General features: G+C 66.0%; 52 protein-coding genes and 1 pseudogene (1 of these 53 cut by a window edge). 30 read left to right on the top strand and 23 right to left on the bottom strand.

The genetic code is table 11. The features are described 5' to 3' along the window. The 4 genes from RMR04_RS01305 to RMR04_RS01320 all read left to right on the top strand — a co-directional run. Positions 1-735, top strand: partial view of an FAD-binding oxidoreductase gene (locus RMR04_RS01305; protein WP_311912573.1) — the 3' portion only. It extends 690 nt beyond the left edge of the window; the window shows 735 of its 1,425 coding nt (coding positions 691-1,425); its start codon lies off the left edge, out of view; the stop codon is at positions 733-735. A 2-nt stretch (positions 736-737) separates the two neighbouring features. Then, positions 738-1,319 carry an NAD(P)H-dependent oxidoreductase gene (locus RMR04_RS01310; RefSeq protein WP_311912574.1) on the top strand — a complete coding sequence of 194 codons (582 nt, stop codon included), beginning with the start codon at positions 738-740 and terminating at the stop codon, positions 1,317-1,319. Between the two features lie 94 nt (positions 1,320-1,413). Further along, positions 1,414-1,896: a MarR family winged helix-turn-helix transcriptional regulator gene (locus RMR04_RS01315; RefSeq protein ID WP_311912575.1), complete on the top strand. Its 483-nt coding sequence runs from the start codon at positions 1,414-1,416 to the stop codon at positions 1,894-1,896. A gap of 96 nt (positions 1,897-1,992) precedes the next feature. Continuing rightward, complete coding sequence (locus RMR04_RS01320; protein WP_311912576.1) at positions 1,993-2,913, top strand: DMT family transporter; 921 nt, start codon at positions 1,993-1,995, stop codon at positions 2,911-2,913. Positions 2,914-3,050: 137 nt separating this feature from the next. On the opposite strand, the gene RMR04_RS01325 is transcribed toward RMR04_RS01320, so the two are convergent. From RMR04_RS01325 to RMR04_RS01335, 3 genes are all read right to left on the bottom strand, one after another. Next, positions 3,051-5,051, bottom strand: coding sequence for a potassium transporter Kup (locus RMR04_RS01325; protein ID WP_311912577.1), 2,001 nt, complete (start codon positions 5,049-5,051; stop codon positions 3,051-3,053). A gap of 88 nt (positions 5,052-5,139) precedes the next feature. Next, a complete protein-coding gene (gene ispG, locus RMR04_RS01330) occupies positions 5,140-6,414 on the bottom strand; it encodes a flavodoxin-dependent (E)-4-hydroxy-3-methylbut-2-enyl-diphosphate synthase (protein ID WP_311912578.1) in 1,275 nt (424 codons plus the stop codon). Beyond that, complete coding sequence (locus RMR04_RS01335; RefSeq protein WP_311912579.1) at positions 6,411-6,929, bottom strand: Fur family transcriptional regulator; 519 nt, start codon at positions 6,927-6,929, stop codon at positions 6,411-6,413. Before RMR04_RS01335 ends, ispG begins: the two co-directional genes overlap by 4 nt. Before the next feature lie 128 nt (positions 6,930-7,057). On the opposite strand from RMR04_RS01335, the gene RMR04_RS01340 reads away from it, so the two are divergent. The 8 genes from RMR04_RS01340 to RMR04_RS01375 all read left to right on the top strand — a co-directional run bounded on the left by RMR04_RS01340 (position 7,058) and on the right by RMR04_RS01375 (position 16,629). Continuing rightward, positions 7,058-7,843, top strand: coding sequence for a 3-hydroxybutyrate dehydrogenase (locus RMR04_RS01340; RefSeq protein WP_311912580.1), 786 nt, complete (start codon positions 7,058-7,060; stop codon positions 7,841-7,843). Continuing rightward, positions 7,840-8,910, top strand: coding sequence for a patatin-like phospholipase family protein (locus tag RMR04_RS01345; RefSeq protein WP_311912581.1), 1,071 nt, complete (start codon positions 7,840-7,842; stop codon positions 8,908-8,910). The genes RMR04_RS01340 and RMR04_RS01345 overlap by 4 nt, the downstream gene beginning before the upstream one ends. Before the next feature lie 111 nt (positions 8,911-9,021). After that, entirely contained in the window at positions 9,022-9,435 is a 414-nt protein-coding gene (locus RMR04_RS01350; protein ID WP_310159407.1) for a DUF3830 family protein, read from the top strand. Between the two features lie 236 nt (positions 9,436-9,671). Continuing rightward, positions 9,672-11,297, top strand: a complete 1,626-nt coding sequence (locus RMR04_RS01355) for an amidohydrolase (RefSeq protein ID WP_311912582.1) — start codon at positions 9,672-9,674, stop codon at positions 11,295-11,297. Between the two features lie 226 nt (positions 11,298-11,523). After that, positions 11,524-12,468: an ABC transporter permease gene (locus RMR04_RS01360; RefSeq protein WP_311912583.1), complete on the top strand. Its 945-nt coding sequence runs from the start codon at positions 11,524-11,526 to the stop codon at positions 12,466-12,468. Beyond that, positions 12,461-13,357 carry an ABC transporter permease gene (locus RMR04_RS01365; protein ID WP_311912584.1) on the top strand — a complete coding sequence of 299 codons (897 nt, stop codon included), beginning with the start codon at positions 12,461-12,463 and terminating at the stop codon, positions 13,355-13,357. The genes RMR04_RS01360 and RMR04_RS01365 overlap by 8 nt, the downstream gene beginning before the upstream one ends. Before the next feature lie 44 nt (positions 13,358-13,401). Then, positions 13,402-14,997, top strand: a complete 1,596-nt coding sequence (locus RMR04_RS01370; protein ID WP_311912585.1) for an ABC transporter substrate-binding protein — start codon at positions 13,402-13,404, stop codon at positions 14,995-14,997. A gap of 192 nt (positions 14,998-15,189) precedes the next feature. Beyond that, positions 15,190-16,629, top strand: coding sequence for an amidohydrolase family protein (locus tag RMR04_RS01375; RefSeq protein ID WP_311912586.1), 1,440 nt, complete (start codon positions 15,190-15,192; stop codon positions 16,627-16,629). A 39-nt stretch (positions 16,630-16,668) separates the two neighbouring features. On the opposite strand, the pseudogene ybaL reads toward RMR04_RS01375, so the two are convergent. The 3 genes and pseudogenes from ybaL to RMR04_RS01390 all read right to left on the bottom strand — a co-directional run bounded on the left by ybaL (position 16,669) and on the right by RMR04_RS01390 (position 19,309). Continuing rightward, positions 16,669-18,398 (bottom strand): annotated as a pseudogene (gene ybaL / locus RMR04_RS01380) (YbaL family putative K(+) efflux transporter). Between the two features lie 188 nt (positions 18,399-18,586). After that, on the bottom strand, positions 18,587-18,907 hold the full coding sequence (locus RMR04_RS01385; RefSeq protein ID WP_311912587.1) for a polyhydroxyalkanoic acid system family protein: 321 nt from the start codon (positions 18,905-18,907) through the stop codon (positions 18,587-18,589). 189 nt (positions 18,908-19,096) lie between these two features. Beyond that, positions 19,097-19,309: a hypothetical protein gene (locus RMR04_RS01390; RefSeq protein ID WP_311912588.1), complete on the bottom strand. Its 213-nt coding sequence runs from the start codon at positions 19,307-19,309 to the stop codon at positions 19,097-19,099. Between the two features lie 281 nt (positions 19,310-19,590). Between RMR04_RS01390 and RMR04_RS01395 the strand changes: the two genes are divergently transcribed. Further along, entirely contained in the window at positions 19,591-20,202 is a 612-nt protein-coding gene (locus tag RMR04_RS01395) for a hypothetical protein (RefSeq protein ID WP_311912589.1), read from the top strand. A gap of 184 nt (positions 20,203-20,386) precedes the next feature. Here RMR04_RS01395 and RMR04_RS01400 read toward each other — a convergent pair whose 3' ends face one another. Continuing rightward, on the bottom strand, positions 20,387-20,689 hold the full coding sequence (locus RMR04_RS01400) for a hypothetical protein (RefSeq protein ID WP_311912590.1): 303 nt from the start codon (positions 20,687-20,689) through the stop codon (positions 20,387-20,389). 139 nt (positions 20,690-20,828) lie between these two features. Next, entirely contained in the window at positions 20,829-21,086 is a 258-nt protein-coding gene (locus RMR04_RS01405; protein ID WP_311912591.1) for a hypothetical protein, read from the bottom strand. Positions 21,087-21,528: 442 nt separating this feature from the next. On the opposite strand from RMR04_RS01405, the gene RMR04_RS01410 reads away from it, so the two are divergent. From RMR04_RS01410 to RMR04_RS01445, 8 genes are all read left to right on the top strand, one after another. Then, positions 21,529-22,512, top strand: coding sequence for an NAD-dependent epimerase/dehydratase family protein (locus RMR04_RS01410; protein ID WP_311912592.1), 984 nt, complete (start codon positions 21,529-21,531; stop codon positions 22,510-22,512). A 49-nt stretch (positions 22,513-22,561) separates the two neighbouring features. Then, on the top strand, positions 22,562-23,323 hold the full coding sequence (locus RMR04_RS01415) for an SDR family oxidoreductase (RefSeq protein ID WP_311912593.1): 762 nt from the start codon (positions 22,562-22,564) through the stop codon (positions 23,321-23,323). Positions 23,324-23,359: 36 nt separating this feature from the next. Further along, positions 23,360-24,766, top strand: a complete 1,407-nt coding sequence (locus RMR04_RS01420) for an FAD/NAD(P)-binding protein (protein ID WP_311912594.1) — start codon at positions 23,360-23,362, stop codon at positions 24,764-24,766. 115 nt (positions 24,767-24,881) lie between these two features. Then, a complete protein-coding gene (locus tag RMR04_RS01425) occupies positions 24,882-26,498 on the top strand; it encodes an ABC transporter substrate-binding protein (protein WP_311912595.1) in 1,617 nt (538 codons plus the stop codon). Between the two features lie 169 nt (positions 26,499-26,667). Beyond that, a complete protein-coding gene (locus RMR04_RS01430) occupies positions 26,668-27,699 on the top strand; it encodes an ABC transporter permease (RefSeq protein WP_311912596.1) in 1,032 nt (343 codons plus the stop codon). Between the two features lie 190 nt (positions 27,700-27,889). Next, positions 27,890-28,738, top strand: a complete 849-nt coding sequence (locus RMR04_RS01435) for an ABC transporter permease (RefSeq protein WP_311912597.1) — start codon at positions 27,890-27,892, stop codon at positions 28,736-28,738. A gap of 17 nt (positions 28,739-28,755) precedes the next feature. Beyond that, complete coding sequence (nikE, locus tag RMR04_RS01440) at positions 28,756-30,441, top strand: nickel ABC transporter ATP-binding protein NikE (protein WP_311916017.1); 1,686 nt, start codon at positions 28,756-28,758, stop codon at positions 30,439-30,441. Positions 30,442-30,645: 204 nt separating this feature from the next. After that, complete coding sequence (locus RMR04_RS01445) at positions 30,646-30,954, top strand: hypothetical protein (protein WP_310159452.1); 309 nt, start codon at positions 30,646-30,648, stop codon at positions 30,952-30,954. Between the two features lie 63 nt (positions 30,955-31,017). Here RMR04_RS01445 and RMR04_RS01450 read toward each other — a convergent pair whose 3' ends face one another. The 9 genes from RMR04_RS01450 to RMR04_RS01490 form a co-directional block, all read right to left on the bottom strand. After that, entirely contained in the window at positions 31,018-31,365 is a 348-nt protein-coding gene (locus tag RMR04_RS01450; protein WP_311912598.1) for a RidA family protein, read from the bottom strand. A 49-nt stretch (positions 31,366-31,414) separates the two neighbouring features. After that, positions 31,415-32,542 (bottom strand): NAD(P)/FAD-dependent oxidoreductase, encoded by a 1,128-nt coding sequence (locus RMR04_RS01455; protein ID WP_311912599.1) that lies wholly within the window; start codon positions 32,540-32,542, stop codon positions 31,415-31,417. Then, positions 32,539-33,996 carry an FAD-dependent oxidoreductase gene (locus RMR04_RS01460; RefSeq protein ID WP_311912600.1) on the bottom strand — a complete coding sequence of 486 codons (1,458 nt, stop codon included), beginning with the start codon at positions 33,994-33,996 and terminating at the stop codon, positions 32,539-32,541. The genes RMR04_RS01455 and RMR04_RS01460 overlap by 4 nt, the downstream gene beginning before the upstream one ends. Further along, on the bottom strand, positions 33,993-34,301 hold the full coding sequence (locus RMR04_RS01465) for a (2Fe-2S)-binding protein (RefSeq protein WP_410492185.1): 309 nt from the start codon (positions 34,299-34,301) through the stop codon (positions 33,993-33,995). Before RMR04_RS01465 ends, RMR04_RS01460 begins: the two co-directional genes overlap by 4 nt. Further along, positions 34,294-35,415, bottom strand: a complete 1,122-nt coding sequence (locus tag RMR04_RS01470) for an NAD(P)/FAD-dependent oxidoreductase (protein ID WP_311912602.1) — start codon at positions 35,413-35,415, stop codon at positions 34,294-34,296. Before RMR04_RS01470 ends, RMR04_RS01465 begins: the two co-directional genes overlap by 8 nt. A gap of 6 nt (positions 35,416-35,421) precedes the next feature. Continuing rightward, the gene (locus RMR04_RS01475; RefSeq protein WP_310159473.1) at positions 35,422-36,222 is read right to left on the bottom strand and encodes an ABC transporter permease; all 801 of its coding nucleotides are present in this window, start codon (positions 36,220-36,222) and stop codon (positions 35,422-35,424) included. Then, a complete protein-coding gene (locus RMR04_RS01480; RefSeq protein WP_311912603.1) occupies positions 36,219-37,085 on the bottom strand; it encodes an ABC transporter permease in 867 nt (288 codons plus the stop codon). Before RMR04_RS01480 ends, RMR04_RS01475 begins: the two co-directional genes overlap by 4 nt. Continuing rightward, on the bottom strand, positions 37,082-38,125 hold the full coding sequence (locus tag RMR04_RS01485) for an ABC transporter ATP-binding protein (protein ID WP_311912604.1): 1,044 nt from the start codon (positions 38,123-38,125) through the stop codon (positions 37,082-37,084). The genes RMR04_RS01480 and RMR04_RS01485 overlap by 4 nt, the downstream gene beginning before the upstream one ends. 149 nt (positions 38,126-38,274) lie before the next feature. After that, on the bottom strand, positions 38,275-39,327 hold the full coding sequence (locus RMR04_RS01490) for an ABC transporter substrate-binding protein (RefSeq protein WP_410492186.1): 1,053 nt from the start codon (positions 39,325-39,327) through the stop codon (positions 38,275-38,277). Between the two features lie 122 nt (positions 39,328-39,449). On the opposite strand from RMR04_RS01490, the gene RMR04_RS01495 reads away from it, so the two are divergent. Beyond that, a complete protein-coding gene (locus tag RMR04_RS01495; RefSeq protein ID WP_311912605.1) occupies positions 39,450-40,376 on the top strand; it encodes a LysR substrate-binding domain-containing protein in 927 nt (308 codons plus the stop codon). A 28-nt stretch (positions 40,377-40,404) separates the two neighbouring features. On the opposite strand, the gene RMR04_RS01500 is transcribed toward RMR04_RS01495, so the two are convergent. Further along, positions 40,405-41,301, bottom strand: a complete 897-nt coding sequence (locus tag RMR04_RS01500; protein ID WP_311912606.1) for a LysR family transcriptional regulator — start codon at positions 41,299-41,301, stop codon at positions 40,405-40,407. Between the two features lie 83 nt (positions 41,302-41,384). Here RMR04_RS01500 and RMR04_RS01505 point away from each other — a divergent pair, with 83 nt between their 5' ends. The 7 genes from RMR04_RS01505 (at position 41,385) to RMR04_RS01535 (ending at position 48,564) form a co-directional block, all read left to right on the top strand. After that, positions 41,385-42,605 carry a pyridoxal-phosphate dependent enzyme gene (locus tag RMR04_RS01505; protein ID WP_311912607.1) on the top strand — a complete coding sequence of 407 codons (1,221 nt, stop codon included), beginning with the start codon at positions 41,385-41,387 and terminating at the stop codon, positions 42,603-42,605. Positions 42,606-42,607: 2 nt separating this feature from the next. Then, the gene (locus tag RMR04_RS01510) at positions 42,608-43,474 is read left to right on the top strand and encodes a transporter substrate-binding domain-containing protein (RefSeq protein WP_311912608.1); all 867 of its coding nucleotides are present in this window, start codon (positions 42,608-42,610) and stop codon (positions 43,472-43,474) included. A 66-nt stretch (positions 43,475-43,540) separates the two neighbouring features. Beyond that, positions 43,541-44,203 carry an amino acid ABC transporter permease gene (locus RMR04_RS01515; RefSeq protein WP_311912609.1) on the top strand — a complete coding sequence of 221 codons (663 nt, stop codon included), beginning with the start codon at positions 43,541-43,543 and terminating at the stop codon, positions 44,201-44,203. A gap of 10 nt (positions 44,204-44,213) precedes the next feature. Further along, positions 44,214-44,930, top strand: coding sequence for an amino acid ABC transporter permease (locus RMR04_RS01520; RefSeq protein WP_311912610.1), 717 nt, complete (start codon positions 44,214-44,216; stop codon positions 44,928-44,930). 40 nt (positions 44,931-44,970) lie between these two features. Further along, positions 44,971-46,470: an argininosuccinate lyase gene (gene argH, locus RMR04_RS01525; protein WP_311912611.1), complete on the top strand. Its 1,500-nt coding sequence runs from the start codon at positions 44,971-44,973 to the stop codon at positions 46,468-46,470. Next, positions 46,467-47,234 carry an amino acid ABC transporter ATP-binding protein gene (locus RMR04_RS01530; protein ID WP_311912612.1) on the top strand — a complete coding sequence of 256 codons (768 nt, stop codon included), beginning with the start codon at positions 46,467-46,469 and terminating at the stop codon, positions 47,232-47,234. Before argH ends, RMR04_RS01530 begins: the two co-directional genes overlap by 4 nt. Beyond that, positions 47,227-48,564 (top strand): NAD(P)/FAD-dependent oxidoreductase, encoded by a 1,338-nt coding sequence (locus RMR04_RS01535; RefSeq protein WP_311912613.1) that lies wholly within the window; start codon positions 47,227-47,229, stop codon positions 48,562-48,564. The genes RMR04_RS01530 and RMR04_RS01535 overlap by 8 nt, the downstream gene beginning before the upstream one ends. A gap of 15 nt (positions 48,565-48,579) precedes the next feature. On the opposite strand, the gene lpdA is transcribed toward RMR04_RS01535, so the two are convergent. From lpdA to RMR04_RS01555, 4 genes are all read right to left on the bottom strand, one after another. Next, the gene (lpdA, locus tag RMR04_RS01540) at positions 48,580-49,977 is read right to left on the bottom strand and encodes a dihydrolipoyl dehydrogenase (RefSeq protein ID WP_311912614.1); all 1,398 of its coding nucleotides are present in this window, start codon (positions 49,975-49,977) and stop codon (positions 48,580-48,582) included. Positions 49,978-50,160: 183 nt separating this feature from the next. Continuing rightward, on the bottom strand, positions 50,161-51,510 hold the full coding sequence (locus RMR04_RS01545) for a dihydrolipoamide acetyltransferase family protein (RefSeq protein WP_311912615.1): 1,350 nt from the start codon (positions 51,508-51,510) through the stop codon (positions 50,161-50,163). Then, positions 51,510-52,526, bottom strand: a complete 1,017-nt coding sequence (locus RMR04_RS01550) for an alpha-ketoacid dehydrogenase subunit beta (protein ID WP_311912616.1) — start codon at positions 52,524-52,526, stop codon at positions 51,510-51,512. Before RMR04_RS01550 ends, RMR04_RS01545 begins: the two co-directional genes overlap by 1 nt. A gap of 159 nt (positions 52,527-52,685) precedes the next feature. Beyond that, a complete protein-coding gene (locus RMR04_RS01555) occupies positions 52,686-53,933 on the bottom strand; it encodes a 3-methyl-2-oxobutanoate dehydrogenase (2-methylpropanoyl-transferring) subunit alpha (protein ID WP_311912617.1) in 1,248 nt (415 codons plus the stop codon). A gap of 352 nt (positions 53,934-54,285) precedes the next feature. Between RMR04_RS01555 and RMR04_RS01560 the strand changes: the two genes are divergently transcribed. Then, positions 54,286-54,780: an Lrp/AsnC family transcriptional regulator gene (locus RMR04_RS01560; RefSeq protein ID WP_311912618.1), complete on the top strand. Its 495-nt coding sequence runs from the start codon at positions 54,286-54,288 to the stop codon at positions 54,778-54,780. Positions 54,781-54,803: 23 nt separating this feature from the next. Here RMR04_RS01560 and RMR04_RS01565 read toward each other — a convergent pair whose 3' ends face one another. Next, positions 54,804-56,060, bottom strand: coding sequence for an aminopeptidase (locus tag RMR04_RS01565; protein ID WP_311912619.1), 1,257 nt, complete (start codon positions 56,058-56,060; stop codon positions 54,804-54,806). Positions 56,061-56,712 lie beyond the last annotated feature (652 nt).

Raw genomic sequence — 56,712 nt, forward strand, 5'->3', positions numbered from 1 at the left:
TTGCGAGCCGCGACGGAGTTCGCCAATGATCTGGGCGAGCAGGACGGGCTGGCGCTGAAGAACCTTGCCGTCGTCGCTGCGCCGGCTCCCCATGATTATTTCCTGCGGCACAGGAAATTCCTGCCGCGCGACAGCCATCTCGTCATCGTCATGGCCGCCGATTTCGCGGTCGACTCGCTGCTGGCTTATGCGAGGCGGTTCAAGGGCGCCGAACTGCTGATGCGTTCGGACAGGCTCTCCCCGGAGGAGGCGAAGGGCCTGCCGCCCGCCTATGAGCTCGGCTGGAACCACACCACGCTCAGGGCGCTGCGCGTCGATCCCGCCATCACCTATCTCCAGGTGCTCTACCCGTTCCCGAACCAGATCGAGCTGGTCGAGGCGATCCATGCGCGTTTCGGCGATGAAGTGCTCTGCCATCTTGAATTCGTCCGCTTCGACGGCAAGATCACCTGCTTTGGACTGCCATTGGTGCGCTTCACCACGGAAGAGCGGCTGGAGGAGATCATGGCGATCCATGAGGCGATGGGCGCGCCAATCTTCAACCCGCATCGCTACACGCTGGAGGAGGGCGGCATGAAGCAGACCGACGAGGCCCAGCTCGCCTTCAAGCGCAAGGCCGATCCGCAAGGGCTGCTCAACCCTGGCAAGATGATCGCCTGGGAAGACCCGGCTTACGACTACGCTTCAGGCAAGACCTTCCTGTTCCGCAGCCTCTCCGAAGCGGGGGTGGGCTGACGATGCGCGTGCTCGTGCTCTACGCCCATCCCGATCCGGAGAGCTATGGCGCGGCGCTGCACGAGACGGTGGTGGCGAGCTTGCGTTCGGTGGGGCACGAGGTCGACGATTGCGATCTCTATGCCGAAGGTTTTGACGCCGTGCTGAGCCGGGCCGAGCGCGTGGGCTATCATGACCTCGCCAGCAATACGCGTCCCGTTGCCGGCTATGTCGAGCGGCTGCAAAAGGCCGAGGCGCTGGTGCTGTGCTTTCCGGTCTGGAATTTCGGCTATCCGGCGATCCTGAAGGGGTTCTTCGACCGGGTCTTCCTGCCCGGCATCTCGTTCAGATTGGTCGACGGCAAGGTCAGGCCCAATCTCTGGAACATCCGCAAGCTTGCGGTGGTGACGACCTATGGCGGCACGCGCTGGCGCGCGCTGCTGATGGGCGATCCGCCGCGCAAGTTGGTCAATCGGGTGCTGCGCGCGGTCTGCCACCCCAGCGCGCGGCCGCGCTATCTGGCGCATTACGACATGAACCGCGCCACGCCGGAGACCCGTAGGGCATTTTTAGACCGGGTTCGTGCTAATATCCTCCAGCTGTGAAGTATCTGTCTCACCCACGTCATCAGCGTGTCATGATCGCGGGCGATCTGAGAGCCGGCGAACGATCGCCGAAACCATTAGCAAGGACCGGCTCATGACCAAGTCGCTGGAGAAGAGCGTCGGCCGTGCCCTGCTGGTGACGGCGCGGCTGCATCGCGCGCGGATGGGCGAGCGGCTCAACGCGCTTGGCCTGTTCCCGGGCCAGGAGCAGGCGCTGAAGGCGCTGCAGCCCGCGCCGATGACGATGGGCGAGCTTGCGACCTTGCTCCGGGTCAAGCCGCCGACGGTCTCCAAGACGATCGGCCGGCTTTCCTTGCAGGGCCTCGTCACGCGCGAGGGCGGCAGCCGCGACGGACGCCTCGTCCAGGTCGCACTGACCGAACTCGGCCAGAAGACCGCCGGGACGCTGGATGCGGTCTGGAACCAGGTCGAGGACGAGTTGCTTGAACGTCTCGACGCGAAGGAGCGCAAGCAGCTCCGCAAGCTTCTCCGCAAAGCCGCCAAAGGATTGTCGAAAGCCGGCGTCGAGATCGAGGATGGCGATGTCGATGGCGACGAGGCCGATAGCGACGGCTGATACGCGCATGGATTGCATGCAGCCATCGACTGGCCTGAGGCCGTAAAACGGTTAAGTCTGCCTCTGGCATTCTGCCAGCGCATGACGGAATCTTTCTTGGCGGCCCATTCCCACACTCCGGAAACCAGCCGCACGCGGCTGGCCGCGATCGCGCTGATGTGTGGGGCCGTGCTGTGCTTCGCCATGCTCGATGCCAGCGCGAAATGGCTGTCGGCCTCGATGGATCCGGTGCAGGTGGTGTTCGCCCGCTATGCCGGCAGCATGGCGCTGGTCTGCCTGCTGCTCAATCCGTGGAGCCATCCCGGTATCCTGCGGACGCAACGACCCTGGCTCCAGGCTGTCCGCTCGCTGCTTCTGCTGGGCTCGACAATGCTGAACTTCATCGCGGTCAAATATCTCCAGCTCGCGGAGACCGTCTCGATCATGTTCGCGGGGCCACTCCTGGTGGCGCTGGTCTCCGGCCCACTCCTGGGGGAATGGCCGGGTCCACGCCGGCTTGTTGCCATCGGCGTGGGTTTTCTCGGCGTGCTGGTGATTACCCGGCCGGGCTTCGGCGGGATGCATCCTGCCGCCCTGCTCAGCGTGCTCGGCTGCGTCTGCTACTCGTTCTATTCGCTGGCGACGCGCAAGCTTGCCGCCTTCGATCCGCCGGAGACGACGATGGTCTATTCGGGCGTCGCCGGCACGCTTGCGATGCTGCCCTTGATCCCGTTCTTCTGGACGATGCCGCAAAGCCCACTGGTCTGGCTGGTGATGTTCGCGACCGGGGTGCTCGGCGGCTTCGGCCATTGGCTCCTGATCCTGGCGCATCGGCTTGCGCCGGCGACGGTGCTTGCACCCTTCATCTATTCGCAGATCGTCTGGATGATCGCGCTCGGCTGGTTTGCCTTCGGCCAGTGGCCGGACCGCTGGACCTTCATCGGCGCTGGCATCGTCATCGCCTCGGGACTGTACCTGCTCTACCGGGAGCGGGTCAGGCATGTGCCGGAGGAAGCGGCTTCAGCGCGGCTCGATTGAGCCTACAAAAGGCGTTTCATGCTCGGGCTCGACCCGAACATCTCTTTCCAGAGATTCTCGGGTCCACGCGGAGTTTATCCTTGGGCCGATCGAAGATCGGGCCCGAGGGCTTCGCCCGAGAATTGACGGGTGGGCTTTCAGACCGAGACCTGCGTGCCGACCTCGACGACGCGGCCGGTCGGGATCTGGAAGAAGCTCGTGGCGTCGGTCGCGCTCTTGGTCAGGCTGATGAAGAGCTTGTCCTGCCAGATCGGCATGCCCGATTGCGGCGAGGCCTTGATCGAGCGGCGCGACAGGAAGAACGAGGTCGACATGATGTCGAACTTGAAGCCCTGCTTGCGCAGCACGGCGAGCCCCTTGGGAATGTTGGGGCTCTCCATATAGCCATAGACCATCTCGACCCGCCAGAAATCGTCGGTGATCCGCGAGAGCCTGACGCGCTCCTCCTCGGCGACGCGCGGTGTGTCGGCCGAGCGCACGGTCAGGATCACATTGCGCTCATGCAGCACCTTGTTGTGCTTGAGGTTGTGCAGCAGCGAGGCGGGCGCCGTCTCGGGATCGCTGGTCAGGAACACCGCCATGCCCTTGACGCGCACGGGCGGGCTTTTCGACAGCATGCCGACGAGTTCGAGCAGCGGCACATCGGTCTTGCGTGTCTTGTCGAACAGGATCTTGGTGCCGCGCACCCAGGTCCACATCATGACGACGAGCACGATCGCCAGCAGCACCGGCATGTAGCCGCCGCTGAACAGCTTGAGCAGATTGGCGGCGAAGAAGGCGATGTCGATGACCAGGAAGGGCACGATCAGCGCCAGCGTCGCGATCAGGCTCCAGCCCCAGTTGCGGCGGATCACGATGAAGGCGAGCAGCGAACTCACCACCATCGTGCCGAACACGGCGATGCCATAGGCGTGCGACAGGTTCGACGAGGTCTTGAAGGCCCAGACCAGGAGCAGCACGACGACCAGCAGCAGCCAGTTGATGCGCGGGATGTAGATCTGCCCCGATGTGTGCTCCGAGGTGTGCCGGATCTCGAGCCGTGGCAGCAGGCCGAGCTGGATCGCCTGGCGCGTCAGGGAGAAGGCGCCGGTGATCACGGCCTGGCTCGCGATGATGGTCGCGACCGTCGCCAGGATGACGAGCGGCAGGATCAGGAAGTCCGGCGCGAGCTTGTAGAACGGATTGTCGATCGCGGACGGGTCCGACAGGATGAGCGCGCCCTGGCCGAGATAGTTCAGCCAAAGCGAGGGAAACACCAGCCAGATCCAGGCGCTCTGGATCGGCCCACGGCCGAAATGGCCCATATCGGCATAGAGCGCCTCGGCGCCCGTGACGGCCAGGCAGACCGAGCCGAGCACGGCCAGCGACACCGTAGGATGGTCGACGAAGAAGCGCAGGCCGTAATAGGGGTTCACCGAGGCGAGCACGGTCAGTTCGTCGGCGATGTGATAGATGCCCAGGCCCGCCAGCGCCGCGAACCAGACCAGCATGACGGGGCCGAAGAAATTCGCGACCTTTTCGGTGCCGCCGCTCTGCACCATGAACAGGCCGATCAGGATGATCGAGGCGATCCAGATCACATAGTCGTCGAGCACCGGCGTCACCAGCTTGATACCCTCGACAGCCGAGAGCACCGAGATCGCCGGCGTGATGACCGCGTCGCCATAGAACAGCGCCGCGCCCGCCATTCCCAAAAACAGCACGAAGCCGCCGCGCATGCGGCCCAGGCCACGCTGGGCCAGGGCGACCAACGTCAGGATGCCGCCTTCGCCATTGTTGTCGGCCCGCATCAGCAGCAGCACGTATTTCAGCGTCACGACGATGACGAGCGACCACAGGATCAGCGACAGCACGCCGATGACGATGTCGCGCGGCACCGGCGTGTCGGCTGCGGCATTGGTCAGTGCGCCATGGGCTGCGGTCGCGGCCAGAACCGTCTCGCGCAGGGCGTAGAGCGGGCTCGTGCCGATGTCGCCATAGACGACGCCGAGCGCTCCCAGCGCCAGGACCGCGAAGCTGTTGGTGGAATGGCCGTGCTTGTTCGCGCCGCCATGACTTGTGCCGCCATGACCATCATCGAGGCCGAAACGGGAATCCTCCGGCCGTGTGGTCGGTGGATTCGGCTGATCATGCCCCATCAGGGATCTCCGCGCGCGCTGCGGTGCAGCGAAAGGCCGGGGCGTCTAACACAAGCAGGCCGGCGCGCAAAGGCGCGCCGGTTCGATCTCACGGGGTCGCATCGCTCAGCCCGCCATAGCGCCGCGCGATATAGCCATCGACCATCGTCTTGAATTCGGCGGCGATGGCGGGGCCGCGCAGGGTCGTGACCTTGCGGCCATCGACGAAAACAGGGGCAACCGGCGCCTCGCCGGTGCCCGGCAGCGAGATGCCGATATCGGCATGCTTGGACTCGCCGGGGCCGTTGACGATGCAGCCCATCACCGCGACGTTCAGCGTCTCGACGCCGGGATAGCGCGTCTTCCATTCCGGCATGGAGCTTGAGATCCAGTTCTGGATGTCCCGCGCCAGCTCCTGGAACACTGTCGAGGTGGTGCGGCCGCAGCCGGGGCAGGCCGCGACCAGCGGCACGAAGGCGCGGAAGCCCATGGTCTGGAGCAGTTCCTGTGCGGCCTTGACCTCGAGCGTGCGGTCGCCGCCGGGCTCAGGCGTCAGCGAGAAGCGGATCGTGTCGCCGATGCCCTCCTGCAGCAGGATGCCGAGCGCAGCCGAGGAGGCGACGAGGCCCTTCGAGCCCATGCCGGCTTCAGTGAGGCCGAGATGGATGGCGTAGTCGGCCCGGTTCGCCAGCATGCGGTAGACCGCGATCAGGTCCTGCACGCCCGAGACCTTGGCCGAAAGGATGATGCGGTCCCGGCCCAATCCGATCTCCTCGGCGCGTTGCGCAGAGAGGAGAGCCGATTGCACCATCGCTTCGCGCATCACGGCGCGGGCGTCGAGCGGGGTGGCAGAGACGGCGTTCTCGTCCATCAGGACGGTCAGCAATTCCTGGTCGAGCGAGCCCCAGTTCGCGCCGATGCGCACGGCCTTGCCATGCTTGATCGCGAGTTCGACGATCTGGCCGAACTGCCGGTCCTTCTTGTCCTTGAAGCCGACATTGCCGGGGTTGATGCGGTATTTCGCCAGCGCCTCGGCGCAGGCGGGATGGTCGGTCAGCAGCTTGTGGCCGATATAGTGGAAATCGCCGACGAGCGGCACGTCGATACCGATGCGGTCGAGCCGCTCGCGAATATGGGGAACCGCGGCGGCGGCCTCATCGCGGTCGACCGTGATGCGGACGAGTTCCGAACCCTGCCGGGCAAGCGCCGCGACCTGCGCGATCGTGCCCGCGATATCGGCGGTGTCGGTGTTGGTCATCGATTGCACGACGATCGGCGCCCCGCCGCCGACGGTGACGGAGCCGACCAGGACCGGCACGGTCAGCCGGCGCGGCTGCGGTCCGGCCTGATCGGGAAGGCAGGGAGGCGACACGCGCTCGTTCATCCTTGAACGCTCCGGCAATGCTCGCAGCGGCCGACGATCTCGACCACCTGATGCGAGGGGGAAAACTGTCGCGTCTGCGCGATCGCCGCCACGGCCTTCTTCATGGCGGGCGAGGAATCCTCGTCGACGCCGCCGCAGGCCTCGCAGATCAGGAAGGCGACGACCTCGTCGGCGCCATGGCCGTGCAGGCAGGCGATATAGGCGTTGCGCGAGGAGAGCCGGTGGACGAAGCCCTGCTCGACCAGAAAATCGAGCGCGCGATAGATCGAGATCGGCGCGAGACGGCGCCCGCCGGCCGGCGAGATGCGGTCGGCCAGATCATAGGCCCCGACGGGGCGATGGTCGGCATGCAGCGCCTCCAGCGCCTTGCGGCGGATCGGCGTCAGCCTGAGACCGCGCTCGCGGCAAAGCTGCTCGGCCCGGGCCAGAGCCTCGGCCGCATGATTGCGATGGTCATGCGCATGCCGGCAGATTGCATCGTCAGCGCCGTCATGATCGTGTGCGTGTGGCTGCATTTTGGTCATGTTGCGTTGCAATAGGTCATCAGGCGCCGCGCCGCGACCTTTTTCCGGTCACCGACATATCGCCTGCTCGGCACCGAACCTAAGCATTTCTATCCTCAATGTCAGGAGCTTTGACGTTCATGTTCCTCAAAGACCGCTGCGCCGTGATTACCGGCTCGACCTCCGGCATCGGCCTCGCCTATGCCCATGCGCTCGCCAAGGAAGGCGCCAATCTCGTCATCAACGGCATCTTGCCCGCTGACGACGCCGAAAAGCTCCGTTCCGGGCTCGAAAGCGAGTTCGGCGTCAAGGCGCTGTTCTCGCCCGCCGACATGACCAAGCCTGACCAGATCGCCGGAATGATCGCCCAGGCCGAGGCCGCCTTCGGGGCGGTCGACATCCTCGTCAACAATGCCGGCATCCAGCATGTCGCCCCGATCGAGGAATTTCCGATCGCGACCTGGGACATGATCATCGCGATCAACCTGACCTCGGCCTTCCACACCACGCGCGCGGCGCTGCCGAAGATGAAGGCGAAGGGTTGGGGCCGGATCATCAACACGGCCTCGGCGCATGCCTTCGTCGCCTCGCCCTTCAAATCCGCCTATGTCTCGGCCAAGCACGGCATCGCCGGCCTGACCAAGACGGTGGCGCTGGAAGTCGCGACCAACGGCATCACCGTGAACGCGATCGCGCCCGGCTATGTCTGGACGCCGCTGGTCGAGAAGCAGATCCCCGACACGATGAAGGCGCGCAACATGACCAAGGAACAGGTCATCAACGACGTGCTGCTGACGGCGCAGCCGACCAAGGAGTTCGTCACGGTCGAGCAGGTCGCGGCGCTCGCAGTCTTCCTGTGCACGGATGCGGCAAAGTCGATCACTGGCGCAATTTTGCCGATAGATGGCGGCTGGACCGCGGCGTGACCGGTCGACGCAAGCGCAGCTCGGCGCGGGTCAAAGGGCTTGCCGGCCCCAAGGCCGAGAAGACCGTCTCGCTGGCGCTCCAGGGCGGAGGCGCGCATGGCGCCTTCACCTGGGGTGTGCTCGACGCGATCCTGGAGGATGGGCGGCTGGCGATCGAAGCGCTGTCGGGCACCAGCGCAGGCGCGATGAATGCCGTCGTGCTGAGCGAGGGCTGGCTCGAAGGCGGCCCGGACGGCGCGCGCACCAAGCTCGAAAGCTTCTGGCGGGCGATCAGCGTCGACGGCAAATATGGCGGCTCGGAGCGCTCGCTGATCGACACCATGCTCGGTGCCTGGGGCAACAGCGGCACGCCGCCGGGCCTGATCTGGTTCGAGATGTTCTCGAAGGTGGCGAGCCCCTATGACGTCAACCCGCTCAACATCAACCCGCTGCGCGGCGTCATCGCCGACCTGATCGATTTCGAGAAGGTGCGCGCGAGCGCGGACGTCAAGCTCTTCATCGCCGCGACCAATGTCCGCACCGGCAAGATCAAGGTCTTCACCGGCGACGAATTGAGTCCCGATCATCTGATGGCCTCGGCCTGCCTGCCGATGCTGTTCCAGGCTGTCGAGATCGCGGGCGAGGCCTATTGGGATGGCGGCTATATGGGCAATCCGGCGCTGTTCCCGCTATTCTACGAGGCCCATTGCGACGACATCATGCTGGTGCAGATCAACCCGCTGCAGCGCAAGGAACTGCCCACCAATGCCCGCGCGATCCAGGACCGGCTGAACGAGATCACCTTCAACGCCTCGCTCCTGCGCGAATTGCGCGCGATCGAGTTTGTCAACAAGCTCGTCGACAGCGGCAAGCTGCCGACCGAAGAGTACAAGCGCGTGCTGATGCACCGGATCGATGGCGGGCTGCCCTTGGCGCAGCTGACCTCGTCCTCGCGGATGAATGCGGACTGGGATTTCCTGCTGCGCCTGCGCGACATGGGCCGGGCGGCGGCGAAGCGCTGGCTCAAGCGCAATTACGAGGCGATCGGCAAGGCCGGCACGCTCGACCTCAAGGAGGCGATCTCTTAGCAGCCTCCGCTTGCAATGCCGGAGCGAGCGGGGTCGAAAATGCGCCCGCGGCGAGTTGCCCAATATCGATCCCGATGCCATTGCAGAGCCGACACCAATCGGGAAGTTCACATGACCAAGCTGATCGTCACCGCCGGCCCCTTTACCTTCGAGGGCAAGCTCGAACTCGAAGCCGCACCCAAGACCTGCGCCGCCTTCCTCAGGCACATGCCGTTCGAGAGCAAGATCGTGCATGTGCGCTGGAGCGGCGAGGGCGTCTGGATGCCGCTCGGCGAACTCGACTTCGGCGTCGGCTATGAGAACCACACCAGCTACCCGGCGCCCGGCCAGATCATCCTCTATCCCGGCGGCATCAGCGAGACCGAGATCCTGCTTGCCTATGGCGGCGTGCATTTCGCCAGCAAGATGGGCCAGCTCGCCGGCAACCACTTCATCACACTGACCTCGGGGCTGGAAAACCTCTACACGCTCGGCCGCAAGACGCTGTGGGAAGGCGCGCAGGAGATCAAGTTCGAACTGGCGTGAATTCTACTGGGGTGGTCGTCTGCGCTTCCGGTGTTCACGGACATATGTCCGCTCCGCTCCGGTTCTCGACGGGCCACGCCAACCGACTCGCCCCAGCGAATTCCCGCCTGCTGTTTCGTAGCGGTGTGTCGGCAGGCGGCAGAATCTTGCGCAGGCGCGCTGAAAATTCGCGCGCCGCGCGGATTGCGGGGCTGTCGTGAAGCGGCCATGATTTCGTACCGGGAGGAACGAAATCGATGGTCGCGTTTCCAAAAGCCGACATGGTCCTGCAGAATGGGCCTGTCTTTCTCGGTTTGAGAGAAGGATATGCTACGGCGGTGGCGCTCTGGGCCGGCAAGGTGCTCGCGACCGGCACACCCGCCGAGATCGCGCCATTGATCGGCCCCGGCACCAAGGTGATCGAGCTTGCCGGCCGGACGGCGACGCCGGGCCTCTATGAGGCGCATCTGCATTTGCTGCCGCTCGGGCTGACCATGTTGGAGCTCGACATCCGGCCGCGCTTCGTGCGCACGCTCGACGACTTGCTGGAGATGATCGCGAAGCGCGCCGCCGAGGTGAAACCGGGCGAATGGATCCTGGCGCGCGGCTATGACCAGTTCGAGCTCGACGTTAAGCGCCATCCGCATCGCACCGAACTCGACAAGGCCGCGCCGAACAACCCCGTCTATATCGTGCGCGCCTGCGGCCATCTCTCGGTCGCCAATTCGATGGCGCTGAAGATCGCCGGCATCACCGAGGCGACGCCGGTGCCGCCGGGCGGCGCGATCGAGCAGGTCAATGGCTCGCTCACCGGCCTGATGGCCGAGAACGGCCGCGACCCGATCAAGGCCGTGATCCCGGACCCGACCGATGAGGAGCTGGTCGAGGCAATCGAGCGCGCCGGGCGCTATTGCAACTCCTTCGGCATCACCAGCGTGATGGATGCGGCCGTCGGCATCCGCTCCTATTACCGCGAGGTCGCGGCCTATCGTACGGCGCAGCGCACAGGCCGCCTGCCGGTGCGCACCAATATGTGCCTGCTCGGCGGGCATAACGGCATCGTCGAGCAAGCTTACGCCGACGGGCTGGTAACGGGCGCGGGCGACGACTGGCTCAGCGTCGGCCCGGTCAAGATCTTCACCGACGGTTCGGCCGGGGGGCGCACCGCGGCGATGAGCGAGCCTTATCTCGGCGAGCCCGAGACCAGCGGCATCTTCTGCCTGACCGACCCCGAGATGGACGCGCTGACGCGCGATTACCACGCCAAGGGCTATCAGCTCGCGGTTCATGCCATCGGCGACGCCGCGATCGAGCAGACGCTGAATGCGATGGAGGCGGGGCTCAACGACCATCCCGATCCCGATCGCCGCCATCGCATCGAGCATTGCGGCTTCAACTCGCCCGCGCAGATCGCGCGCATGGCCCGGCTCGGCATCGAGCCGGTGCCGCAGCCGGTCTTCATCTATGATTTCGGCGACCTCTATCTCTCGGTGCTCGACGAGAAGCGCGCCAGCGAGAGCTATCCGATGCGCGACTGGATCGCGGCGGGGTTGAAGCCCGCGGCCTCCTCCGACGCGCCGGTCTGCGATGCGAATATCTGGCCCAACATCTACACCATGCTGACCCGCAAGAGCTCGCGCGGGACGGTGATCGGCGGCGACCAGGCCCTGACGATCGACGAGGTGATCGCCGCCTACACCGATTTCGGCGCCTATGTGAACCGCTCTGAGACCTATCGCGGCCGGCTGCTGCCGGGCATGGCGGCTGACGTCGCCGTATTCTCGCGCGACCTCTCCAAGGCGACGCCGGAACAGCTCTTGCACGAGACCCGCTGCGACCTGACGATCATCGAGGGCAAGGTGGTGTACGAGGCGGAGGCGTGATGGGCTATGGCTCGTCCATGAACCCGATTGATCTGGAGCCTCCGCGTCATCCCGGACAAGCGGCGTCAGCCGCGCCGATCCGGGATCCATCGGAGGGATTCGGCGCTCCAGGATGGATCCCGGATCCCCGCGGAGTTTATCCTTGGGCCGACCGAAGGTCGAACCCCGGGGCTCCGTCCGGGATGACGGTGCGTTTCGGGATCACAGCGATTGACGGTCCCTGCCCATGCTGAACCACATCGCTCAGCGCCTCGCCCTTTCGGTGCCGGTGCTGTTCGGCGTGCTGCTTTTTGGTTTCCTGCTGCTGCAACTCGTTCCCGCTGACCCCGCCGCGATCATCGCCGGGCCGATGGCGAGTCCTGAGCTCGTCTCGCAGATCAGGCAGGATATGGGGCTCGACCGGCCGATCGTCATTCAGTTCGCGATCTATATGGCGCGCGTGCTGCAGGGCGATCTCGGCGTCTCGCTGATCTCGAACACCCGCGTCACCACGGAGCTGGCCGAGGCGATCGGCCCGACCGCCGAGCTGATGTTCGCCTGCCTGGTCTGGGCGGTGCCGCTGGGCATCGCGCTTGGGACGATCGCTGCGGTCTATCGCGGGCGCCTGCTCGACCGGCTGGTGATCGCGATCTCGGTCGCGGGCGTCTCGACGCCGGTGTTCTTCATCGGGCTGATCCTGATGCAGTATATCGGTTACCACTGGGAGCTCCTGCCCTTCATCGGGCGCGGCGGGCCGCTCTGGAGCCTGGAGGGGCTCGCCTCGATCGTGCTGCCGGCATTGACGCTCGGGCTGGTTTTCATCGGGCCGATCGCGCGGATGACGCGCACCGCCGCGCTCGAAGTGCTGAACGCCGACCATGTCCGCACAGCCCGGGCGAAGGGATTGGCCGAGCGCACCGTCATCCTCCAGCATGTGCTGCGCAACGCCTTGATCCCGGTGGTGACGCTGATCGGCCTTCAGGCCGGCTATCTGCTCGGCGGGGCGGTCGTCACCGAGACGATCTATTCCTGGCCGGGTGTCGGGCGGCTTGCGGTCGGAGCGATCCTGGCGAGCGATTTCCCCCTGGCGCAAGGGGCGATCCTGGTGCTGGCGCTGGCCTTCCTGGTGATCAATCTGATCGTCGACATGCTCTATGCCGTGCTCGATCCGCGGGTCGAGAGCCATGGCTGACCTGACGACCCAGGCCGCGCCGGTGGAGGCGCAACGGAGCTGGCTCTCGCCGATCTGGCGGCGGATCCTTGGCGACAAGCTCGCCTTAGTGGCAGCGATCATCCTCCTGGCGATCGTGCTTGCGGCGCTGTTTGCGCCCTGGCTTGCGCCCTTCGACCCCTATGAGACGACGCGCCGCCCGTTCATTCCGCCGCGCTGGAGCGAGGGCTCGCTGCCGCAATACTGGCTCGGCACCGACGGGCAGGGGCGCGACATGCTCTCGCGCCTGCTCTACGGGACGCGATTGACGCTGGTGATGGGGCTGGCCTCGATCATCCTCGGCGGCGGGCTCGGTGCGATGCTGGGCTTGCTCGGTGCCTTCTATCGGCGGCTCGACCCTTATGTGATGCGCTCAGCCGACATTCTGCTCTCGTTCCCCGCCATTTTGCTGGGGCTGGCACTCGCTGCCGTCGTCGGCCCCGGACTCACGGCCATCGTGATCGCGCTCTCGATCGCTACGGTGCCGGATGTCGCGCGCATCACCCGCAGCGCCGCGATCGTGGTGATGGGGCAGGATTACATGGAGGCAGGCCGAGCGCTCGGCCTGCCGGACAGGACGCTGATCTGGCGCTATCTGGCGCTGAACTGCGTCTCGCCGGTCTTCGTCTTCATGACGCTGCGCTTCGGCCAGATCATCCTGATCGGGGCGGCGCTGTCCTTCCTGGGGCTGGGCGTGCGCCCGCCCGAGGCGGAGCTTGGCATGATGGCCTCGCTCGGGCGCGACGCCTTGTTCTTCGCGCCGCATATCTCGCTGCTGCCGAGCCTCACGATCATCGCGATCGTACTCTGCGTGAACCTGCTTGGCGATGCGCTGCGCGATCTGCTCGATCCGCGCATGAGGAATATGTGAGGCGCGCCACCGACATTGAATTCATAACAAAGGGGACAAAGATCGTGAGAGAGCTGAAATCCATCGTCATGGGGGCCTTCCTCGGCCTCGCTGCCTTTGCCGGCCCGGCGCTCGCGCAAGGCTCCAATGCCAGCCTCACCATTGTGCGCGAGGTCGACAGCGACCGCTATGATCCGCATCGCTCGACGGCGCGCTCGGCCTCCGAAGTCCTCTTCATGATGGCCGACACGCTGGTCTCGCTCGACCACGACATGGCGACGATCAAGCCCGGCCTCGCTACCGCCTGGACGATGGCGCCCGACGGCAAGACCTACACCTTCAAGCTGCGCAACGACGTCTCCTTTTGCGACGGCAAGAAGCTGACGGCGCAGGATGTGGTCTATTCGATCAAGCGCTGGATCGATCCCGCGACGCGCTCGCCGGTGGCTTGGCGCGCCGGCAAGATCGAGGACATCGTCGCGACCGACGATTACACGGTCGAATACAAGCTCAAGGCGCCGTTCTCGGAATTGCTCTACCAGCTCACCCAGAGCTTCGCGGTGATCATCGACAAGGCCAATGTCGAGGCGCTCGGTGCCGATTTCGGGGTCAAGGGCTTCAACGGAACCGGCCCCTATTGCTGGGGCGACTGGAAGCCGCGCAACGAGTTCCGGCTGAAGCGCCACGCCGCCTATAAATGGGGCCCGCCGATCTATCAGAATACCGGGCCGGCGCAGATCGAGGAGATCGTCTGGCGCATCGTGCCGGAGGACAACACCCGTCTGGCCGCGGTGATGACCGGCCAGACCCAGGTGACGCAATATGTGCCCTATTCCGGCATGGCCCAGATGCGCGCCAACAAGAACCTCAGGATCGTCGAGTCGAAGGAGGCGTTCTGGACCTATTTCGTCGGCTTCAAGATCGACAAGGAGGGCGTCAGCGATCCGGCCGTGCGCAAGGCGATGGTGATGGCTGTCGACCAGAAGGCGATCGCCGAAAACCTCTATTTCGGCGAGGTCGAGCCGGCCTACAGCTATATCTCGACCGAGGCGCTGGACTGGAACAAGGCGCTGACGCCGAAGCTGATCAAGACCGATGTCGCCGAGGCCAACAAGATCCTCGACGCGGCCGGCTGGTTGAAGGGGCCTGACGGCTTCCGCATGAAGGACGGCAAGAAGCTCTCGCCGGTCGTCTATGGCTTCACCGGTTCGACCTGGCAGAAGCTGATGGAGGCGATCCAGGGCGATCTGCGCAAGATCGGCGTCGATCTCAGGGTCCAGCTCTTCGATGCCACCATCGCCTGGGGCAAGATGGCGACGCAGGAGTTCGACATGTTCGGGATGAGCTTCCCCTATATCTCGGCCGGCGATGCGCTGAACCTGTATTTCCCCTCGGCCAATGCGCCGACGCCCAACCGGATGAACTGGAAGGACCCGGCGACGGACGAATTGCTGACCAAGGGCATCACCGCGCTGAACGATGCCGACCGTGCGGCCGCCTATGGCGAGGTCCTGACGAAGGTGCATGAGGCGGCGGTCTGGCTGCCGCTCTATCACGAGCCGATGAAGATCGCGGCCTCGGCAAGGCTCGCCCCCTTCAAGGCCCACAACATCTATGGTTGCGGGCTGTATAAGGGGCTGGATCTGAAGTTCGTTCGCTGAACCTGTTCAACCAGAAGGACGCGGGGGTGAGGGGGCGGCCGTTTGACACTGTGGCTGTGCCCTGACCGCAGCGGATGTCGGGTTTAGCCCCGCTGGTCCAACGGCCGACACCTCACCCTGCCCTCTCCTTACAGGAGAGGGTTCCCCGCGCTTCACCACCCAACGCCTCGCCTTCACGCCGGAGCCCAGCCCATGCCGATCACCCTTATCCAGAACGCCAGCTGGATCGTCGCCTATGACGCCAAGGCCAAGGGCCATGTCTATCTGCGCGATGGCGATGTCGCCTATGAGGGCGACCGCATCCTGCAGGTCGGCGGAAGCTATAAGGGCCGGGCCGATGCGACGATCGATGGGCGCGGCAAGATGGTCATGCCCGGCCTCGTCAACATCCACTCGCACCCCTCCTCGGAGGCGATGTGCAAGGGCTGGAACGACGAGCTCGGCAGCGCCAAGATGTATGGCACGGCGCTCTACGAGTTCATGCCGCTGTTCCGCTGCGACGCCGCCGGCGTCAAGCCTTGCGCGCAGGTGACTTATTCCGAACTGCTGATGTCGGGCGTCACCACGCTGGTCGACATGTCCGCCGCCTGGGACGGCTGGTTCGAGACCTTCAAGGCCTCGGGCCTTCGCGCGGTTTTTGCGCCGATGTACCGCTCGGCGCGCTGGTACACCGATAACGGCCATCTCGCGCAATATGAGTGGGACGCCAAGGCCGGCGAGAAGGCGATGGCGCAGGCCATGAAGCTGCTGGACCAGGTTGCGGCTGACGCAACGGGCAGGCTCTCGGGCATGGTCTCGCCCTCGCAGATCGACACCTGCACGCCCGAACTGATCCAGGCGAGCTATGAGGAGGCGGAGACGCGAAAAATCCCCTTCCAGATTCATGCCGCCCAGAGCGTGGTCGAATTCCATGAGATCACGCGCCGGCATGGCATGACGCCGGTGGAGTGGCTGGAGGAACTCGACGTGCTCGGGCCGTTCTCGATCATCGGCCACGGCATCTTCCTCGACCATCACTCCTCGGTGAAATGGCCGGCGACCGACGATATGGGCGCTCTGGTCGAGACCGGCACCAATGTCGCGCATTGCCCGATCGTGTTTCAGCGCCGCGGCATCGCGATGCAGAGTTTTGGGCAATATGTCGCGGCCGGCATCAATGTCGGCATCGGCACCGACACCTATCCCCACCATATGCTGGAGGAATTGCGCGCGGTCTGCATCGGCTCGCGCATGATGGCCGAGGACGTCTATGACGTGCGGACCTCGGACGCTTTCAACGCGGCGACGCTGGGCGGCGCCAAGGCGCTCGGCCGCGACGATATCGGCCGGCTCGCCAAGGGCGCGAAAGCCGACATCGTGCTGGTCGACGTCACCCATCCGATGATGCGCCCGCTGCGCGACCCCGTCCGCAGCCTGATCTATGCGGCGGGCGAGCGGGCGGTGACGACCGTGATCGTCGACGGCGTCACGGTGGTCGAGAACGGCAAGGTGCTGACCATGGACTATGCCAGCGCCGCCGCCGAGCTGGAGGAGGCGCAGCGCCGGGCCGAGCCCAACGTCAAGGGTCTCGACTGGGCCAAGCGAGACCATCTCGAGATCTCGCCGCTGACCTTTCCGGCTGGCCGGGGCTGAACGCAGGCGATTGCCCGACGGCGTGGTTCGGGTGAGGCCCTAGACCGATTGTTTGTCCGCAGAGGCTTCGCCATTCGCTGGAGGCGCGCTGCATAGCGCCAGCATGGCGCGGGCGATTTCCGCCTCGCCCATGATCGTCAGGCTCGCGCCGCATTTGGTCAGATGCTCGACTGCCGCGTCCGAATGGGCGCGGGCGACGATCGGCAGCGCTGGATTGTCGCGTCGCGCCTGCTCGCAGACCTGGCCGGCCTCGAAGCTCTCGGGAATGGCGACGAAGAGCCGGCGCGCCCGCGCCAGGCCGGCGGCGGCGAGCACGCCGGGATCGGCGGCGTTGCCGACGAGCACCGCGGCGCCCTGGCTCCTGGCTGCGGCGATGGCGTCAGGCTGTTCCTCGATGACGAGCACGGTCTCGCCATGCGCCACCAGGCCCGCTCCCAGGAGCGCGCCGACCCGGCCATAGCCGACGATGACCATGTGATCGCTCAAGCTGGTCGGGACGATGTCGCGCTCGGGTTCCGGCTCAGGCGCTGGCTTGGCAGCGCTCGGCTTGGGCTTTGCCGGGCTCGTCTCCGTGGCGAAGCGCTCGATGATCGCAAACAGCACCGGGTTGAGCAGGATCGAGAGGATCGCGCCCGCCAGGATCAGGTCGCGGCCCTGTTCGGGCAGGATCGCCAGCGAGACGCCCAGGCCCGCCAGGATGAAGGAGAACTCGCCGATCTGCGCCAGCGACGCCGAGATGGTCAGGGCGACGGCGTTCGAACGGCCAAAGGCGCGCACGATCAGCCAGGCAGCGAGCGATTTGCCGAACAGGATGATGGCGAGCGTTCCCAGCAGGGGCAGCGGCGCGCGCAGCAGGATGCCGGGGTCGAAGAGCATGCCGACAGAGACGAAGAACAGCACCGCGAAGGCGTCGCGCAGCGGCAGCGATTCCTCGGCGGCGCGCTGGCTCAATGGCGATTCGTTCAAGATCATGCCGGCGAAGAAGGCGCCGAGCGCGAAGGAGACGCCGAACAGGCTTGCCGCCATGAAGGCGACGCCGAGCGCCAGTGCCAGCACGGCGAGCCTGAACAGCTCGCGCGAGCCGGTATGGGCGACCCAATGCAGCACCCAGGGGATGACGCGCCGCCCGACGATGAGCATGAAGGCGACGAAGGCCACGACCTTGGCGAGCGTCAGCCCCAGCACGCCCCAGAGGCCGAGGTCGAACTGCCCGGAGAGCGGAACGGGCGTGCCGGGCTTGGCGCCGTTCAGGGCGTCGGCAATGGTCGGGATCAGGACGAGCGCCAGGACCATGGCGAGATCCTCGACGATCAGCCAGCCGACCGCGATCTTGCCCTTCTCGGTCTGGACCAGCCGGCGCTCCTGGAGCGCGCGCAGCAGCACGACGGTGCTGGCGACCGAGAGCGCGAGCCCGAAGACGAGACCCGCGACCCAACCCCAGCCAAGCCAAAGCGCCAGGCCCAGGCCGAGCAAGGTCGCCACCGCGATCTGGACGAGAGCGCCGGGGACCGCGATGGTTTTGACCGAGAGCAAATCCTTCAGCGAGAAATGCAGGCCGACGCCGAACATCAGCAGGATGACGCCGATCTCGGCCAGCTCGTTGGCGAGGCCCTGATCAGCGACGAACCCGGGCGTGAAGGGGCCGACGGCGACGCCGGCGAGGAGATAGCCGACCAGGGGGAGAAGCGCAGCTTCTGAGCAAGCGCTCCGAAGACAAAGGCGAGGCACAGGCCCGCGACGAGAATGGCGATCAGCGGGCCAGGATGCATCAGGTCTCCAGAAGGCGGGCAGGATTACGGAAGGCGCAGGAATACGGGAGGTAGATGGTGGCTCGCGAGAGCACTCGAAGCATGGCGTCTGGGTCGCGCAATTTCAACCTTGAGGCGGTCTTTTCAGAGTGCTTTCGACGAGGCGATGTAGCGTTTCCGCCAGGTGGCCGTCGACCTCGCCGGTGGCCTCAGGCCTTCGGCTTGTCCAGCAGGACGCGACCCTGCTTCTCGACGCCAAGCTTCAGCGTCTCGGCGAAGGTCGCCAGCATCCAGGGCAGCATCATCTCGACGCGCACGAGCCGCTCCTCGACGGTGAGGCTGCCCCGCACCGTATAGCCCAGCGCCGCCACGCCGAAATCCAGCGTGTCGCCGCGCCACTCCTCCTCGACGAGTTGCATCTTCACCATGCCGAGCTTGTCGCGGATGCGGTCGACACCGCCATGGATGCGCGCGAGCGCGGCCTCGCGGCCGAGCTCATGGGAAATCGTGATGCTGACGGGCTTGGCCATGGGGCTCGCAGTCGAAGGGGCGGCGGCAGACGCGCCCACGCCCGGGGCGCCAGAATTCCGGCGGTTCCACGCGAGATCACGTCAGGATGCAGGATAGGCTGCGAAAGCCGGGTGAGCCAGAGGGGGCGGCTTCAGAGCCGAGAGCCTTGCTCACGCGAAAAACCGGTACCCAGTTTTTCGCGCAAGGCTCTAGAGGCTGCGCTCGTTCAGCGCCTTCTGGCCATGCTCGGTGACGAGCCAGCGCCCGCCGAGCGGCTCGACGAGGCCGCGATCCTTCAGCACGACCAGCATGTCATCGTCGAAGATGAAATGGGTGGTCTGTTCTTCGATGCTCTCGAGGGCGATCCATTCCGGGTCCGACATCACGCCAGGGCGGGCGATCTGGAGGTGCTGTGTTTGCATGAGCGTCTCCTTCTCGATTGGGATGGATGATTGCTCGATTGGAATGGACGATGCTGAATCCCATCCAATCTTGGCGCTGTCATGACCGAGGCCCGTCCAAAACAAGCCTTTGCCGGCAAGGCTTTGCGCGCCAGCCCGCGTTGACGTGAAAGGGCTGGCAAAAGGGGCTGGCGAAGGGCGGAAACCGGGTGCCGGTGCGTGCTGTTCTCGCCGCCGGGTGGAACTCTCACATCGCTGCCTCGTTGATTGGGCTTGGATCTGTCTCTTGAAGGAGGTTCGCTGTGGCGACCATGAACAAGTTTCCGCCCGACATGCCGAAAGGCTGGGACGAAGCCGGTGACGAGATCGACAACGCGACCAGCAGCCTGCGTGCCAAGGCCGCCGATGTTGCCGACAAGGCGACGGAGACGGTCAAGGGCGGCTACTCCCGAGCCAAGGACGCCTTGACGGATATCGACCCGGTCGAGACCGCCCGCGAGGGCGGCCAGGCGGTGATACGCGCGGTCGAGCGCAATCCCGTCGTCGCGTTCGGACTGGGTGCGCTGGGCATCGGACTGATCGCCTGGGCGAGCCTGCGCTCACCTCCCGCATCGCGCTGGGAGCGCTACCAGCCCGATTTCGACAGGCTGCGTGGCCTGTTCGGCGATTACGGCAAGGATGCCGCCAAGTCGGGCGAGGGCGCGCTGAAGAGCGGCCAGCAATGGCTGAACGCCTATGGCGGCGATGCGCGCGACTATGCCGGCTATGGCGGCCGGATGATCGCGCAGCGGGCTCAGAAGGAGCCGATCGCGGCGTTGCTGGGGATCGGGTTGGCGGTCTATGCGCTGGGATCGCTGCTGGGGTCGTCGAGTGAGTCGGCTCCCGCACGCAAGCGAGCTGCACCGAAGCGCTGACGGCCCAGCCTCGATCACGTCGCATTCGGAGGGGTCCGTCCGAATGCGAAAAGCGTGATCGATTCCTGGAGTTTAGAGAATTGCTCTTGTGACCGCAAAAAACCCCGCAGCCTTTCGGCCGCGGGGTTTTGATTTTCACACGGACGAGCCTGTCAGATCAGACAGGCTCGTCGTTGTTCAGGTATCAATACCAGCCGTAGCCGCGACGGCCATAATAGCCTCGGCCGTAATAGGAGCGGTTGTCAGCGGCAACGAGAGCCCCGCCGATGACGCCAGCGGCGACGCCGGCTGCAACAGCGCTGCTGGCTTCGGAGTTGGCGCGGCGGTTTTCGGTGAAGTTGGCCGAGCGGCACTGCTGATAGGCGCGTGTGCCGGGGCGGAAGCCCTGCGCCTCGCAGGTGATTTCGGCGTCGGCGAGCGATTCCTGGCGCGTCTGGCAGCCAGCAACAACGGCGGCCAGGGCGCCAACGATGAGAAGGGTACGCATCATTTTTCCTTTTCAGCCTCCCAATGGATGCGAGGACTTAAAATACACACGCCGCTGCAGGTCAAGAACAACCGCGTGAATTGGTTCAAGTCGGCCCGATCGTCATGGGAATACTGCGCCGCCTTGAGGGCGCCTTTGTTTAGCCGACCTTGCGCCCCGGTTTCTCGACGACCTTGCCCGAGCGGGCGAGGGTGGCGATTTCCAGGGCCGGCATCCCGGATTTCTCGGCGATGGCGCGGTCCTGCTCCATGATGGCTTCGCGCGCGGGCTCGTCGCCGTCGAGGCCGCCGAGCAGTGCGGTCGGCACCCGCCGGTTGGAGCGGCGCGAGCCATCGGTATAGACGACGTCGAACATCACGAATTCGGCATCGAGCGGCTTCGATTTCTTGCGGGCCATGATCGGGTCCTTTCGGAAAATGGACGGGCCGCGCAATGCGGCGGCTAAAGTCCCAATGTCTGAAACCGTCTCCCACCGAAGGTGGAAGCTGAATCTATGCGAAAAACCGGTTCCCACTTTTCGCATCCTGCTCCAGGCGTGGCGGCGGGTGGCGCGCGGCCTCTGCAGGTGTCGCGCGACGCCTAGACCATGGTTCGCGCCGATGCAATGCGACATGCCGGCCCGGTTCTGCGAAGGGCGCGGCCGGGATGGGCGAAATTTGCGCGGCCGCGCCGAAGATGCGGGCATGATCGCGGCTGGTCGCGCTTGTGGGCGGCATGGCTGGGCGCCAAGAGCAGGATGCGGAAAAGTGGGAACAGGTTTTTCGTATTGATCCGGCTCTAGGTCAGCCGCCGTCGCGTGCAAGCCGTGTGCGTGACCAAGCAGCGTGAAAGGACGTTTCTTGAGAGTTCTGATCTTCGGTGGGGTCGGTTTCGTCGGGCTCAACATCGCGGAGGCGATGCTGGCGAAAGGTGACGACGTTGTTGTGTTCGACCGCATGGCGTTGCCTGCTGCCATCGGGAAGGCCCTTTCTCGGCTGCCGGGGCGCTTGACCGCTGTCCAGGGGGACGTCACCGACAAGGTGGCGATTGCCGAGGTGGTGCAGCCCGGCGTGGACGTCGTCGTCATGGGCGCTGCGATTACCGCCGGGGCGGCGCGTGATGCGCGCGAGCCGGAGACGATCCTGCAGGTCAATCTGCTCGCTCAGGTGCCGATCCTGGAGGCGGCGCGGGCCGCGGGTGTCCGGCGCGTCGTCAATCTGAGTTCGGCTGCCGCTTATGGGGTCGCCGGAGAGCGCTCTCAGGAGCTCGGCGAGGAGACGCCGGGTGATCCGGTCAGCCTCTATGCCATCAGCAAATGGGCGAGCGAGCGCGTCGGCGGGCGGCTGGCCGATCTCTGGGGGCTCGATCTGGTCTCCTTGCGGCTCAGCGGCGTCTTTGGCCCCTGGGAGCGTGCGACGGGCGTGCGCGACACGCTGAGCCCGCAAGCCCAGATCCTCGCTGCTGCCGGGAAGGACGAGCCAGCGATCCTGCCCCGACCGGGCCTGCGCGACTGGATCTACGCGCCCGATCTCGCCGAGGCGGTGCGGATCGTGGCGGGCGCGCCGGCCTTGCGTCGTCGGCTCTACAACATCTCGACGGCGCGGCGCTTCGCGGCCCTGGAGTGGGGGCGGGCGCTGGCGGCCAATTTTCCCGGTTTCATCTGCCGCCTGGCCGGGCCCGGCGAGGCGGCGACGATCGACCTGCACGGACCGGGCGACCGCGCGCCGCTTTCCACTTCGCGCATGAGGGAGGAATTCGGCTGGGAGGCCGCAACCGGTGTGGCGGAATCGGCAAATGCACTGGCCGCCTGGTGGCGGGTGCACGGCCGAGGACTTGGGCGATGACAAGAACTTGGGCGATGGCAAGGACTCGGGCGATGAAGGGGCTTGGACGATGAAGCTTGAGGGAAAGGTCGCCCTGATGACCGGCGCCGGCTCAGGGATAGGGCAGGCGAGCGCGCTGCTCTTTGCTCGCGAAGGCGCGTGCGTCGCAGTGGTCGATCGCGATGCCGAGGCGGCGCAGGCGACGGTGGCGCTGATCATCGAGGCCGGCGGGCAGGCTTGCGCTCATATCGGCGATGTCGGCTTGCCGGGCTTCGCCGACGGCGTCGCGGAACAGGTCCTCGCGCGCTTCGGACGTATCGATATTCTGGTGACGGCTGCCGGCTTTTCGTGCGGCGGTACGGTGACGACGACCGCGCCCGAGGATTGGGACGCCGTCTTCCGGGCCAATGTCGGCGGCACCTTCCTCTTCGCCAAGGCGGTGATCCCGGCGATGCAGCGGCGGGGTGGCGGCGCGATCGTGACCTTCGCCTCACAATTGGCTCTGGCCGGTGGGCGCGGCAACAGCGCCTATATTGCCGCCAAGGGGGCGATCCTCAGCCTGACCCGGACGATGGCGCTGGACTACGCCGGAGACGGCATCCGCGTGAACGCGATCGCTCCGGGCGCGATCGACACGCCGATGCTGCGGCGCAGTTTCGCCCGCCATGCCGAGCCCGAGCCGCTGCGCGAGGCCTCGCGCAATCGCCATGCGATGAAGCGCTTCGGCCGCGCCGAGGAGGTGGCGGAAGCTGTGCTCTATCTCGCCGGCGACGCCTCGTCGTTCAGCACGGGGACGACGCTGGTGGTCGATGGCGGCTGGCTTGCCGCGTGACCGGTTTGCGGCATGAACACTGCATGAGAATTTGCCATGAAGCATGACGGATTATCGGTTCTCGAGAGCCGCATCGCCGGCGATCTCGCCCGCACCGCCCATCCCAGCGCGCCCTGGCTCGAGCCGGTTCCGGGGCCGGACGGCAAGCGCGCCTATGACGTGATCGTGGTCGGGGGCGGCCAGTCGGGGCTGGCGACGGCCTTCGGCCTGCTGCGCTCGCAAGTCACCAACATCCTGGTGCTCGACAAGGCGGCTGCGGGGCAGGAAGGGCCATGGCGCTCCTATGCGCGCATGCACACGCTGCGCAGCCCGAAGGATTTCACCGGCCCCGATCTCGATGTGGCGAGCCTGACCTACCAATCCTGGCACGAGGCCAAATTCGGCGTCGAAAGCTGGGATGAGCTGAGCTTGATCCCGAAGGGGCTCTGGGCGGATTATCTCGGCTGGTTTCGCCATGTCGTCGGCATCGCCGTTCGCAATGAGGCGGAGGTGGTCGATATCGCCCCCGCCGGCGGGCTGCTGGCCGTGACGCTGCGCTGCGGTGGCGAGGCCGAGACGCTGCATGCCCGCAAGATCGTGCTCGCAACCGGGCAGGAGAGCCTGGGCGACTGGACCGTGCCGGCGCCGCTCATGGCGCTGCCGGCCTCGCGCTGCGCGCATTGCGCCGAACCGATCGATTTCGCGGCGCTTGCGGGCAAGCGCGTTGCGGTGATCGGGGCCGGCGCGTCGGCTTTCGACAATGCCGCGACAGCGCTGGAGGCCGGGGCGGCGCAGGTGCATCTGCTCTGCCGTCGGCCCGAGGCGCAAGTGATCCAGCCCTATCGCTGGCTGACCTTTCGCGGTTTCCTGCGCCATCTCAGCGATCTCGACGATGCTTGGCGCTGGCGTTTCATGAGCGCCGTCCTGGCGCTGCGGGAGGGATTTCCGCAAGCGACCTATGACCGCTGCGCCCGCCACGACGCCTTTTCCCTGCATCTCGGCGCGCCTGCTCTGAGCGCGGTCGACGGGCCTGGCGGCGTGGAGATCGCGACGCCGCAAGGCTCGCTCACGGTCGATTTCATCATCGCTGCTGCGGGCATCGAGATCGATCTCTCCGCGCGGCCGGAGCTTGCGGGCTTTGCCGGCAACATCGCCTCCTGGGCCGACCGCTATGCGCCGCCGACGGCGGAGCGTGACGAGCGGCTCGGCCGCTTCCCCTATCTTGCCGATGATTACGCGCTGACCGAGCGCGTGCCGGGCGCGACGCCCTGGATCAGCGACATCCATCTCTTCACCATTGCCTCGACGATGAGCTTCGGGGCGTCCGGTTCCTCGATCAACGCGATGACCACGGCGGTGCCCAAGCTGGTCTCGGGCATCACGCGCGGGCTGTTCCGCGCCGATGTCGAGCGGCACTGGGCCTCGTTCCAGGCCTATGACGTACCGCAAGCCGTGCTGCGGTAAGCCCTTCACCGCGCCTCGCGCGGAAGGGACAATGATGCGCTGCGTGGCACCACGCTTGCATCCGGTCCCGCTCGGAACCAACCTGACGACTGCGCCGATGAAGAGGGAAACGACTATGACGATCGTGCGGACGGGCTGGCTTGCAGCCGCGCTCTTGACCTCGACTACGCTTTTGGCCTCGCCGGCGCTGGCGCAGACACGTGCCGAGACGCTGCGCCATGTCACCGGCGCCGCCATCAACACGCTCGATCCCAACATTCCAGGCTCGACCCGCGAGGCCTTCGGCCTGAGCCTCCTGACCTATGACCGGCTGCTCTCCTTCGGCAGGAAGCAGCTCAACGGCAAATGGGTGTTCGATCTCGACAGCATCCGCGGCGAATTGGCCGAGAGCTACACGGTCAGCCCCGACGGGCTGAAGATCACCTTCAATCTGCGCAAGGACGCGAAGTTCCACGACGGAACGCCGGTGACGGCCGAGGATGTGAAATGGTCGCTCGATCGTGAGGTCAGCGCCAATGTCCTGGGCAAGGGCCAGCTGCTGACCGGCTCCCTGACCAGCCCGGATCAGTTCAAGATCATCGACGCCCACACCTTCGAGGTCACGCTGCCCAAGCCCGACAAGCTCGCCTTGGCAAACCTTGCCGTGGTCTACCCCGTGATCATCAATTCGAAGCTGGCGAAATCGCATGCGACGGCTGAGGACCCTTGGGCGCTGAACTGGCTCAAGGACAACACCGCCGGCTCCGGCGCCTACATCATCGAAAGCTACAAGCCGGGCGAGACCACGATCCTGCGCCGCAATCCGGACTGGAATCGTGGCTCGGCCGACAAACCGGCGAGCTTCAAGCGCATCATCACCCAGACCGTGCCGGAAGCCGCCACGCGCGCCAATCTGGTCGAGAAGGGCGACGCCGATATCGTCATCGACCTGCAGGCGACCGACGCCGCCGACTTGGAGAAGAAGGGCAAGCTCAAGGTCGTCTCGACGCCTCAGTACAATTCGATCACCTTCGTCTCGTTCAACAACCAGATGCCGCCCTTCGACAAGATCGAGGTCCGGCGCGCCATCGCCGCGGCGCTGCCCTATGACGACATGTTCAAGGCGGCCTTGTTCGGGCGCGGGGCGCCGCTCTATGGCGCGAACTGGCCTGACGGCAAGGCTCCGACCGGAGAGATCTTCCCGATCCCGCAGCCCCTGAAGACGGACCTCGCCGAGGCCAAGAAGCAGCTTGCGGCGGCCGGCCTCCCCGACGGCTTCTCGACCACCTTCTCCTTCAATGTCGGCCAGGCCGGCACGGCCGAGCCGATGGCGGCGCTGCTCAAGGAATCGCTGGGGAAGGTCGGCATCAAGGTCGACATCCAGAAGCTGCCGGACGCGCAGATGTCGACGCTGATCAACGAGAAGAAGGTGCCGTTCTTCACCGAGGGCATCGTCGCCTGGCTGCCCTCGATGGATTACTTCTACCGCAACTTCTATATCGGCCCGATCCGCTGGAACTACGCCTCGCTCGACGACGCCAAGATCACGGAATGGGCGCAGGCCGCCCGCTTCGAGGCCGACAAGGCAAAATATGCGAGCTATGGCAAGGATCTCAACACGCGCCATTTCGAACTGATGCCGCAGATTCCGCTCTGGCAGCCGGCGCAGGACGCGGTGATGGCGTCGTCGATCGACGGCTATGTCTACCAGTTCCACCGGCAGATCGATTTCCGCGATCTGAGCCGGAAGTGAGGTCTGACGGTTGGGGGTGAACCTGTCCGTCGTCCCGGGCGTAGCGTAGCGAAGACCCGGGACCCATGCCGGAACGCTTTCCGGCTACGCTCCGGAATGGGTCCCGGATCGGCGCGGCTTCGCCGCTTGTCCGGGACGACATCGCGGGTGTGAGTGAGCAGAAGTCGGTATGTCGCAACTTTCCATCACGGCCAAACGCGCGGGCTGGCGGTTCGCCTCGTCCCTGCCGGCGCTGTTCGGCGTACTCGTCTTCACCTTCCTGCTGATGCGGGTGCTGCCGGGCGATCCGGCGGTGTTCTTCGCCTCGGGCCCGACGGCGGGCAAGGAGGAGATCGAGACGATCCGCAAGCAGATGGGGCTCGACAAGCCCGTGCCCGAGCAGCTCCTGCGCTATCTCGGCGATATCGGCTCGGGCAATCTCGGGCGCTCGCTGACCACGGGCCAGCCGGTGCTGAGCGATCTGAAGTCGCGGCTACCGGCCTCGCTCGAGCTCACCTTCTCCGCGCTCCTGATCGCGCTGGTCACGGCGGTGCCGCTTGGCGTCGCAGCCGCGCTGAGGCAGGGCTCGGGCATCGACCATATCGTGCGCTTCATCTGCGCGCTCGGTGTCTGTGTGCCGACCTTCGTCTCCGGGCTCTTGCTGATCTATGCCTTCTATTACCTGCTCGGCTTCGCGCCCGATCCGACCGGGCGGGTCGATATCTTCACCTCGCCACCGCCCTTGGTGACGGGCTTCCTGCTGATCGATTTCGCGCTGGCCGGCGATTGGGAGGGTTGGCGCGCGGCTGCGAGCCAGCTCGTGCTGCCCGCCTTCACCATGGCGCTCTTCGTGGTCGCGCCGCTGGCGCGGATCACGCGCGCGGCGATGCTGGCCTCGCTCGGCAGCGATTTCGTCCGCACCGCGCGTTCGCTCGGCCTGTCGCGACGCAAGGTCATCGTCACCTACGCCTTGCGGAACGCGCTTCTGCCGGTGCTGACCATTGCCGGCATCGTGTTCTCGACCATGCTAGGGGCGAATGTGCTGGTCGAGAAGGTGTTCTCCTGGCCGGGCGTCGCCTCCTATGCGCTCGATGCGCTGCTCGCCTCCGATTATGCGCCGGTGCAGGGTTTCGTGCTGCTGATGGCGTCGATCTTCGTCCTGGTGAACCTGACGGTGGACGTGCTCTACGGCATCGCCGATCCGAGGGTGTCGGTCGAATGATGGCTTGTGCCCACACCTGTCTTTCCGGGGCACCGCCCTCGGGTCCGACCTTTGGTCGGCCCAAGGATAAACTCCACGATGAACCCGGAACCCACGACCGGGTGAACTCTGGAAAACCCTGCCGATCACCCAGTCGTGGGTTCCGGGTTCGCGCCTTCGGCGCGTCCCGGAAAGACGGAGGAGCGAACCCATGACCTCCGCCACGCTTCGCCACACCGTCTGGATCCTGCGCGGCAACCCGGTCACGGCTTTCGCGGCGGCGGGCGCATTCGCGCTCTGCGTGCTCGCCGTCATCGGGCCGTGGATCGTGCCTTATGATCCGATCGCGTCTGACGTGCCCAACGCGTTGCTGCCGCCGAGCGCGACATACTGGGCCGGCACCGACCAGCTCGGCCGTGACGTCTTCAGCCGCTTGATCGTCGCGGCGAGGCTGGACCTCGCAATCGCAGCTTCGGCGGTGACGCTCTCCTTCGTCATCGGGGCGGTCGTCGGGGCGCTCTGCGGTTATGCCGGAGGGCGGCTCGACCGCTATGTCGGACGCTTTGTCGATGTGCTGATGGCGTTTCCGCTGTTCGTGCTCGCCATGGCGATGGTGGCGGCGCTCGGCAACCGAGTCGAGAACATCGTCATCGCAACCGCAATCATCAACCTGCCCTTCTATATCCGCTTCGCCCGCGCCGAGGTGAATGTCCGGCGCAACGCCGGCTGGGTCGAGGCGGCGCGCGCCTGCGGCGACAGCCATGTCTCGGTCGTGCTGCGCTTCCTCTTGCCCAATGTGCTGCCGGCCATGGCGGTGCAGGTTTCGCTCAATCTCGGCTGGGCGATCCTGAATGCCGCAGGGCTCTCCTTCATCGGGCTCGGCGTCTCCGCGCCTACGCCGGAATGGGGCATCATGGTCGCCGAGGGCGCGCGCTTCATCTCGACCGGGAAATGGTGGCTCGTTGCATTTCCGGGATTGGCGCTGATGCTGACCGTGCTCTGCTTCAACCTGCTGGGCGACGGGCTGCGCGACATCCTCGACCCGCGCATGCGGACTTAGACGCGATGGACGCCATGATCAGCGAGCCCTTGCTCGTCATCGACGACCTGCATGTGCATTTCTCGACCCGGGGCGGAACCGTCGAGGCGGTGCGCGGCGTCAGCCTCGCCGTCGCCGCCGGCGAGACGCTGGGCATCGTCGGCGAGAGCGGCTCGGGCAAATCGGTGACGGCGTTCGCGATCACGCGATTGCTCGACGCGGCCGGCCGCATCTCGCAAGGCAGCATCCGCTTCAAGGGGCAGGACATCAGCAAGGCCTCGTCGAAGCAATTGCGCTCCCTGCATGGCGCGGCGATCTCGATGATCTTCCAGAACCCGCGCGGTGCGCTGAACCCGATCCGCAGCGTCGGCCGGCAGATCGCGGATGCGATCATGGCGCATGAGCCGATCTCGGCGAGCGAGGGGCGGGCGCGGGCGCTCGACCTGCTCAAGGCGGTGTTGATCCGCGATCCGGAAAAGCGGATCGACGCCTACCCGCATGAGCTCTCGGGCGGCATGTGCCAGCGCGTGATGATCGCGATGGCGATCGCCTGCGAACCGGCCCTGCTGATCGCCGACGAGCCGACGACGGGGCTCGACGTCACCACGCAGAAGACGGTGATGGACCTCGTCGCCCGCATCACGGCCGAGCGTGGCATGGCGATGATCCTGATCACGCATGACCTCGGCCTAGCCTCGCGCTATTGCCAGCGTGCGGTGGTGATGGAGCGGGGCCAAGTCGTCGAACAGGCCGCGCCTGCGATGCTCTTCAGCGCGCCGCAGCACCCTTATACCAAGCGCCTCGTCGCCGCTTCGCCGACCGCGACCTCGACGATCGCCGATCTCGCGCCGGAAGGCGCTGGCGCCGTGCCGGCCGTCGAACTCTTACGCCCCAACGAACTCTTGCGCCCCAAGCCCGCCCCCGGCACGCCGCTGCTGCTCGAGGTTCAGAAGCTGGTGAAGCGTTATGATGGCGGCGTCACGGCGGTCGACGACGTCTCCTTCAGCATTGCGGCCGGCGAGAGTCTGGGTCTGGTCGGAGAATCGGGCTCAGGTAAGAGCACGATCTCGCGCATGATCTGCCGATTGATCGACCCGAGCGAAGGCGAGATTTTGTTCGATGGCCGCGCGATCGGTTCGCTGCCAGCGCGCGATTTCCATCGCAGCGAATTCCGCAGGGATATCCAGATCGTCTTTCAGGATCCGACCGACAGCCTTAACCCGCGCTTCAACGCCTTCGATTGCATCGCTCACCCATTGCGCCGCCTGCTCGGCATGAAGAATGGTTCGGCACTGGCGGGGCGGGTCAGCGAATGCGCCGAGCGGGCCGGTTTGCCGAGCGAATTGCTGGAGCGCTTTCCGCACCAGCTATCGGGCGGCCAGAAGGCCCGCGTCGGCATCGCGCGCGCCATAGCCTGCCGGCCGCGCCTGCTCGTGCTCGACGAGCCGACGGCGGCGCTCGATGTCTCGGTCCAGGCGGTGATCCTGCAACTGCTCGACCGTTTGCGTCGCGAGGACGGGCTGGCGCTGCTCTTCGTCAGCCATGACCTCAACGTGGTCAGGATGATGTGCGAGCGCACCGTGGTGCTGCAGAACGGGCGTGTGGTCGAACAGGGCGAAAGCCGCATGGTGTTCAGTGCGCCTGCGACCGCCTATGCGCGCGAACTGCTCGATGCCGTGCTGCATCTCGGCGGTCCGACCGCGCCAATGCCCGTGACGGCCTGAGGCAACAGGAGGGCTTTCTGGAGCCCGGGCCTTGAAAATACGGTAATAGCGGGGATCATGGCGGCGGGCGCACCGCGCGCTGTTGTCCTAGAGCGATTTCCGATCCGGCAGGATCGTTCAATTGCTCTCGTCTTTTGTTTTAACGCGTTTTCGTCACGCGACCCGGTGTCCACTTCGCTTGAAAACGCTCTAAGGATCGGCCCGATGCTGCGCTCCCTCCTACTTTTGCCCCTGCTCGCGCTTTCGGCCTGCGTGATCCCGAACTCGCGCTCGAATACGGTGGTCGTCACCGACACCAAGAGCGTCGTCGAGAAGTGCCAGAAGCTCGGCGAGCTTGAAGGCGCATCGCCATTGGGCAAGGTGCTGCTCAGGGATCAGGCGCGCGATGCGGCCTTGGCGCGGTTGAAGGCTGGCGGCGCCGAGCTGGGCGCGACCCATGTCGAATCCTCCGTCGCCGACATCAAGTGGAAAGGCCCGAGCACGGCGGGCACTGCCTACAAATGCGGTACATGAAATAAAAAAGCGCCCCCGCCTGAAGGCGGAGGCGCGAATTGCTGATGCCGTCTTAGAGCCGGATCAGCCCTTGGCGGCGGTGACCACGACCTCGATCAGCGTGGTGCCGCCGAGATCGGCGACGCCGACGGTGGCGCGGGTCGGCAGGCCATCGCCGAAGAAAGCGGTCCAGACCGGGTCCATCTCCTTCTTCATCGACAGGTCCGTGACGAAGATCGTCGCGGCGACGATCGCGGTCCGGTCGAGGCCAACCTCGCCGAGATAGCCCTCGATCTTGGTCAGGATGTTCTGGGTCTGCGGGCCCATCGACTGGGTCGTATCATCGGCGGTGGTGCCGCCGACGAAGACCAGACCACCGGTCTGGACGACGCGGTTCTGGATCGGGGTCTTGATGCTGCGCTTGATGGTCATTTCGTCTTCTCCTGTGGTGAAAGGGTCGGTAGCCGTCACGACGCAGCCATCACGACGCCTGCGCGAAGCGGGCAATGTCGAGCCCGTCGATGGGTACATTGCTGTGGCCGGTCGCGATGATTTCGGCCATGACCGCGCCGGCGCCCGGCCCGAGCTGGAAGCCATGGGCGGAGAAGCCGAACTGGTGATAGACGCCCTCATGCCTGGCGCTGGGCCCAAAGCAGGGCAGGTCGTCGGGCATGCGCGCCTCGATGCCGGCCCAGGCGCGCAGGATCGGCGCTCCGCGCATGATCGGGAACAGGTCCCAGACTGTCTTCGCATTGGTCGCGAGCTTGCCCCAGTCGAGGATCGTCCTGTTCTCGTCGCGGATGGCGCGGCCGAGATAGCCGCCGCCGATCAGGACGGTGCCGTTGCCGAATTGCTTGAAGGAGAGTTTTCGGCCGCGCAGGATCACGACCGGCTTGATGAAGGCCGGCATCGGCGCAGTGACCATCAGCATCGGTGCGATCACCTCCAGCGGCACGGGCTCACCGAGATCAGCGGCGATGCGGTCGGCCCAGGCGCCGGCGGCGTTGACGATGCGGGGACTGAAGAAATCGCCGGCATCGGTGACGACACGCCAGTTTGCGCCGTCGCGCTCGACCTTCGTGACCTTGACGCCCTCGCGGATCGTCGCCCCCATTTCGGAGGCCTTGCGCTTGAAGGCCTGGGTGGCACGCAGCGGAATGGCGGCGCCGTCGCGGCGCGAGATCACGCCGCCGGGGCAGGTCTCGGAGACGGCCGGGACGATCTCGCGCAGCTCCCTGGCGTCGATCATCTCCTCGTGATGGAAGCCGCGCAGGTTGAGATCCTCGACGCGGGCGCGGCAACCGGCGAGATCGGCCTCGTTTTCCGCGACCAGCACCTGGCCGTCCGAGGTGAAGCCGCAATCATCCTCGACGAGCTCGGCGATCCCATGCCAGATCGCCATCGAGGTGTTGGAGAGCGGAATTTCCGCGACATGGCGCGCGAGCTGGCGCACGCCGCCGGCATTGACGCCCGAAGCATGGCGGCCGGCATGGTCCTTCTCGATCAGGATGACCGAGAGGCCGCGCAAGGCGCAGTGCAGCGCGGTCGAGCAGCCATGGATGCCGCCGCCGATGACGATGACATCGGCGCTGCGGCGCGGCCTGCTCACCGGACCACCGCTTTGACGGCCGCCTCGCTCTGCGGCAACGAGGCGAGCTCGGCCAGCGTCACCGGCTTCACCGGCGGGCGCAGGCGGTAATAGCCGACCTCGGCGGGTGTCGTGCCGCGCGTCTCAGCGATCAGCTCGACCACGGTCGGCCCGCAAAGCCGCCCTTGGCAAGGACCCATGCCGCAGCGCAAAAAAGCCTTCATCTGGTTGGGCCCGGTGACGCCAAGCCGTTTGGCGGCATCGCGCACCTGCCCGGCAGTGACCTCCTCGCAGCGGCAGATGATGGTGTCGTCCACGATTGGTGCGAGGAATTGCGTGGCCGGCTTGTAGAGCAGGTCGAGAAAGCGGCGGCCGCGCAGCGTGCGCCCGAGCGCCGTGCGGATCGGAGCGGCGTGATTGTCGCGCTCCGCGATGGTGATGCGGCCAAGCCGCCTGGCCGAGTCGAGCGCCGCGATCTCGCCACGCAGCGCCGCACTCTCGGCCCCGCCGATGCCGGCGCCGTCGCCGGCGATCGCGATACCTGGCACGGATGAGGCGAACCAATCGTCGAGCTGTGGCACCCAGCAATGCTGGACCGTGTCGAACTCATGCGCGCAGCCGGCGGCATTGGAGAGGTTGACGCTCGGGATGACGCCCTGATGCAGCAGGAGCGTGTCGCAGGCGATGCTCTCCGAGGCGCCGCCGCGCTCGAAGCGGATGGTGGAGAGCCGGCCCGAGCCTTCGACTGCGAGGCTGGTGACGCCCCCGAGGAAGCGCAGGCTGCGGCGCGCCTTGGCCATCAGCTTTAGCCCCTTGGCGAGATAGGGCGAGCGCAGGAAGTCGGGCAGCGCGCCAAGCGCGGCTGGCCAGTTGCGCCGGGGCGTGGTGTCGAGGACGGCGACGATCTCGGCGCCGGCGGCGGCTAGCTGACCCGCCAGGAGATAGAGCAGCGGCCCGCAGCCGGCGATCACGGTGCGGCCCTTGGGGACGATCGCCGAACTCTTCAGCGCGATCTGCGCCGCGCCGGCCGTCATCACGCCGGGCAAGGTCCAGCCCGGGATCGGGAAGGGCCGCTCCTGCGCGCCGGTTGCCAGGATGACCTGCCCGGCGGTGATCAGCCGAGCGCGGCCGTCGAGCGAAAGGCCGATTTCGAAGGATGCTCCATCCGACTCGACGTCGGGAGCAATCGACCAGACGGTGCAGCGCGCGGCATAGGCGGCAGCCGAACGTTTGAGGCGGGCGACGAGGTCCGCACCGCGCCAGTAATCCACGCCGAGCACGGCGCGGTCGGTGACCGGCGTCGTCGTGATCGACCGGTAGATCTGGCCGCCCGGCTCAGGGTTCTCGTCGACGAGCAGCACGGCAAGGCCGAGCTCGCTCGCGCGTGCCGCGGCCGAGAGGCCGGCGGGGCCGGCGCCGACGACGGCGAGGTCGTAATGCTCGGCGAGCTGGCCGATTTCGGTGAGGGGCTTCATCCTTGCATTTCCTCGGGCTGACGCCGGCCATGCTGGGTTTCAATGGTCATGCCGTCGCGCAGCGGCACCATGCAGCCTTGCCGGTTGCCGACGCCGTCGATGACCACGAGGCATTCGAAGCAGACGCCCATCAGGCAATAGGGCGCGCGCGGCGCGCCTGAGACAGGGGTTTCGCGGCAGACATCGACGCCGTTCGCCAGCAGGGAGGCTGCGACCGTGTCACCGTCGCGCCCAATCAGCGGGCGGCCGTCGAAGCTGAAGCTGAGCGTGGCGGCGCTCTTGGCGTCAGACATGGGCCTAAACATGGAACCTCCGTGCGGAAAAGCTCGCGACCGCGTCCGGCAGCACGCCGGAGAGAATGGCGGGGGCGAGCGTCAGGACATGGTTGGCAGCCAGCGTCACGCCGGAATGGCAGGTGACGACGAAGGCGCCAGGGCAGCTTCGGGACAGGTCGTAGATCGGGAAGCCGTCAGGGCTCATCACGCGCAGCGCCGACCAGGTCCTCACCACGTTGAGCCCGGCGAGGCGCGGGAACATCCTGACCGCGCGCTCGGCCATGACCGAGAGAATCGGCTGGCCGACGACCGTGTCGAAGCCGCGATCCTCCTGGCTGTCGCCGATCATGACGCCGCCCTCATCGGTCTGGCGGACCGTCACCATCGGATTGTGCAGGAAGGGCGCGGTCTTCTCGGTGACGATGATCTGGCCCTTGCTCGGCTTCACCGGCGCGTCGAGGCCGACCATCGGCGCGAGCCGGGCATTGCCGAGCCCGGCTGCGAGCACGACCTTGGCCGTGGCGATCTCACCCCAGGAGCCATTGATGCGGAAGCCGCCGTCGCGGGGCGTGATGCTCTCGACCGGGCAGTTCGGCCGGTAATCGACGCCGCGACGCGTCGTCGCCTCGCGCAGCGCCCGGAACAGCTTGAGCGAGTTCACATGGCCGTCGAGCGGGGAATAGATCGCGCCGACCACGTCCTTGCCGATATCGGGCAGACGCCGTTTCGTCTCGGCGTGGCCGAGGACTTCATAGGGGAAATCGGTCAGCGTCGTCTGGTTGTGCAGGCGATGCATCGCATCGACGCGCTTCCCGAGTTCGTCCTGTGACAGGCAGAGCATGAAGCCGCCGGGTTGGCTGTGGGCGACGTCGATACCGGTCTCTTCACCGAGGATGTCGGCAAGCCCGTGCCAGTCATCGGCCGAACGGCGCGACCACATCGCGTATTCCGGCATGCCGAAGCCTTTCGACTGCACCCAGACCAGTGCAAAATTGCCGCGCGAAGCCCGAGGCACCGCGTCGCCTTCGTCGAGGATGGTGACGCGCGCGCCGCTGCGGGCGAGCCCCAGCGCGATCGCGCCGCCGACCACGCCGCCGCCGATGACGACGACGTCCGGTTCCGTGTGATTGCTCTTGGACGACACGTGGGTTCAGCCTTTTCCGGTTCCGACGAACAGCCGGTCGAGCCCGAACAGCCGGTCCAGCGCGATCAGGAGACCGGCGGTAAGGGCGATCAGACAGGTCGAGACGGCTGCGATGAGAGGGTCGATATTGTCCTGGATGTAGAGGAACATCCGAACGGGCAGGGTCACGGTTGCAGGCGAGGCGATGAAGACGGTCATCGTCACCTCGTCGAAGGAGTTGATCGCGGCCAGCAGCCAGCCCGAGACCACGCCGGGCAGGATCAAGGGCAGCGTCACCCTGCGGAACACCGTGGCATGGCCGGCGCCGAGCGAGATCGCCGCATGCTCGATGCGCTGGTCGATGCCGTAGGAGGCGGCGAGCACGAGCCTGAGCGCGAAGGGCAGCACCACGATGATGTGGCTGAGCACCAGCCCGAGGAAGGTGCCGGACAGGCCGATCTGGGTGAAGAAGCGCAGGAAGGCGATGCCGAGCACGACATGAGGCACCATCAGGGGCGACATGAACAGCGTGGTCAGAGCCTCGCGCCCGGGAAAGCGGTGACGGGCGATGGCGAGCGCTGCGGGCACGGCGAGCATGATCGCGACCGTCGAGGACAGGGCCGCGAGCCAGAGCGAGTCGCGGAAGGCGCGGATGAATTCGGGATAGTCGAAGATCGCCTTGAACCAGCGCAGGCTCGGGCCGCGCGTCGGCAGCGAGAGATAGCCCTCCGGCGTGAAGGCGACGACGCAGACAATCAGTAGCGGCGCCAGCATGAAGATGACGAAGAGCGCGTGGAAGCAGAGCGCGAGCGGGCCGTTGCGTCTCATTCGAACACCTGTGCGTAGCGGCGTTCGATCAGCCGGTTGGAGCCGACGGTGATGGCGACGAGAGCGGCGAGCAGCAGCACGGCGACGGCCGCGCCGAGCGGCCAGTTCAGCGTGTTCAGGAACTCGTCATAGGCGAGCGTGGAGGCGACCTTGAGACGTCTTCCGCCAATGATCGCGGGCGAGGCGAAGGCGCTCGCCGCCAGCGCGAAGACGATGATACCGCCAGACAGCATGCCGGGCACGATCTGCGGCAGGATCACGCGACGCCAGATCGTGATCCTGCCTGCTCCGAGCGAGAGCGCGGCGTTCTCGATCTGTGGGTCGAGCCGCTGCAGCGAGGCCCAGACGGCGAGGATCATGAAGGGGATGAGGACATGGATCAGCGCCACCACCACGCCCGTTTCGGTGAACATGAATTCGAGCGGAGCGCGGATCAGCCCAGCCGCCATCAGCCCCTGGTTGACGAGGCCGGTCGAGCCCAGGAGCAGCGCCCAGCCGAGCGTGCGCGCCACGACCGAGACCAGAAGCGGCCCGATGATGGCGAGCAGGCAGATGCCGCGCCAAGCCGGTGACATGCGGTTGAGGATATAGGCCTCCGGCACGCCGATCAGCATGCAAAACAGCGTCACCAGCACGGCAATCCGGAAGGTGCGCAGGAAGATTTCGAAGAAATAGGAATCGGTGAAGATCTCGTGGAAGTTCTTCAGCGTGAACTCCGGCACGATGCCCTTGTACTGGCCCCAATCGTAGAAGGAGAGCAGCACGGTCATCGCCAGGGGAATGACGACCAGGCCGAGGAAGACGAGCAGGGCTGGTCCCGTCAGCCAATAGGGCGTGGCGCGTTGCGAGAGGGCGCGATTCATCGCGCGTCCCCCGATGCAAGCAGCGCGGCGTCCGAGGGGGCGAAGCTCAGCTTCACGGTCTCGCCCTCGGCCGGGACGGGCTGGCCGTCATTATGGCGCATCAGGATGAGCGGGCCCGCCGCGCTGTCGGCCGTCAGCAGCCAATGCGCGCCCTGGAAAACGCGGCTGGTCACGCGCGCCTCGAAACCGGGCGCGCCTGCCGCGGCCAGACTGAGCCGCTCCGGCCGGACCGCGAGCTGGACCGGGCCTGCGCCCGCATCTGCGATCGGTAGCGAGAAGGCGCCGATGCTGACCGCGCCGCTGCCATCACCGGTGCCGCGCAAAACGTTGGTCTTGCCGAGAAAGCTCGCGACGAACGCGCTGGCGGGCTTGCCATAGACGGCGTCGGGCGCGCCGATCTGCTCGACGCGGCCCTGGTTCATCAGCACGATCCGGTCCGACAGCGCCATCGCCTCGTGCTGGTCATGGGTGACGAGGATCGTCGTCGTACCGATCGAGCGCTGGATCTGGCGCAACTCGCTCTGCATCTCCTCGCGCAGCTTGGCGTCGAGATTGGAGAGGGGCTCGTCGAGCAGGAGCAGCGCCGGCTTGATCACCAGAGCGCGGGCGAGTGCGACACGCTGCTGCTGTCCGCCCGACATGCGCCTTGGATAGCGATCGGCGAAGCCCTTCAGCCCGACCAGCGCCATCGCCTCCAGCGTGCGTGTCTCGCGCTCGGCCTTGTCGATCCCGCGCATCTCGAGCCCGAAGGCGATATTCTCAGCCACCGTCATATGCGGGAACAGCGCATAGCTCTGGAAGACGATGCCGAGCCCGCGCTTGTTGGGCGGCACGGCGACGAGATCACCGCCATCGAGCAGGATGCGGCCCCGGTCGACGGGCACGAAGCCGGCGATCATCTGCAAGGTCGTGGTCTTGCCGCAGCCGGAGGGGCCGAGCAGCGAGACGAACTCTCCGCGCTCGACCAAAAGGTCGAGCCCTTCGACGGCAACGGCGCTGCCATAGGACTTGCCCAGCCCTTCGAGTACGAGATGCGACATTGGGTTCACTGACGTTTCAGAAAAGACTGGGGGAACTCTGCCGTCGTCCCGGGCTTGACCCGGGATCCATGCCGGAACGGTTCAGGCATGGATCCCGGATCTTCGCTTCGCTACGTCCGGGATGACGGAGAGGTTCAAAGGAGGGCGTGTTACCGCTCAACCTCGCGGTTCCAGCGCTTGGTCCATTCCTCGCGCTTGGCATTGGCGATGTCCCAGTCGACCGCCTTGAGCTTCTTCACGTCCTCGCCATAGGGCAGGCCCTTCTGCTCCTCGGTCGTCAGTGTCACCGTGGTGTTGGCCGGGCCGAAGCCGGCTCCGGTCGCCATCACCTTCTGGATCGGCGGCGAGAGCATGAACTGGATGAAGGCGTTGGCCTCGGCGGCGTTCTTGGAGCCCTCGATCGGGCAGGCGGCAACGCCGAGCGCATAGCCGCCTTCCTTGGGATAGACGAACTCGACCGGGAAGCCGGTGTCGGCGAAGGCCTTGACGCGGCCCGAACCCCAGACGCCGAGCACGGCCTGCCCGTTCTGGAAGAGTTCGGTCATCTTCGCCGGGGAGGGCTCATAGGCGACGATGTTGGGGTTGATCTTGTCCTTGAAGGCCTTGAAGCCGGCCTCGATATTGCTCTCGCCGCCGCCGCCGAGCTGCGCGAAGGCGATGAGGGCATGCAGGCCGTAGGTGTTGTTGATCGGCGGGACCACGATCTTCTTGCCGTAGGTCTTGGCCTTGAGATCGTTCCAGGAGGTCGGCGCCGGCCATTTGTTCTCGTCGAAGATCTTCTTGTTGTAGAACAGGCCCGTGCCGACGAGGCCGAGCCCGACGCCCTTGTTCGACTTGAACTTCATCACCGGCGCGACGTCCTTGTAGACGGGGCCGTCGGTCAGCGTGCCGCAGAAGCCGAGCGCCACGGCCTGATAGGCCGGGCCGTCATCGACGATGGCGACGTCGATCTGCTGGTTGCCTTTCTGCGCCTGCAGCTTGGCCAGCGTGTCCGTGGAGTTGCCGGCGACGTATTCGATCTTGACGTTGGCCTGCTTCTCGAAGGCCGGAATGACCTCCTTGCGCATCGTCTGCTCATAGGAGCCGCCATAGCCGGCGACGAACAACGTCTTCTGCTGCGCCATGGCCGCTCCGGCCGTGCCGAGCGCCGTGGTGGTCAGCAGCAGTCCTACCCAAGCGAATTTCATAGAAGCGAATTTCATGGACCCCTCCTCATTTTTTGAGTGATGGCGGGAGGGTCTGCGACAGTTTCGACTTGGTCAAATCGAATGATTCGTTCAATCCATGCCGAAATGTTATGGTTTGCGGGGGGCAACATCATCGCATGCTAAATCCGCGCCAGATCGAGGCTTTCCGCACCGTGATCGTCACCGGCGGCGTGACTGCGGCGTCGCGCGCGCTCCACATCACCCAGCCGGCGGTGACGCGGTTGATCCATGATCTGCAATATGCGCTCGGCCTGCGCCTGTTCGAGCGGCGCGGCACGCGCCTGGTCCCGACCAATGAGGCGCTTTCGCTCTATCGCGAGGTCGAGCGCCAGTTCGTCGGCCTGGAGCGTATCGAGAGCGCGGCGAAGAATTTGCGCGAAGGCCGCTCCGGGCGGCTGCGGATCGCGGCGCTGCCGACCTTCAATGTCGGATTCCTGCAGCGTATCGTCGGCGTTTTCCTCAAGGAAAAGCCTGAGATCGAGCTCTCTATCTATGGCAGCATTTCGTCGCAGGTCGTCGAGTGGGTCGCGAGCGGTTTCTGCGATATCGGCTTTGCACAGGGGCCGCTCGACTTCCCCAATATCGACGTCGAATGGCTGCCGCTGGTGCAGAGCGTGGCGGTCATTCCGGCGGGTCACAGGCTGGCGGCGAAGGCTGTGCTGGGGCCGCGGGATTTCGTCGACGAACCCTTCGTCTCGCTCGAACAATCGACGCAGACGCGCTATCGGATCGACGCGATATTCGCGACCGCGGGTGTGACCCGGTTGACGCGGGTCGAGACGCCCCTGTCGATGATCGCGTGTTCGCTGGTGGCGGCCGGCGCTGGGCTCTCGATCGTCGATCCATTCACTGCGGCCGAGTACGATGGACGCGGTATCGTCGTGCGCCCTTTCGCGCCGGCGTTGCAATACGATATCGGCGTGGTCTGGGCGACCGGGCGCTTGCGGTCGGCGCTGGCGCTGGAACTCGCCGACAAGGTCCGCACGGCGATCGCCGAACTCGCGCGCGATGCCGATGCCGGTTTTGCGAAACCACCGCCCTGAGTTCGCCCGCTTCTTGAGGCCGGGGCGGTCATTCCGCCAGTTCGTATTGCCGCAACTCGTCGCGGACGATCCGCAGGAAGCCGTCGACGAGGACATTGGCCTGGTGATGCGTCGGAAATAGTGCATTGCCCTCGAAGACGATCGCCGGCTTGAACGGGCGGAATGTGATCCCCGTATGCCGGTAATCGTCGGCGACGATCGGGTTGACGATGCCGATACCGAGGCCCTGCCCGACAAGCGCGCAGATCGTCGCCCCGAAGGGCGCTTCAAGCGCGAGCTGGCGCTTGACGCCCAGCCGCTCGAAGACGCGATCGACGCGTGCCCGGGCGCCGTCCTCCAGCGCCAGCGAGATGAAGGATTCGCCTTCCAGATCCTCGGGGACGATGATCTCGCGGCTCGCCAATTTATGTCCCGGCGGCAGCGCGCAATAGCCCGGCAGGCTGTAGAGGTGGCGGACCTCGATCGAGGGCGAACCGACGATGTTGGCGACGAAGCCGATGTCGCAATAATGCGAGGACGACCAGCGCGTCACCGTCGCCTCGCTGCGCATCTGCAGCGAGATCGTCACATTCGGATAGCGCTCCTTGAAGATGCGGATGCAGCGCGGCACGAAGCCCAGCGCCACCGCCGGCATCGCCGCGATGCGCAGTCGCCCGGTGCCGAAGAAGCGGATGTCCTTGGCGGCTTGCGCCAGGTTCTCCAGGCCGAGGAAGCTGCGTTCGACCTCGCGATAGAAGGTCAGGCCCTCGTCGGTCGGCGTCAGGCGGCCGGCCTTGCGTTCGAACAGTCTCAACTCGATCGAGGCTTCGAGTTCGGCGATCAAACGGCTGATGCTGGGTTGCGAGGTGCGCAGCTCCTGCGCGGCCGCCGTCATCGAGCCGCGCAGCATGATGAGGCGAAAAGCCTCGACTTGCCTCAGGTTCATGCAAAACCCCATATCAGAAATGAATAGCAACCCGAAAAAATGAGATTTGACCAGATGGGGACGGACCTCAATACTTTTTACCCATGGTCATGCTCTCAGCCCAAGCCCTGGCCCCGGCCCGCAATCCGCGTTTGACAGGTCTCGCCTGTCTGCGCTGCGACCTGGTTTTGCCGGTCGCGACGCATGAGGGCGGCTGTCCACGCTGTGCGCGTGATGGGCACGCCTCCAATCTGCGCCTGGTCTATGCGCGGGATGAACAGGTGGAGGCGACGACGATCGCGCTGCCGTTTCCCGAGGCGCTCTCGCTGGGCGAGGGCGGGACGCCATTGGTCGAGGTCCCCGAGCTTGCCGCGGCTGTCGGCGTCGGCCGGCTGTCGCTGAAGCTCGAATGGTGCAACCCGACCGGCTCGCACAAGGACCGGATGAGCGCGCAATTGCTGGCGCGGGCGCAGGATCGCGGCGCGCGGCTGGTTGTCGCTGCTTCCAGCGGCAATGGCGGCTTGTCGGTCGCGGCTTACGCGGCGCGCGCCGGCCTCTCCGCTGAGATTGCAGCGACGGATGATTTGCCGGCCTCCTATCGCCGGGCGATCAGCGCCCATGGCGCCGGCATCGTGACCTTCGCCGAAAGCCTGGAGCGCTGGCGCCATCTCGCCATCCGCGTGGCGGAGGGGGCGTTCGCCGCGACCAATTATCATCTGCCGGCTGTTGGAACCGACCCGTTCGGGATCGAGGGATACAAGACGGTCGCAGCCGAGATCGCGGCCTCCGCCATGCCCGATCTCATCGTCGTGCCCTGCTCGCGCGGCGATCTGCTCTCGGGCCTGTCGCTCGGCTTCGCGGAAATCGGGCGCGGCATGCCGAGGCTGGTGGCGGCCGAGCCCTTCCCGCGGCTTTCGCGCGTGATGGCGGGCGAGGATTATCGCGCCGACTTCGCCGGCGAGACCGCGCAATTCTCGATCGCCGGCAGCACCGTCACCTGGCAGGCCGTCCAGGCCTTGCGGGGCAGCAGCGGCTGCGCCGTCCCGGTCGGCGATGATGCGGCGCGCGCGGCCGGCGCAAGACTTAGCGCGATCGGCTTCCACGCCGAGCTGTCGGCGGCGGCGGCACTGGCTGCGCTCACCGAACTGGCGCGGGACGGCTCGCTTGGCGGGTGCCACGCCGTGCTGATCCTGACCGGATCGGGCTTCAGGGATCTGGCGGATGAAAACGTGGGCCTCCGCGATGCGGATGGCGCGGCGGGCCGGGCTCAGTCGGAACGGAATCAACAACAGGCCAAATGGCCCGATCAGAGGGATAACGGATGACCATGACGCAGTTTCAGACTTTGCAGTCTCACAGCCGGCGCCTGCCGGTGCTTTCGACCCTCGCGGCCCTTGCTGCGACCGCCTTGTCCGCTGGGCTCGTGAGCGCGCAGACCCTGCCGCCGCTGCCCGCGGCGATCAAGGCCACAGGCCTTCTCAAGGCCGGCGTGCGCTGCGACCAACCGCCCTATGGCTACAAGGACGAGACCGGCAAATTCGCCGGCGTCGAGACCGAGATGGCGATTCAGATCGCCGCCTGGGCCTTCGGCTCGCCCGACAAGATCGAATTGACCTGTGTGACCGCGGAGAACCGCATCCCGCAGCTCTCCGGTAAGAAGGTCGACCTCCTGATCGCGACGCTCGGCGTCACGCCCGAGCGCGCCCGCGTCATCGATTTCTCGAAGCCCTATCGCTGGGGCGGCAGCGACATGCTGGTCGCCAAGGACAGCCCGATCAAGAAGCTCGACGATGTCGCCGGCAAGATCGTGATCATGCTGAAGGGCTCGACCCAGGCGAAATGGTTCGAGGACAACATGCCGAAGGTCGACAACCTCCGGCTCAACACGGCTTCCGACGCGCTGCAGTCGCTGAAGCAGGGGCGCGGCGATGCCTATACCCACGACGCCGCAACGCTGATCGTGATCGCGGCGAAGGACCCGACCCTGCGCCTCGTCGGGGAGCCTTTCGCGATTTCCGATGCCGCTGTCGGCGTGCGCAAGAACGAGGCGGAATGGCTCGCCTATGTCGATGCCGCGCTCGACCGGATGAAGGCTGAAGGCCTCTACGCGAAATGGGTCGACCAGTGGATCCCGGCCGATATCCGGCCCTTCTATGTCGACGCCTTCCAGAAGCCGAAGCCGACGGCACGCTGAGCCTTAATCGCCGGAGCGGTGTCGCCGCTCCGGCGATCTCTTCGTCGCGCAGGGGATATCCGCTGGATGGAATTCGACCTCGCCTATCTGATGGCGCAAGGGCCGGCGCTGATGCGCGGCCTGTGGCTGACCGTGCAAGTCAGCGCGATCTCCATCGTGCTGTCGATCGTCATCGGGTTGATGGGCGCAGCAGTCAGGGTGCTGAAGCTGCCGGTGCTGGACAAGCTCGTCATCGGCTACGTCGAGTTCATCCGCAACACGCCGCTGCTCGCCCAGCTCTTCTTCATCTTCTACGGTTTGCCGACAATCGGTCTCAAGCTCTCGCTGTTCTGGTCGGGCGTGCTGAGCCTGACGCTGTGGGCTGGCGCCTATCAGATCGAGAACATCCGCGGCGGGCTGGAGACGGTCGCGAAAGGCCTGCGCGAGGCGGCCTTTTCGCTTGGCCTGACGCCCTGGCGCTTCTTCCGCCTGATCGCGGCACCGATGGCGATCCGGGTCGGCCTGCCATCGATGCTCAACACCTCGATCTCGCTGTTGAAGAACTCGTCCTATCTCCAGGCGATCGGGCTGGCCGAGCTGACCTATGTCGCGATCGACCGGATCTCGATGGATTTCCGCACGATCGAGATGTTCGTCGCGATCTGCGTGATCTATCTCGCGCTCGTCCTGGTGCTTTCCGTCTTCGCCAACCGTCTCGAGAATCGGCTGAACAAGCCGTTCAGGGTTTGAGGAGGCGGCGATGACACTCCTCATCAAGAACCTGCCCTTCATCCTCCAGGGCATCGGCATGACCCTGGCGCTGGCGCTGGCGACGCTGCTGATCTCAACCGTGATCGCCTTCATCCTGGGCATCCTGGCGACCCTGCGCTTCCGCTGGCTGCGCTGGCTGGTGAAGGCCTATGTCGAACTGTTCCGCGACATCCCGCTGATCGTGAACATCTTCTTCGTCTTCTTCGTCGCGCCGCTGTTTGGCATGGAGCTGTCGCCTTTCGCGGCCGTCACGGTCGGCCTCTCGCTCTGGGGCAGCGCCAACGGCACCGAGATCGTGCGCGCCGGCTTCGCTTCGGTGCCCAGGCATCAGTGGCAAAGCGCGGCCGCGCTCGGGCTCAAGCCCTGGGAGGTCTATCTCTTCATCACCGGCCCGCAGGCTCTGCGCTCGATCCTGCCGCCCTTCGTCGGCTTGCTGACATTGCTCGTGCAGGCAACGTCGCTCGGCGCCCTCGTCGGCGTCAGCGAGTTCTTCAAGGTCGGCCAGATCATCGTCGAGCGTACCACGATGATGGAGGGCTGGAACCCGGCCTTCACCGTCTATGGCGCGGTGCTGCTGATCTATTTCGTCATCTGCTCCGCGCTGACCTGGTTTGGCCGCTGGCTCGAACGCCGGTTGAAGAACGACCAGCGCAGGCCTGCCTCGGCGGGCCCGCTGCTCGTCAAGCCGCTGACGCAGCTGCCCTGACTCTCACTTGCACAACAAGACAACGCCCGAGGATATCGCCATGGAATCGAAAGTCAGCCGCCGCTTGACCGAGACGGTCGCGCAGGAAGTCTGCGACCATATCTACGGACCGCGCCTCGCCCGCGATTTCCGCGCCGTTTTCGGTTACATGACCGATCTCAACCAGGCCCATGTGCTGATGCTGGCGCGCTGCGGGCTGATCTCGCCTGATGCCGCCAGGACGCTCGCGGCCGGCCTGCTGCGCATGGAGGAGGAAGGGCCCGAGGTCGTCGAGCTCGATCCGCAGCGCGAGGATTCCTACTTCAATTACGAAGCCCATCTGATCAAGCTGATCGGCACGGATGCGGGCGGGCGCATGCATATTGCCCGCAGCCGCAATGACCTCACCGCCGCGCTCGATCGCTTACGCGCCCGCGATCTCCTGCTCGACGCTGGACAGGCGTTGCTCCAGGTCGAGGAGCACGCGCTCGATGGCGCCTTTCGCTTCCGCGACGCGGTGATGCCGGGCTACACCCATCTGCAGCCGGCCCAGCCCGTGACCTATGGCTTCTACCTCGCCGGCGTGGCGCAATCCTTCGAGCGCGATTTCGGCCGGCTCGCCGATGCCTGGGCGCGCACCAATATCAGCCCGCTTGGCGCGGGAGCGCTTGCCGGCACGACCTTCGCCATCGACCGGCATGCGGTCGCAGCCACGCTCGGCTTCGAGGGGCTGGTCGAGAATACGCTCGATGCGGTGGCGACCCGCGATTTCGGCCTCGAGATCCTGGCCGATCTCTCGCAGATCGCGATCGGCTGGAGCCGCGTCGCGCAGGATTATCACGTGCTGGTCTCGCATGAGTTCCAGACGATCGAATTCCCCGATCGCGTCACCGGCACCTCCAGCATCATGCCGCAGAAGAAGAACCCGGTCGTGCTGGAGCACCTCAAGGGCAAGGCAGGCCATCTGCTCGGGCTCTATGTCGCCTCGGCCACGGCGGTGAAGGGCACGCATTTCACCAACACCATCGACGGCAACCGCGAGGGCATGCGCGGCGTCTGGGAGGCGGGCGAGGAAGCTCTGCGCTGCCTTGCCCTGTTCGACCTGATCATCGCCACCGGCCGGCCCAACGCCGCCTTGATGAAGCGCCGCGTCACCGAGGATTTCGCCTCGGCGACGGACCTTGCCGACGTGCTGGTGCGCGACGCCGACCTCTCCTTCCGCGAGGCGCATCACATCGTCGGCGCCGTCGTGCGCGCGGCGATGGATCGTGGGCTCGCGGCTGACGGGATTACCACCGAAATGGTCGATGAGGCGGCCCGCGACCAACTCGGCCGGCCGCTCGGCCTGTCGCCGGAGCTCGTGCGCGTCAGCCTCGACCCGACCGCAAGCGTCGCGGCCCGCACCCTGCCGGGCGGCCCGGCACCCGAGGCCGTGGCGCGCTCGGTCGAGGCGGCGCAAGTGCGGCTGGAGACGCGCCGCGCCGACCTTGCCGGCAAGCGCAGCCGCCTGCAGCAGGCGCGCGAGGCCCTGAAACGCGACATGCACCAGCTCGCTTCATGAGTGATCCCAGCCCGCTGATCTCGCTGAAAGGCATCGGCAAGCGTTTCGGCGACCATGCCGCGCTGCAGGACATCGATCTCGATGTTGCGACCGGCAGCGTCGTCGTGCTGATCGGTCCGAGCGGCTCGGGCAAGAGCACGCTGATCCGCTGCATCAACGGGCTGGTGCGGCCCGATGAGGGCTCGCTGACAGTCGCCGGCCGGGCGGTCGACATTCACAATGAGGGCGCCTGGCAAGAGCTGCGGACGCAGATCGGCATGGTCTTCCAGGACTATGCGCTGTTTCCGCACCTCACCGTGATGCGCAACATGACGCTGACGCCGCAACGTCGTCGCAAAGTGTCGCGCGCGGTCGCTGAGGAGGAGGCGCGCAAGCTGCTCGCTTGCGTCGGCCTCGCCCAAAAGGCTGACGACTATCCATCCGCGCTGTCCGGCGGGCAGCAGCAGCGCATCGCCATCGTGCGGGCGCTCGCCATGCAGCCCAAGGCGATCCTGTTCGACGAGCCGACCTCGGCGCTCGACCCCGAGACCATCACCAGCGTGCTCGATGTGATGCGCGATCTCGCCCGCGAAGGCACCACCATGGTCGTCGTCACCCATGAGATGGGCTTTGCCCGCGAGGTCGCCGACCGCGTCGTCTTCATGGCCGATGGCCGCATCGTCGAGCAGGGGCCGCCTGCCGAATTCTTCGCCAATCCACGACACGAGCGCACGCGCGCCTTCCTGTCCAACATCAGATCCTTCGGGGAGGCGAACCATGCCTGACCAAACTACCATGCCTGACCAGACCAGCGTGCTGGCGCCGAACTTCACCACCGATCCCTATTGGTGGGATGCGGCTCCGCCCGAGGCGGCGCGCGATCCCTTGCCGACGCAGACCGACGTGCTTGTCGTCGGCTCCGGTTATTGCGGTCTCTCGGCCGCGGCCGAGCTTGCCCGCAACGGCGTCGACGTGACCGTGGTCGATGCCGAGGAATTGGGGGCAGGTGCCTCGACACGCTCTGGCGGCATGGTCTCCAGCGGTCAGAAGCTCGTCATCGGCGGCGCGATCAAGGGCGTCGATGCCGCGCGGATGGAGCGGCTGCTGGAGGATTCGCTCGCCTCCTACGATCATCTCAAGACATTGATCCGCGAGCAGGGGCTCGATGCCGATCTCGCCGTGCTCGGGCGCTATTTCGGCGCGCATGTGCCCAGCCATTACGACCGCTTGCGCCGGCAGGGCGAGCTCCTGGCGAAGCATACCGGCGTCACCGTCCACGACATCCCCAAGGCCCGCCAGCACGAGATCACCGCGACGGATTTCTACCATGGCGGCATCGTCATCGACGATTATGGCGGGCTTCATCCGGCGAAATACCACCGCGCGCTGCGCCACCTCGCAGCCGCCAATGGCGCGACCCTGCGCTCGCATGCGCCGGTGCTAAAGGTCGGCCCGGCCGAGGGCGGTTTCCACAGGGTCGAGACCGGTCGCGGCATGATCCGCGCCCGCAACGTCTTCTTCGGCACCAATGGCTACACCGACAAGGCGCGGCCCTATCTGCAACGCCGCATCGTGCCGGTGCGCAGTTACCAGATCGCGACCGAGCCGCTGCCACCCGAGCTGATGGCCGAGATCAATCCCGGCCGGCGCATGATCACCGACAGCAAGCGCGAGTTGATCTATAGTCGCCCCTCGCCGGACGGCACGCGCATCCTCTTCGGCAGCCGGCCGGGCATGTTCAGCATGGCGGAGCGCGAGGCCGCACTGAGACTCCACGCGATGATGCTGAAGGTCTGGCCACAGCTCGCGGACTACAAGGTCACGCATTGCTGGAGCGGCAAGGTCGGCATGACCGCCGACAAGATCGCCCATATGGGCCGCCGCGACGGCGTCGATTTCGCCATCGGCTGCAACGGCAACGGCGTCGCGCTGATGAGCTATCTCGGCCATCAATCGGCGCTGAAGCTGCTGGGCCGGCAGAACCGGGCCTGTGCCTTCGACGATCCGGCCTTCCCGCAGGTGCCGCTCTATAACGGCACGCCCTGGTTCCTGCCGATCGTCAGCGGCTGGTATCATCTGCAGGATGCGATCGACCGGCGTATGGCGCGGTTTTAGGGCGCCCGCTCGTTTTCAGATGTGGATGGCGTGACCCAGCGCCATCAAGGCCGCTTCCTGCACGGCTTCGCCAAGCGTCGGATGGGCGTGGATCGTGCCGGCGATGTCCTCCAGCGTCGCGCCCATCTCGATGGCGAGGCCGAAGGTCGAGGACAGCTCCGAGACACCCTGGCCGACTGCCTGGATGCCGAGCACCAGCTGCGTCTGCGCCTGCGCGACGATGCGGACAAAGCCCTGCTCGCCGTGCCGGGTCATGGCCCGGCCATTGGCTGCGAAAGGGAATTTCCCGGTCTTGATCGCGAGCCCGGCCTTGCTGGCCTCCTCCGGCGAGAGGCCGGCTGACACGATCTCGGGATCGGTGAAGCAGACCGCCGGAATGCAGCGCTTGTCCCAGGCGCGCGGCAGACCGGCGGCGATCTCGGCCACCATCTCGCCCTGGGCCATGGCGCGATGCGCCAGCATCGGCTCGCCGGTGACGTCGCCGATGGCATGGATGCCGCGCATCGAGGTCTCGCAGCGCTCGCCGATGCGGATGAAGCGGCCATCCATGTCGAGCACGAGTTCCTCGAGGCCGAGCCCGCTGGTGACCGGCGCCCGGCCGACCGTGACGAGGACCTTGTCGGCTTCGATGCGCTTTTCTTCACCCTCAGCGGTTTCGATGAGCAGCGCGTCGCCCTTTGGCGTCATGCCGCGGGCTTTCGCGCCGAGCAGGACCTCGACGCCGAGGCTGGCGAGGTGTTTTGCGACGGGCGCGGTCAGTTCGGCGTCATAGAGCGGCAGGATGCTTGCCTGAGCCTCGACGACCGTGACTTTCGCGCCGAGCTTGGCGAAGGCGGTGCCGAGTTCCAGCCCGATATAGCCGCCGCCGACCACGGCAAGGCGCCTGGGAACCTCGGTCAGCGCCAACGCGCCGGTCGAGGAGATGACATTGCCGCCGAAGGGCAGGAAGGGCAGTTCGACCGGAGCCGAACCCGTCGCGATCACGATCGTCTCGGCCTTGATCGTCCGCGGTCCGGTCTCGGTCTCGACGATGAGGGTCTTGCCGTCGCGGAAGCGGGCGCGGCCATGAACGATCTTGACCTTGGACTTGCGCAGCAGCGCGGCGACGCCGTTGTTGAGACGCTGGACGATGCCGTCCTTCCAGGCCACGGCCTGCTTCAGGTCGAGCTTGGGAGCCGAGGCCGTGAGACCGAAGGGCGTCTTGCCGGCGGCGGCATGGGCTGCCTTCTCGAATTCCTCGGCGACATGGATCATCGCCTTGGAGGGAATGCAGCCGACATTGAGGCAGCTGCCGCCGAGCTTGGTGCTCTCGACGATGACGGTGTCGAGGCCGAGCTGGCCGGCGCGGATGGCGCAGACATAACCGCCGGGACCGGCACCGATGACGAGCAGCTTGCAGGTGATTTCTGTCATGGCCTCTTCTCCACCTGCACTCGAACCGTTTTGCGCCTGAACCACAGGGTCGTCCCGGACGCAGCGAAGCGGAGATCCGGGACCCATGCCTGAGCATAGTTCGGCAATGCTCCGGCATGGGTCCCGGGTCGAGCTTCGCCCGCCCGGGACGACGCGGAGGTTCTTGCGCGTCGTCCGGACACTTCAGACATCGATGAACAGCGTGGCCGGATTCTCCAGCAGCTCCTTGAGGCGCTGCACGAAGATGGCGGCATCCCAGCCATCGATGACGCGATGGTCGAAGCTCGAGGACAGGTTCATCATCTTGCGCGGCACGAAGGTCGTGCCGTCCCAGACCGGCCGGATCATCATCTTGTTGACGCCGACGATCGCGACCTCCGGATAGTTGATCACCGGGGTCGTCGCGATGCCACCGAGCGCGCCGAGCGAGGTGATGGTGATGGTCGAGCCGGTGAGTTCGTCACGTGTCGCGGTGCCGTCCCGCGCCCGCTCGGCGATGCGGTTGAGTTCGATGCCGCAGCCCCAGATGTCGCGTGCTTCGGCATGCTTCACCACCGGCACCATCAGCCCTGTCGGTGTTTGCGTCGCGATGCCGATATGGATGCCGGCATGCTGGTGGATGATGCCGGCATCGTCGTCATAGAGCGCGTTGAGGTTCGGCTGCTCGGAGATCGCCTTCACCATCGCCCGCATCAGGAAGGGCAGTAGCGTCAGCTTCGGGCGTTCGGGCGCAGGCTTTTTGTTCAACGTCGCGCGCAGATCCTCGAGCGGGGTGACGTTGATCTCCTCGACGATGGTGATGTGCGGGATGCGCGATTTCGACAGCGCCATCTTCTCGGCGATCTTGCGCCTGAGGCCGACGACCTTGATGTCTGTGACGGCGCTCTTTTGGGACAGGCCAGGCGCGCGCTCGGCCTCGGGGCCGCGCAGCAGGAAGGTGTCGAGATCCTCATGCAGGATGCGGCCTGCCGGGCCTGTGCCGGCGAGCTGGCGCAGATCGATGCCGGCCTCGCGCGCCTTCAGGCGTACCGCCGGCGAAGCGAGCGGCTTTTCGCCGGGCGCGCGGCGCGGCGAGAGGTTTTGAGCGGTCGCCTGGACCACGCCGCGCGTGGGCTTGGGCACCGTCATCGCCTTGGGCGGCTCGACGGTCGGCGCGGGTTTTTGCGCTTCGGCTTTGGGTGCTTCGGCTTTCGCAGTTGGGGCTTCGGCCACTGCGACCGGCTTTGAGGCGGGCTTGGGTGCTTCCTTGGGCGTTTCGAGCTCGGCTGCTGGCTCCTCCGCGCCGGCCGCGCCCGCGACCTTGAGCTTCACCAGGGCCGAGCCGATCGCGACGGTGTCGCCGATTTCGGCGCCGATCCAGGTGACCTCACCATCGACGGGGGAGGGAATCTCGACGGTTGCCTTGTCGGTCATCACAGCGGCGAGCAGGTCATCCTCGCGGATGATGTCGCCGATTTTGACGTGCCATTCGACCAGTTCCGCCTCGGCGATGCCTTCGCCGACATCGGGCAGCTTGATGATGCGCTCGGCCATCAGCGGCTCTCCATGATCTGGCGAAGGGCCGCCCCGACGCGGGCGGGGCCGGGGAAGTAGTCCCATTCCTGCGCATGCGGATAGGGCGTGTCCCAGCCGGTGACGCGCATCACCGGCGCCTCGAGATGGTAGAAGCAGTGCTCCTGCACCAGCGCGGTCAGCTCCGCGCCGAAGCCTGATGTCAGCGTCGCCTCATGCAGCACGATGCAGCGGCCGGTCTTCTGGACCGAGGCCAGGATCGCGTCGAGATCGAGCGGCAGCAGCGTGCGCAGGTCGATCACCTCCGCATCGATGCCGCTTTCCTCGACGGCGGCGAGCGCGACATGGACCATGGTGCCATAGGTCACGATGGTGACGGCTGTGCCCTCGCGGCGGATCGCGGCCTTGCCGAGCGGCAGGGCGAAATGCCCGTCGGGCACCTCGCCCAGATCATGCTTCGACCAGGGCGTCACCGGCCGATCGTGATGGCCGTCGAAGGGGCCGTTATAGAGCCGCTTCGGCTCGAGGAAGATCACGGGATCTGGATCCTCGATCGCTGCGATCAGCAGGCCCTTGGCGTCATAGGGGTTGGACGGCACCACGGTCTTCAACCCCGAGACATGGGTGAAGAGCGCTTCGGGGCTCTGGCTGTGGGTCTGCCCGCCGAAGATGCCGCCGCCCGTGGGCATGCGGATGACAAGCGGGCAGGTGAAATCGCCGGCCGAGCGGTAGCGCAATCGTGCCGCTTCCGAGACGATCTGGTCATAGGCCGGATACATGTAGTCGGCGAACTGGATCTCGACGCAGGGGCGCAGCCCATAGGCCGCCATGCCGATCGCGGTGCCGACGATGCCGGCCTCGCTGATCGGCGCATCAAAACAGCGATTGACGCCGTATTTCTGCTGCAGCCCATGGGTGCAGCGGAAGACGCCGCCAAAGAAGCCGACATCCTCGCCATAGACCACGACATTCTCGTCGCGCCCCATCGAGACGTCCAGGCCAGAGCGGATCGCCTCGATCATCGTCATGCGCGGCATCAGACGAGACCTCCAAGAGCGAGGCGGCGGAAGCATTTCGTCATGGTCGGCCTTGTGCCGACCATCCACGTCTTCCCTGGGCGAAGGTGGCGTTCAAGACGTGGATGCTCGCCACAAGGGCGAGCATGACGGCGAGGGAGACGACGCGAAGCAACCATCTCACACCCCGATCTGCTGGCGCTGCCGGCGCAGATGCGGCGGCAATTCGGCGTAGACATCCTCGAACATGTCGCGCGCCGAGGGTTTCGAGCCGGAATGCAAGGTGCCGAAGCTCTCGGCCTCCTTCTGCGCGGCGATGACGGTTTCCAGGATCTCGGCCTCGGTCTGCTTGTGGCGCTCCTCCGACCAGGCCCCCGCTGCGATGAGGTGGTTCTTCAAGCGGATCAGCGGGTCGCCCAGCGGCCAGCCGTCCGATTCATGCTTCGGCCGATAGGCGGAGGGGTCGTCCGAGGTCGAATGCGCGCCGGCGCGATAGGTCACGTATTCGACCAGCGTCGGCCCGAGGTTGCGCCGCGCCCGCTCGATCGCCCATTGCGCCACGGCATAGACCGCGAGGTAGTCATTGCCGTCGACCCGCAGCGCCGGAATGCCGAAGCCAAGGCCCCGCGCCGCGAAGGTGCCGGAGCCGCCGCGCGCGATGCCCTGGAAGGTCGAGATTGCCCATTGATTGTTGACGACGTTGAGGACGATGGGCGCCTTGTAGGTCGAGGCGAAGACGAGCGCGGCGTGGAAGTCGGATTCCGCCGTCGAACCATCTCCGACCCAGGCGGCCGCGATTTTGGTGTCGCCCTTGATGGCCGAGGCCATCGCCCAGCCGACGGCCTGGACGAATTGGGTGGTGAGGTTGCCCGAGATCGAGAAGAAGCCGTGCTCCTTTGATGAATACATCACCGGCAATTGCCGGCCCTTCAGCGGGTCGCGCTCATTCGAGTAGATCTGGCACATCATGTCGACGAGCGGGTAGTCGTTGGCGATCAATAGCCCAGCCTGGCGATAGGTCGGGAAGTTCATGTCGCCTTGCGAGAGCGCGATGCGGAAGGCGCAGCTTACGGCCTCTTCGCCGGTGTGCTGCATGTAGAAGGAGGTCTTGCCCTGGCGCTGGGCCATCTGCATGCGGGCGTCGAAGCTGCGCAGCGTCATCATATGGCGCAGGCCGCGGATCAACTCGTCATGGCCGAGCTCCGGAACCCAGGGGCCGACAGCCTGGCCGTCGCGGTCGAGCACGCGGATGATCGAATAGGCGAGGTCGCGGATCTCCTTGGGGTCGACATCGACCGGCGGGCGACGCACCGAGCCAGCCTCCGGAATCACGACATTGGAGAAATCGGGCTTGCCGCCGGGCCGGCTCGCCGGCTCGGGCACATGGAAATGCAAGGGTGCCTGCGAACTGGGCGTTTGCGAACTCATGGTCGCACTCCTGCAGGGGCGGGCAACACGCCTCGCCGCCGGTCTCGGGTCAGATCAAACGCCCGCTCACGGCCGATGTCCACGGCGACCGGCGCGACGCGGCGGCGTGGTGCGGGCATGGCGAGCGGGATGGGCTGAACGGGTGAGACGACAGCACGGCACGCGGCCTCGACAGCGCTGCCGGCCGGTTCCTTGATCACGATCCGCCTCTGCGTGCGCTTCGTCACCGCTCTCTCCCTCGACCAAAAGGCTAGCCCGTCCCGGGAAAAGAAACCTCCCGTAAAAGCCCGCTTCATGGCATTCTAGCGGAATGATCTTCTGCAGATCGCGCTTTTGACAGAATGGATTCCCGATGGCTGCGAAACCCAAACGCCCTGACGATCTCGATGCCATCGACCGGCGGATTCTGTCGGCGCTGCGGGCCGATGGGCGCCTGACCACGCAGGCGCTGGCCGAGAAGGTCGGGCTCTCGCCCTCGCCCTGTTGGACGCGGGTCAAGCGGCTCGAGGAGAGCGGCGTCATCGAGAACTATGTCGCGGTGCTCAACCACGGCGCGCTCGGGTTCAGCAACACCGTCTTCGTCGAGGTGACGCTCGACAAGCATGACGACAAGGTGCTCGACCTGTTCGGCGAGGCGCTGGCGCGGACGCCTGAGGTCATCGAGGCCTATCTCGTCACCGGCGACTATGATTTTCTGGTCAAGGTCGTGGTCAGCGGCACCGACCATTACGAGCGCTTCCTGCGCGAGACGCTCTACCGCCTGCCCGGCATTCGGCAGACGCGGACGACCTTCGGGCTGAGGGCGCTGAAGCGCGCCATCTCAGTCGACCCGCTGCAGATGCGCTGAGAGACCGTTCGGGTCGGGGCGGCTTACGCCCATTCGCCCTTCCTGAAGACGGGCACGGCGGTGCCGTCGGCGTGCAGGCCGTCGATGTCGACCTGGTCCGAGCCGATCATCCAGTCGATATGGATAAAGCTCTTATTGCCACCCTGCTCGGCGATCTGCTCGGGCGTCAGCTTCGCGCCATCGATGAAGCATTTCGAATAGCACTGGCCGAGCGCGATGTGGCAGGCGGCGTTCTCGTCGAAGAGCGTGTTGAAGAACAGAAGCCCGCTTTTCGAGATCGGCGAGGAATGCGGCACCAGGGCGACCTCGCCGAGGCGGCGCGAGCCGTCATCGGTGTCGAGCACCTTGTTCAGGACCTCCTCGCCGCGCGTGGCCTTGGCCTCGACGATGCGGCCCTCCTCGAAGCGCACCGCGATGTTGTCGATCAGCGTGCCCTGATAGGAGAGCGGCTTGGTGCTGGAGACATGGCCCTGGACACGCCGGGCATGGGGCGTGGTGAAGACCTCTTCGGTCGGGATGTTGGCGTTGCAGGTGACGCCGTTCTTGGCGGTGGAGGAGCCGCCCTGCCATTCATGGCCGTCGGCCAGTCCGACCGTCAGATCCGTGCCGGGCCCGCGGAAGCGAAGCGCCTGGAAGCGCTGCCCGTTGAGCCATTCCCTGCGGCTGCGCAGCGCGGCGTTGTGGTTGGTCCAGGCCGCGATCGGATCGTCGAGATCGACGCGCGAGGCCGCGAAGATGGCGTCGGCGAGCTTGGCGACCGCGATCTCCTCGGCATCATCGGGAAAGACCTGCCTGGCCCAGGAAGCGCTTGGAAAAGCGAGGATGTTCCAGTTGATGTCGAAGCCGGTGATCTTCTCCAGGGCGGGACGATAGGCGATGGAGTTGGCCTTGCTGGCGCGCCCGACCTTGGCTGCGTCCTCGCCCGAGAGCAGCATCGGATTATCGCCGACGACGGCGAGCCGCGCCGTATTGTTGGCGAAGGCTTTTGCCACGCCCTCATGGAGCCAGCCGGCGGCGCGGTCGAAGCTTTCATCGGGCGCAAAACGATAGCGCGCCAGCGTGATCTCCTCATCCGAGAAGATCGGCGTCACCAAGCCGGCGCCGGCCTTGTAGGCATGCTCGGCGATGCGGCGCACCAGCGGCAGCGCGGCGATCGGCGCCGTCAGGAACAGATCCTGGCCAGGTTGCAGGTTGAGCCCGACCCGGATGGCGACTTCGGCGAGCTTGTCGAGCTTCACGGGGTCGATCGCGGGAGAGGTGACGGGCTGGTGCATGGTCATGGGAAGTCGATCCGGCTCAGATTCGGGCGAGGGGCCCATTGCTCGCGGAAATCACCGCCGGGTCAACCTCACCGAGCCCCCGGCGGCGGTTGCAAGGCGGCGCTGCGATGAAAAGCGCGTGAGCGTCGGATCAAGCGCCTCGCTGATGCGTTGCGCCTTCGACCTGCTGAAACGCGCTGCGATGACCATCGAAACGGAAGCGCCAGACCGGGCGGCGGAACAGCCGAAAGCTCTTGCAGACGGGTGGAAACGGGAGGCTCGGCATGAGGACAACAATAGCTGGGCGGAGCGAGGCACAATGAGGCTGATTTCCACACTGGGGGTGTCGCTCATGGCGGCCCTGCTCGCCGCGCTTCCAGCGAATGCGCAGCTTGTCGGGACGCCAGGCAATGGCCCGCTCACGCCCGATGGACCTCGGCGCGGTCTCGGTCCGCCCTCGATCACCGATAATGTGCCCGATCTCCGATTGCACTCGGATGGAGGCGGCATTCCCGGTGCGGGGCCGCCGGTCGATTATGGCCGCCGCGACATCGGCCCCTATGGGCGCCCGCAATCGCTGGGATATTTCGACGCCAGGACAAACCGCCCCCCACGGCTCGGCCGTCGCTGCCAGAGCGAGCGGAGGGTTTGCGTTCTGGCGAGCCCGGCGCCT

Origin of the sequence: Bosea sp. 685, assembly GCF_031884435.1 — a bacterium.
Taxonomy (GTDB): Bacteria; Pseudomonadota; Alphaproteobacteria; order Rhizobiales; family Beijerinckiaceae; genus Allobosea.

Bases quoted from the DNA above. Each gene is read 5' to 3' on its own strand.
- RMR04_RS01310 (WP_311912574.1), top strand. From the start codon at position 738: ATGCGCGTGCTCGTGCTCTACGCCCATCCCGATCCGGAGAGCTATGGC.
- RMR04_RS01315 (WP_311912575.1), top strand. From the start codon at position 1,414: ATGACCAAGTCGCTGGAGAAGAGCGTCGGCCGTGCCCTGCTGGTGACG.
- RMR04_RS01325 (WP_311912577.1), bottom strand. From the start codon at position 5,051: ATGGGGCATGATCAGCCGAATCCACCGACCACACGGCCGGAGGATTCC.
- ispG (WP_311912578.1), bottom strand. From the start codon at position 6,414: ATGAACGAGCGCGTGTCGCCTCCCTGCCTTCCCGATCAGGCCGGACCG.
- RMR04_RS01335 (WP_311912579.1), bottom strand. From the start codon at position 6,929: ATGCAGCCACACGCACACGATCATGACGGCGCTGACGATGCAATCTGC.
- RMR04_RS01340 (WP_311912580.1), top strand. From the start codon at position 7,058: ATGTTCCTCAAAGACCGCTGCGCCGTGATTACCGGCTCGACCTCCGGC.
- RMR04_RS01350 (WP_310159407.1), top strand. From the start codon at position 9,022: ATGACCAAGCTGATCGTCACCGCCGGCCCCTTTACCTTCGAGGGCAAG.
- RMR04_RS01355 (WP_311912582.1), top strand. From the start codon at position 9,672: ATGGTCGCGTTTCCAAAAGCCGACATGGTCCTGCAGAATGGGCCTGTC.
- RMR04_RS01360 (WP_311912583.1), top strand. From the start codon at position 11,524: ATGCTGAACCACATCGCTCAGCGCCTCGCCCTTTCGGTGCCGGTGCTG.
- RMR04_RS01365 (WP_311912584.1), top strand. From the start codon at position 12,461: ATGGCTGACCTGACGACCCAGGCCGCGCCGGTGGAGGCGCAACGGAGC.
- RMR04_RS01375 (WP_311912586.1), top strand. From the start codon at position 15,190: ATGCCGATCACCCTTATCCAGAACGCCAGCTGGATCGTCGCCTATGAC.
- RMR04_RS01385 (WP_311912587.1), bottom strand. From the start codon at position 18,907: ATGGCCAAGCCCGTCAGCATCACGATTTCCCATGAGCTCGGCCGCGAG.
- RMR04_RS01390 (WP_311912588.1), bottom strand. From the start codon at position 19,309: ATGCAAACACAGCACCTCCAGATCGCCCGCCCTGGCGTGATGTCGGAC.
- RMR04_RS01400 (WP_311912590.1), bottom strand. From the start codon at position 20,689: ATGCGTACCCTTCTCATCGTTGGCGCCCTGGCCGCCGTTGTTGCTGGC.
- RMR04_RS01405 (WP_311912591.1), bottom strand. From the start codon at position 21,086: ATGGCCCGCAAGAAATCGAAGCCGCTCGATGCCGAATTCGTGATGTTC.
- RMR04_RS01415 (WP_311912593.1), top strand. From the start codon at position 22,562: ATGAAGCTTGAGGGAAAGGTCGCCCTGATGACCGGCGCCGGCTCAGGG.
- RMR04_RS01420 (WP_311912594.1), top strand. From the start codon at position 23,360: ATGAAGCATGACGGATTATCGGTTCTCGAGAGCCGCATCGCCGGCGAT.
- RMR04_RS01425 (WP_311912595.1), top strand. From the start codon at position 24,882: ATGACGATCGTGCGGACGGGCTGGCTTGCAGCCGCGCTCTTGACCTCG.
- RMR04_RS01430 (WP_311912596.1), top strand. From the start codon at position 26,668: ATGTCGCAACTTTCCATCACGGCCAAACGCGCGGGCTGGCGGTTCGCC.
- RMR04_RS01435 (WP_311912597.1), top strand. From the start codon at position 27,890: ATGACCTCCGCCACGCTTCGCCACACCGTCTGGATCCTGCGCGGCAAC.
- RMR04_RS01445 (WP_310159452.1), top strand. From the start codon at position 30,646: ATGCTGCGCTCCCTCCTACTTTTGCCCCTGCTCGCGCTTTCGGCCTGC.
- RMR04_RS01450 (WP_311912598.1), bottom strand. From the start codon at position 31,365: ATGACCATCAAGCGCAGCATCAAGACCCCGATCCAGAACCGCGTCGTC.
- RMR04_RS01460 (WP_311912600.1), bottom strand. From the start codon at position 33,996: ATGAAGCCCCTCACCGAAATCGGCCAGCTCGCCGAGCATTACGACCTC.
- RMR04_RS01465 (WP_410492185.1), bottom strand. From the start codon at position 34,301: ATGTTTAGGCCCATGTCTGACGCCAAGAGCGCCGCCACGCTCAGCTTC.
- RMR04_RS01475 (WP_310159473.1), bottom strand. From the start codon at position 36,222: ATGAGACGCAACGGCCCGCTCGCGCTCTGCTTCCACGCGCTCTTCGTC.
- RMR04_RS01480 (WP_311912603.1), bottom strand. From the start codon at position 37,085: ATGAATCGCGCCCTCTCGCAACGCGCCACGCCCTATTGGCTGACGGGA.
- RMR04_RS01485 (WP_311912604.1), bottom strand. From the start codon at position 38,125: ATGTCGCATCTCGTACTCGAAGGGCTGGGCAAGTCCTATGGCAGCGCC.
- RMR04_RS01490 (WP_410492186.1), bottom strand. From the start codon at position 39,327: ATGAAATTCGCTTCTATGAAATTCGCTTGGGTAGGACTGCTGCTGACC.
- RMR04_RS01495 (WP_311912605.1), top strand. From the start codon at position 39,450: ATGCTAAATCCGCGCCAGATCGAGGCTTTCCGCACCGTGATCGTCACC.
- RMR04_RS01500 (WP_311912606.1), bottom strand. From the start codon at position 41,301: ATGAACCTGAGGCAAGTCGAGGCTTTTCGCCTCATCATGCTGCGCGGC.
- RMR04_RS01505 (WP_311912607.1), top strand. From the start codon at position 41,385: ATGGTCATGCTCTCAGCCCAAGCCCTGGCCCCGGCCCGCAATCCGCGT.
- RMR04_RS01510 (WP_311912608.1), top strand. From the start codon at position 42,608: ATGACGCAGTTTCAGACTTTGCAGTCTCACAGCCGGCGCCTGCCGGTG.
- RMR04_RS01515 (WP_311912609.1), top strand. From the start codon at position 43,541: ATGGAATTCGACCTCGCCTATCTGATGGCGCAAGGGCCGGCGCTGATG.
- RMR04_RS01520 (WP_311912610.1), top strand. From the start codon at position 44,214: ATGACACTCCTCATCAAGAACCTGCCCTTCATCCTCCAGGGCATCGGC.
- argH (WP_311912611.1), top strand. From the start codon at position 44,971: ATGGAATCGAAAGTCAGCCGCCGCTTGACCGAGACGGTCGCGCAGGAA.
- RMR04_RS01530 (WP_311912612.1), top strand. From the start codon at position 46,467: ATGAGTGATCCCAGCCCGCTGATCTCGCTGAAAGGCATCGGCAAGCGT.
- RMR04_RS01535 (WP_311912613.1), top strand. From the start codon at position 47,227: ATGCCTGACCAAACTACCATGCCTGACCAGACCAGCGTGCTGGCGCCG.
- lpdA (WP_311912614.1), bottom strand. From the start codon at position 49,977: ATGACAGAAATCACCTGCAAGCTGCTCGTCATCGGTGCCGGTCCCGGC.
- RMR04_RS01545 (WP_311912615.1), bottom strand. From the start codon at position 51,510: ATGGCCGAGCGCATCATCAAGCTGCCCGATGTCGGCGAAGGCATCGCC.
- RMR04_RS01550 (WP_311912616.1), bottom strand. From the start codon at position 52,526: ATGCCGCGCATGACGATGATCGAGGCGATCCGCTCTGGCCTGGACGTC.
- RMR04_RS01555 (WP_311912617.1), bottom strand. From the start codon at position 53,933: ATGAGTTCGCAAACGCCCAGTTCGCAGGCACCCTTGCATTTCCATGTG.
- RMR04_RS01560 (WP_311912618.1), top strand. From the start codon at position 54,286: ATGGCTGCGAAACCCAAACGCCCTGACGATCTCGATGCCATCGACCGG.
- RMR04_RS01565 (WP_311912619.1), bottom strand. From the start codon at position 56,060: ATGACCATGCACCAGCCCGTCACCTCTCCCGCGATCGACCCCGTGAAG.